Below are 57,671 nucleotides of genomic sequence, written 5' to 3' on the forward strand. Positions count from 1 at the left end.
AACGTAAGTCCATAGTATTGGCTGTATTCCAGGTCATAATGGCGGCTCCGATTGGACATCATTCTTGATGCCCAATAGTGTTACCTATGTCCTGATACAGGTGTTACCCATGTCTCACGTCTATACACCCCCCAAATAAATCCGAAGGTTTATCGCCGTCCAAACATCATCTGCTGTGCCAGCCAATGTTGTGCTGGCGCGAATAAATCAATTAAGCCCAAACCTGCGCCTAACAAGGTTTGCTTTGCGCTGCCGTCGGGTGCGCTAGCGAAAACTTGTGCCATTTGATCTGTTAAATGTATGGTGCTGTTGCGGTCAGCTAGTCGCGTCTGGAAAAAATCTTGCAGCGCAGTTGGCGCGGTCGATTTGCTGAGAAATTGAGCGAGTTGAAATGCGTCGCGTAAGCCTAAATTTAATCCTTGGCCGGCGACCGGGTGCAAGGTTTGTGCGGCGTTGCCGATGCTGATGGTTCGTCCCGTTGGTGCGCTGGTTTGAGCATTCAACCCCAGCGGGAAAGCGCTGCGCGGACTGCTGCTGATAAAGCGGCCCAGGCGTTCGCCAAAAGTGGTTTGTAATTCAGCTAAAAACGCCGCGTCACTCAATATTATTAATCTTGCGGCGTGTTCTGGGCGGACGCACCAGACTAAGGCGTAGCCATCTTCTTGCGGTAACAGTGCTAACGGGCCTTGCTCTGTGAAGCGTTCAAAGGCTCGAGCAGCAATTGGTGAGCTCGTTGTTACGTGAGCGATGAGCGCGGTTTGCTGGTAATCATGGTGTCTGATTTGCGGTGCTTGTTCGCCAAATAAGCCGCCTTCGGCTTGCACTACAATCTTGGCGTCGATTATCCGTTGATCTTCTAAAATGATTTGTGCGTGGTTTTCTGTTTGCGTGATTGTGCTGACTTTGGCTGGGCGTAAAAATGTGAGTTCAGGATGTTGATTTAGAGCGGTTGTCAGTGGCTGGAGGATGTTGGCGTAGCGGGCTACATAGCCTAATGCGGGGACTTTTTGGTCTTTGCAGTCGATGACGGTGCGGCCAAAGTGCCCGCGTCTGGATACGTGGATTTGATGTATTTCTGTGGCTTTGATGGGCCAGGCTGAGGCTGCTTGCAGGATTTGCTGGCTGCCGTAGGAGAGGGCAATTGTGCGTTGATCTGCTGCGGCTTGTTCTTGGGTTTTGGCGTCGATTAATACTAGGTTTGATGCGGGGATACCGCGCTTTATTAGTAGTAGGGCGAGGGTTTGGCCTACTGGGCCTGCGCCGCATATGGCTATGTCGAATTTTGGCATCATTTTAGTTTGATCGTGATTCAATCTCTGATTTACAGTAATTCATTGAGTCGTCATTCTCGCGTAGGCGGGAATCCAGTCGGTCTTAAATTAACTATTTTAGTAAATTTAAGGCATGGGGTCGGGGGGGGCGACAGCCAGTTACCTTTTTTGCGTCGCCAAAAAAGGTAACCCAAAAAAGGCGACCACGCTATTTCGGAAACCCCGATTTTTCTAAGAAAAAAAGGGAAAAGTTCGAAACTCGCTGCGCTCAGACAGCGAACCTTTCTGATCCTTTTTTCCTTAGAAAAACCGGCCGAACTAGAAGTGGCGGTAAGTCAAAAGCAACTTCAACAACAACTTCAAGGTCAAAACCTAAAACCTCAACCAGCACGGTTTACTTTCTACGCATAACTTCTTCAATTTCCGCCACCGTTTTAGGTGTATCGCGGCTTAGATTGAGAGGGCCATTTTCGGTGATGATGATGTCGTCTTCAATGCGTATTCCGATGTTCCAAAATTGCTCTGGCACGCCTTCAGCAGGACGCACGTAGATGCCGGGTTCGATGGTGATAGCCATGCCTGCTTGTAATTGGCGGTAGGGTTTTTCTTCGGTTCCGTTTTGGGCTGTGGTTACGCGGTAGTTGCCGACGTCGTGTACGTCCATGCCTATCCAGTGGCCGGTGCCGTGCATGTAGAACTGGCGGTAGGCGTTGCTGCTGATCGCGTCTTCTAGCGAGCCGACTTTATTTTTGTCTAATAAACCGGTGTCTAGCATGCCTTGGGTTAGCACTTGAATAGCAGCGTTGTGGCCGTCGATATAGCGTGCGCCGATTTTGGCGTGGGCTAGGGCTGCGGATTGGGCGGCTAGGACTAGTTCGTATAAGGTTTTTTGTGGCGCGTTGAATTTTCCGTTGGCGGGAAAGGTGCGGGTTACGTCGGATGCGTAGCTGTCGAATTCGCAGCCGGCATCAATTAAAATTAAATCGCCGTCGGTGATTTTTGCGTTGTTGGCGCTGTAATGTAAAACGCAGGCGTTCGCACCAGTGGCGACGATGGAACCGTAGGCTGGTGACTGGGAGCCTTGACGACGGAATTCGTGCAGCAGTTCGGCTTCTAATTCATATTCAAATAAACCGGGTAGGGTGATCTGCATGGCGCGTTGATGCGCAACGGCAGAAATGCTGGCGGCGCGCTGCATTAAGGCGATTTCGCTGGCGTCTTTGATTAGCCGCATTTCGTTTAATAGTGCATGCAGGTCGGTACTTTTTTGTGGCGCTAACACGCCGCTTCTGGCGCGACCTCGCACGGTATTGATGCTGCGTTGCAGTTGTGTATCTAACTGGTTGTTGTAGCCTTGAGTGTGGAAAATGGTAGGCGCGTCAGCTAATAAATTGGCTAATTGCTGTTCCAGTTCTTCAATTGGATACGCTGCGTCAAAACCAAAATGTGCTTGTGCCGCTTGCGGGCCGTAGCGAAAGCCATCCCAGATTTCACGTTCAAGATTTTTTTCTCTGCAGAATAAAATACTTTGTTGGGTTTTTCCTGCTACTAAAACTACTACCGCTTCCGGTTCGGTGAAGCCGGTTAAATAATAAAAATAACTGTCATGCCGAAACGGAAAAAAACAATCGCTATTGCGGGTCATTTCCGGTGCCGTGGCGAGAATGGCTACTCCGCCGCCTTGGGCTTGCATCTGAGCGAGTAAGCTGGCACGACGATCAAGGTAAGATTTAAATGTGGAATTCATTCTGGGTTTCTTATGATGGAAGCGTCATGCTTGATGATGTTAGTGGGGTGTTCAATTCGGCCAGCCGTTCCGGTGTGCCAACGTCAGTCCATGCGCAGTGAACGACTTCGCCTCCAAGTTGGCCGCGGTCAGCATAGTCACGGAATAGGCTGACTAATTTAGCCGATGTGCCAGGCTCAATCGAGGCAAACATTTCCGGGCGATATACGCCTATGCCTGAAAAAGTGGCGCGTGGTTCGCCTTCATTCGACAACCCCAATAGGTTCACTGCAAAGTCCCCGTTTGGATGATGCCGCGGATTTTTTACCATGTAAAGCCAGGCAATATCGCGTTTGTCGATAGGATGCGGATTGCCCCACATGTCGTTATCTTCCAGCGTGTTCAGACATTCGGAAAAGTCAAAGTGCGGGCAGTAAATATCGGCAGCTACCGCAACAAAGGGTTGGTCGCCTAATAGGTGTAGTGCATTGGCAATCCCGCCGGCGGTTTCTAGCGCGGTGGTTTCCGGCGAATAGCTGATTTGAGCGCCGAATTGACTGCCATCGCCTAGGGTTTTTTCTATCATGTCGCCTAAATAGGCATGGTTAATCACAATCTCGCTAATGCCGGCTTTGACTAAATTTAAAATGTGCCAGACGATTAATGGTCTGCCACGCACTTTCAGAAGCGGCTTCGGACAATGTTCAGTCAGCGGCATCATGCGCACGCCGCGTCCTGCGGCTAGTAATATGGCTTTCATTAGAATGTGTAACCAACTTGCGGTGCGGTATCGGCTAATTCATCCAATATTCGGAGTAGTGGAATTAAGGTGTTATAGCGTTGCGCTGTTTTGCGGACATACGACAACACTAGCGGTAAATCAGCCAGGTAGTTATCTTTGCCATCGCGATAAGCCAGGCGGCTGAAAATACCAAGGATTTTTAAATGACGTTGCAAGCCCATAAATTCAAAATCACGATAAAAGCTATCAATGTCGGTGCTGATTGGTAGGCCAGCGTGACGGGCGCGTTCCCAGTAGCGGATTGCCCAATCTAATACTTGCTCTTCATCCCATTCAATATAGGCGTCACGCAACAGCGATACGATGTCGTAAGTAATCGGGCCGTATAGCGCGCCCTGAAAATCTAACACGCCGGGATTACCTTCTTTCATTACCATCAAGTTACGTGAATGGTAATCACGATGCACATAGACTTGCGGCTGTGCCATCGTGTTGGCTAAAATTTGTTCAAATACCTTATCCAAGCTGGCTTGTTGTGTTGGCGTTAAAGTGGCGCCCAGATGTTTGCCGATATACCATTCAGGGAATAGCATCAGCTCCTTAAGTTGCATAGCACGGTCGTATTCAGGCAATACCTCGGGCTGACTATGTAGCTGAATTTGCACTAAGCTATCAATTGCATCCATGTATAATTTTTGTGCCGTGTCCTGGTTCAGCAAGTGGGAATACATCACTGTGCCCAGATCGCTCAACAGCAAAAAACCATGCTCAGGATGGCTGGCTAAAATGTGCGGAACGGTTACTCCTGTGTCACCAAACAGTTGCGCAATGTGGATAAAAGGTCGGACATCTTCTTGTGGCGGCGGCGCATCCATCAAGATATAACTTTTGCCTAAGGCGTCATTAATGCGGAAATAACGCCTGAAACTGGCATCCGTAGAAGCCGGGCGCATCGTTGTTGTCAATAGTGGAAACTCAGAAAGAGTGGCTATCCAGTCAACTAATAACGCCAATCTTGGGTCTGAATTGGTGGTGGCTGGGCTGGTAATTTGCTTATTTTTAGAGGAAGTCATTGTGCAATTTGTATAATTCTGTTGAAGTTGCAAGGAAACGCACCGAGTTCCCCTATAATAGGGGACTTATTTTTTTAAAAACAGCCTAGCGTAGACATGCTTCATTTAATGCGTCGTAATCCCCTATTATCTCATTTGTCGCCGTCCATGCTTAGTAAAATGAGTTTGGCAGTGTTGGCGACGTTCTCAACACCACTTTATGCTGGAGACATCGCTACTGCCGCTGCCACGTCAACTGACGTCACAGACGTGAGCAGTGCTCCGGTTGATACGGAAGCTGTAGCTCAACGTCCTGAAGATTCTAATAAAATCACGGCACGTGCCGAGCAAATGACTGGTCGTCCTGATCGAATTTTAAATTTTGACGGGCAAGTCGAAATAGTCCGCGGACCATCGACCCTCAATGCGGATACTGCCGAATACCATGCGATAGAAGATCTGGTCATGGCGCATGGCAATGTGCAGATGTTAAGAAATAAAGATTGTTATAGTGGCGATACGTTTCAAATGCAGATGGACACTGGCTCAGGTTATTTGACCAATCCTGTGTATCAATTGGAAAAAAATAATGCTCGTGGTTTTGCAACCCGGATGGATTTTATAGATAAAGACCAATCCGTCGTTGAGCAGGGAGTGTATACAACCTGTGAGGGCACCAAACCGGACTGGTATTTACGTTCTTCCCGTTTGGATTTAGATACCGGGCGTGATGAAGGTGTTGCAACCAATGGTGTGGTGTTTTTTAAAGATGTACCTATTCTAGGCTCACCTTGGATGTCTTTCCCGATCTCAGATGCACGTCGTTCTGGGGTGCTGCCGCCTGAATTTTCTTCAACGACAACCGGTGGCGCAGAGTTAACGGTTCCGTATTATTTTGATATTGCGCCTAATCGTGATGCAACAATATTTCCCAACTACATCTCTAAACGCGGTGAGCAATTGGGCGGAGAATTTCGTTATTTAGATTCAACTTATAGTGGTCTTCTACATGCTGAAATTACACCGCAAGATGCGGCAGATAATAATGACACACGTTATTCAATAAGTTATCTCCACAATCAAACACTGCTGCCGGGTTTGACGATGAGTTTGAATTACAACCGCGCTTCTGACGATAATTACGCGATTGACTATTCCCACTCAATTACTCAGAGTTCGCAACATTTATTGCCACAAATGTTCACTTTGGGATACGGCCAGTCATTTTGGAATGTCGGCTTAACGATGTTAAATTATCAGGTTTTACAAATTGCAGATGTTCCCCTTACGGATCAAATTCAAAAGCCTTATCAAATTATGCCGCAATTGCTAGCCCATGCAGGCAAAATTAATGATTTTGGCGGTTTTGATTGGTCAATTGATACGCAATATACCAATTTTCGTAGTTCAACTGGAGAGGATAGTGAGCGATTTGTAGTGCAGCCGCAAATTTCATATCCAATCACCGGCACTTATTACTTTATTACCCCTAAATTTAGTTATCACTTAAGTGAATATCGTTTAGGAGAGACTTTGGCTACAAGTAGCAATTCGTCTGATCCTGTGTTATCGGTGCCGACCTTTTCACTGGATAGCGGTTTATATTTTGAGCGTGAGGCCAATCTGTTTGGACGTGATTTAACTCAAACCCTAGAGCCGCGTTTGTTTTATGTTAATACGCCATATCGTGATCAGACCAATGTTCCTATATTTGATACAGGTATAGCTGACATTAATTTTGCTCAGATTTTCACCGAAAATCGGTTTTCTGGACAAGATCGGGTTGGTGATGCGAATCAACTTACTGCGGCATTAATTACCCGCGCGATTGAAATGGATGGTCAGGAACGGATGCGGTTTGCCATAGCGCAACGTCTTAGTTTTTCACAGCCGTTAGTGACAGATACCATAACCCCCTTTTACAGTACTACTATAATTGAAGGAAACAACTCGATTACTACAACCCATTCTTCTTTGCCTAGCAGATCAGATTTGATCTTTGCCGCAAGCGGTAAACTCACCAACACTCTGACGACAGATGCACTGTGGCAATATAGTCAAAGTCAGCAATCTACTGCACAGCTGACCTATGGTTTTAAATGGCAGCCAGCACCGATGCAGGTAATAAATGCCGAATATCGATTTCAAAATATTAGTGAAGTTGATCCCGAAGGGATGAAGCAGATTGACGTGTCGGCACAGTGGCCATTAGCACCGCGTTGGTATGGTGTGGCCAGAGCGAATTACTCGATACAAGACCGACGCATTCTGGATGGGCTAATTGGTTTTGAATACAAACAGGACTGCTGGATATTCCGCGCTGTAGCACAACGTTATCTGGTTCCATCTACGGTGGCTGAAATTACCTCAAGCTCGACAACATCGCTGTTTTTTCAGTTAGAGTTAAACGGTTTGTCCAAAATTGGTACTAATCCGTTACAAGCGCTTAAGCGTAGTATTCCGGGCTATCAGCCAATTAATCAGCCAACTACTCAACCGGGTTATCAGCAAAACAATTTTTAACGCTTATATTTGAGAGCGTTTGTCGTAGCTTTACCTTAGTTTGCTATTATGTGTCACTTTTTTTATTCTTGAATTAATCAATATACCAAAGTCCAGCTTATGAAACGCATCATATTAATTGCCGCATTATGTGCTCTGGCGCAAACCAGCGTATTTGCGCAGGAAAAACTAAGCACCACTATTACTACACCTAATGATCAATTGCCTTCCGTTGTGGTGAATGGGGTTGCGGTTGTGGTAAATGACGAAGTAATTACCAAGCAAGAATTGCAAGATCGTATTCGTATGATTGAACAGCGCTTAAAAGCGCAGGGCGTGGCATTGCCGTCGCATGCTGAATTGCAAAAACAAGTCGTTGAACGAATGATTGTTGACCGCGCTCAACTGCAATTGGCACACGATAACGGTTTGCGGGTCGATGACATTATGCTGGACCGCGCAATGTTGCGGATGGCCGAACAAAATAAAATGACCTTGCAAAATTTCCGCAATCAAGTGGAAAAAGAAGGTACTTCCTACGCGCAATTTAGAGAGGGCGTACGCGATGATATTTTGCTACAACGAGTACGTGAACGTGAAGTCGATAGTAAGGTGCAAGTGTCCGAATCTGAAATCGACAATTATTTAGCTGCTCAAAAAGCCGATACGCAAAAAAATCAAGAAGTAGAGCTTTCCCATATTTTGATTCGTATTCCAGAAAATGCAACGCCGGAAATGTTGGGCAAATTGCGGGCTCGTGCTGAAACTGTTTTGCAACAAGTTAAATCAGGTGGCGATTTTAGTAAATTAGCCGCAACCTATTCCGATTCAGCGGAAGGCTTAAAAGGCGGTTCTTTAGGCTGGCGTGAACAAGATCGTTATCCGCAAGTGTTTATTGATGCCATTGCTAACTTAAAAGAGGGTCAATCAACTAATTTGATTAAAAGCGCAAATGGATTTCATATTCTAAAAGTAACTGGACGACGCACAGTAGATAAAAATGCTGAAGGAATTGCGCAAGCACATGTACGCCATATTTTGATCAAAATTACACCGACAGTCACTAAAGAGCAGGCTATTCATAAATTGGAAGAATTCAAACAGCGCTTAGAAAATAATGGCGCTAAATTTGAGGATTTAGCACAACAGTTTTCTAATGATTCTTCTGCCTCCAAAGGTGGTGATTTAGGCTGGTTGTATCCAGGTGACGTACCTGAGTTTGATCCGGTAATTAATGGCTTAAAAGATGGTCAGATCAGTGACCCGGTGGAGTCTGCCAATGGTATGCACTTGTTGCAACTCCTGGGGCGTAAGAGCGATGAGGTTTCTCCGGAGCGTCAGCGTTTGTTGGCGCGTCAGGTGATACATGCGCGTAAATTGGATGAGGCAAGTTTGGACTGGGTGCGTCAATTGCGTGATCGTGCTTATGTGGAAATTCGCGCTGACGATAAATAATTCTAAGTTGATATGATCCCTACGCTAGCAATAACAGTTGGTGAACCGGCTGGCATAGGGCCTGAAATTTCCTTACGGGCGGCGTGGCAAAAGCGCTCGGAATGTCATTCGGTGTTAATTGGTGATATTGATTTTTTGCGCGTATTAGCGCGTCAAATAGATCCGGCAATGGTGCTTGATTCGATTGCCGATCTTTCTCAAATTTCAAAAAGAAATTCGCACACTGATACTGCATTAACGGTGCTACATAGCCCGTTAGCTGTCTCAGTCATTCCCGGAACATTAGATGCGCGTAATGGTTTAGCGGTACTGGCAACGTTGGATTTGGCGATTGCCGGAGCGATGCAAGGGCAGTTTGATGCCATCGTTACCGCACCATTGCAAAAGTCCACTATCAACGATGCCGGCATGCCATTTTCTGGGCATACCGAATATTTGGCCGAACAGACACACATTAAAAAAGTGGTGATGATGTTGGCCTGTTCAAAAACACATACGCAAAATAGGGCTTTGCGGGTGGCATTGGCAACGACGCATTTGCCCTTGCGGGCAGTGGCCGATGCGATTAACTTCAATGAACTAACGCAAATCATCGATATTATTCACGCTGATTTACAAAGCAAATTTGGCATTCAGCAACCGGTGATTTTAGTGGCGGGATTAAATCCGCACGCCGGAGAAAATGGCTATTTGGGGTGCGAAGAAATCGACATTATCGCGCCAGCAATTGTTGCCGCTCAAGCGCGTCAGATTGATGTGCGCGGCCCTTACCCGGCTGATACGCTGTTTCAGGAAAAATATTTAGAACAAGCCGATTGCGTTTTAGCGATGTACCACGATCAGGGTTTGCCGGTACTGAAATATGCCAGTTTTGGAATGGGCGTGAATATTACGCTGGGTTTGCCGATGATACGTACTTCGGTAGATCACGGTACCGCGCTAGACCTTGCTGCGCGTGGAGTTGGGCACGCCGATTTGGGAAGCATGCTGGAAGCCATTGACGTGGCAGTAGCAATGACCAAGACAAAATCAATAACGAAGTAAAAAAATGAAGCAACTATAAAAATTATGAAACATATACCCCGCAAACGCTTTGGTCAGAATTTCTTAACAGATGTCAGCGTGTTAAACGAGATCATCCGCACCATCGATCCACAACCTAACGACAGCATGGTAGAAATTGGCCCCGGTTTGGCCGCGATGACGCGACTGCTGCTGAAAGGCGTTTCGTTCTTGCACGTAGTCGAATTGGATCGAGACTTAGTGACGCGCTTGCAAAAGGAATTTGATCCCGCCAAGCTGCAAGTCCACGCCGGCGATGCGCTTAAATTTGATTTCAGCAAAATACCTGTGGCAGAAGGACAAAAACTGCGCGTAGTCGGCAATTTACCGTACAACATTTCAAGCCCCTTGTTATTTCATCTGGCTGAAATCGCGCCGCTAGTACAAGACCAGCATTTTATGCTGCAAAAAGAAGTGGTTGAACGGATGGTGGCCGAGCCCGGTAGCAAAGCATTTGGTCGCTTATCGGTCATGCTGCAATGGCGTTATCACATGCAGTTAATGTTCATCGTACCGCCGACCGCTTTTGATCCGCCGCCTAAAGTAGATTCAGCGATTGTACGCATGATCCCGAAAACCGCGCCGCTAGCTTGCGATATTAAACATCTGCAAACCACCGTAACTAAAGCATTTTCGCAACGCCGCAAAGTGATTAAAAATTGTGTGGCTGGAATGTTTACCGAAGCGCAGTTGCTGCAAGCGGGAATTGATCCGACCTTGCGGCCAGAAGCGGTTGGGTTGGAACAGTATGTTGCGTTGGCTAACTTATTGAAATCTAGCTGAATTTAGACTGCAGTGTGGGCACAGGTTCATCGTGCCCAGGTTAATTTGAAAAGCTAAAATTGCGGCAATGCCTTCATGCCCAAATGCTTCAATTCCTCTCTCGCCGCTACATAATCCGGAAAAACCCGTTCCACCGTGGCCCAAAAACGTGGGCTGTGGTTCATTTCATGCAAATGCGCCAATTCATGCGCGATCACGTAATCAATCAAATGTGGCGAGAAATGGATTAAACGCCAGTTTAGGCGAATTTTTCCTTGGGAGTTGCACGAACCCCAGCGCGTGTTGGCGGATGTGAGCGTAAACGAGTGATATTGCACACACAGCTGCTCCGCAAAATATGGCAGGCGCTCGCTAAATTTACGCCGTGCCTGGCTGGTTAGCCAGGCCAGTAAATGCTTTTTACATTGAGCAGGATTGGCATCAGACGGCAAATTTAAGGTAATTAAACCTGTTGCGCTATCAAATTGAGTGGCTGCGCCAAACTGCACGCGCAAGGTGGCGGTTTGGCCTAAAAATGGCAGCGTTGCGCCATCGGTCCAAATGGTTTCTACTTCCGTTTGCGGTTTTGGGCGGTCTTGTTGTTCTTGTAGTTTAGTCAGAACCCAGCGTTGTTTACTGAGGATGGCAGCGTTAATTTCTGCCAGCCCAACCCAGCGCGGGGCGGTAATACGCAAACCTTCATCGGTGATTAAAAAACCGATACTACGTCGTTTGGAGCGGATTAATTGATAGGGTACATAATGCGTGCCGAGTTGCACGCCATGCGGATGCAACTCCAGCACTTTGGGCAATTCAGCTTGCGGTGCGACTTCAATCAGGTTGCGCGCAAGCGGTTCGAATAAATCGAATTGCACAAATTTCGCCAATGCGGATAAGGGAGAAAATGAGCTACCTGCCACGCCAGATCCTTTCTATGCCTGATAATTTTGCGGTGAAATAACCCGCATTTCAGCTTCAACCCAGGCTTCCACTTCTTGCATCAGTTCCACCGAAGTTTTACCTTCAGGCGAAATCGGTTTGCCAATTGAAACGGTAATTAAGCCCGGTTTTTTGACGAAGGAATTTTTAGGCCAGCAATCGCCGGAATTCATCGCAAGCGGTACGACCAAGGCGTTAGTTTCTACCGCCAAACGCGCTCCGCCGCCTTTATAAAAACCCTTTTGCCCAACAGGAATACGGGTCCCTTCAGGGAACATAATAATCCATTGACCATTTGCCAAACGCTTGCGACCCTGAATAACAACGTGGGCGAAAGCGTCTTTGCCTTTGCTGCGATCAATCGGGATCATGCGCAACAACGCCAGGCCCCAGCCGAAAAACGGAATGTAATGCAGTTCTTTTTTGAATACGAAAACCAGCGGACGTGGCATGTACATTAAATAGAATATGGTTTCCCAGGCGGATTGATGTTTGGAGAGCAAAATAACCGGTGCGTCAGGTAAATTTTCTTCTCCGATAACCTGATAGCGCATGCCGCAAATAACTTTGCCCATCCAGATTACCGTTACATTCCAGCGTGCGGTTACCCAGTAGCGCTGGTTATACGGAAGCGGTGCCACCAGCATGCAAACAAACGCCCAGACGATGGTGAGCAAAGCTACCAGAACGGTGAATACTAAGGAACGCAAGAACAAGGTAAAACGATGCATCTTATCTCCAAATATTGTATTGATTATTATGGGGTAAATTAAACTAACTCATTCAACAATAAATGTTCCACCATCGTGGATAAATTAAGGTGAACTTTAGCGCCCGGTGGCAAACCGCCAGCGGCCAGAGTTTTTTCGCCTTTGCCTGTTAATACCAAATGCGGTGCGCAGCCAACGATAAAACCGGCCTGCAAGTCACGCAAAGAATCGCCCACTATTGGTACGCCTTTTAATTCAATGTCATAGCGGTTGGCAATTTCACGGATCATGCCAGGCTTGGGTTTGCGGCAGTCGCAATTAAAGTCGGCAGCATGCGGGCAAAAGAATACGGCATCAATTGTGGCGCCGGCATGTTGTGCCGCTGTATGCATTTTGTGGTGTATCGCATTCAGGGTTTCCATATCAAATAATTTTCTGGAAATACCAGATTGATTGGTCGCCACCACAACTTTGTAGCCAGCCTGATTCAATTGCGCAATGGCTTCCATCGAACCGTCAATCGGGCGCCATTCTTGCGGTGATTTGATGAATTCATCGGAATCATGGTTAATAACGCCATCACGATCCAGAATAATGAGTTTAGTTTGGGCCATTTTATTTGCGGTGTTATGTAGCTTTTTAAGCTGCTAATTTAGAAATGTCGGCAACCTGGTTCAGTATCGCGTGCAGCATCGCAAGTAGCGCAATACGGTTGGCACGCAAAGCTGGGTCTTCAGCCATCACCATCACATCGTTAAAGAATGCGTCGACTTGCGGACGGATGGTGGCCAGAATTTGCAAGGCATTGTTAAAGTCACCGGCGGCAAAGGCGTTTTGCACTTTAATCGAAACATCTTCGGTCGCTTGAAATAAGGCGCGCTCGGCATCTTCTTGCAGTAACGAAGTTTGCACTTGGAACGAAACCTGCTCGGTTTTTTTCAAAATATTCGTGATGCGTTTATTCGCAGCGGCTAAGGCGGCTGATTCTGGCAGAGCCGCAAAACTTTGCACTGCAGTCAGGCGCAACATAATATTGGCGAGCAAATCCGGCTGTGGTGCAACCACGGCTTCTACTTCAGCCGGGCTAAATCCACGCTCTTTTAAAATACCGCGCAAACGGTCATAAATAAAACTGGTGAGCGCCACGCTTGGATCGGTAAATGCTGGGTTGTCTGCAAATAAAGCCACTGCCTGTTCCAGCAAACCAGACAAGGTCAGCGGTAATTGTTTTTCAATCAGCATGCGCAATACACCTAGCGCATGACGGCGTAAGGCAAACGGATCACGGTCGCCGGTTGGTTGCAGGCCGATACCCCAAATGCCAACCAAAGTTTCCAATTTGTCGGCTAAGGCCAGGATGGTGCCGGTAACCGAAGACGGTAGTTCATCACCAGCAAAACGCGGCTGATAATGTTCCGTCATCGCCAAGGCAACTTGCGCGTCTTCGCCGTCTATACGTGCGTAATAACTGCCCATAATGCCTTGCAGCTCAGGGAATTCACCGACCATATCGGTCAGTAAATCGGCTTTGGCTAATTGCGCGGCGCGTTTGGCTAAGGTTACATCGGCGCTTAACTGGGTGGCGATATAGGCAGCTAAGGCTTGCACGCGCTCTACGCGTTGTGCCTGGTTGCCTAATTTATTATGGTAGATCACATTGGCTAAACCGGATGCACGTTCCGCCAAGGTTTTTTTCTGGTCTTGTTCAAAGAAAAATTTAGCGTCGGATAAACGAGGACGCACCACGGTTTCGTTACCGCGAATAATTTGCTGTGGCGTGTCGGTCGCGATATTGGATACGATCAAAAAGCGTGGACGTAATTTGCCCGCAGCATCCGTCAATGCAAAATATTTTTGATTGGTTTGCATGGTCAGAATTAAACATTCTTGCGGCACGCTTAAGAATTTTTCTTCAAAATGGCAGTTGTAAACCACTGGCCATTCCACCAAGGCGTTCACTTCATCTAGCAATGATTCCGGCATGAGCACTTGGTCTGCACCAGCCTGAGCCAATAATTCAGCGCGGATTTTTTCTTTACGCTGATCAAAACTGGCGATAACTTTACCCTTGTTGAGCAAGTCATCTGCGTAATTGTCGGCGTGCGCTAAAGTGATATTACCTTCAGATAAAAAGCGATGGCCTTGCGTAGTACGGCCAGAGTTTAGTCCAAACAACGTGACATCAACTACTTGTTCACCATGCAACGCAACCAGACGATGCACTGGACGGGCAAATTGCACAACTGTGCCGTCCGGTCGCTGGTAGGTCATGAGTTTTGGTACCGGCAACTTAGCAATACTTTCTTCCAGCGCGCTTTGCAAACCTGTTTGTAACGTTAAACCGGGTGCTGTATGGCTGTAAAAGAAACTCTCGGCTTTACCATCCGGCGCGCGTTCTAACTGGCTGATCTGCACATCGGCAAAACCCATTGCGGCGAGTTTTTTTAACAGCGGTGCGGAAGCATTGCCATTAGCATCTAATGCGACGGAAACTGGTAATACTTTTTCACGGCATTGCTGGTCTGGCGATGTGGCGCGTACTTTAGTGATGGAAACAGCTAAACGGCGTGGCGTGGCGTAGCTGGTGGCGATGGAATCAGCCTCTAAAAAATCACGCGATTTTAAGCTGTTGACGATGCCGGCAGCAAAAGCTTCACCTAATTTAAGGAGTGCTTTAGGCGGCAATTCTTCAGTGAATAATTCAACTAATAATATTTGATTCATGGCGTGTCGTTATTTTAATTAGGTGGCTGATTGACTGGATGACTGACTGAGCATAGGGAAGCCAAGTGCTTCACGCGAGTTGTAATAAGCCGTGGCCACAGTGCGCGATAAATTGCGTATCCGTCCCATATAGGCAGCACGCTCAGTGACTGAAATCGCGCCGCGGGCATCCAGTAAGTTAAAGGTGTGTGCGGCTTTGAGCACCAGTTCATACGCCGGTAAAGCGAGCGGCACTTCTAACATGCGCTTTGCTTCAGTTTCGTAATTGGTGAATAACGAAAACAGGAATTCGGTGTTGGAATGTTCAAAGTTGAAGGTAGATTGCTCCACTTCATTTTGATGATAAACGTCACCGTAAGTTAAGCGCTTGGTGACACCGTTTTCTTCCCATTCGGTCCAGACCAGATCGTAAACATTTTCGACGCCTTGCAAATACATCGCCAAACGCTCAATACCGTAAGTAATTTCGCCCAATACCGGTTTGCAATCGAGTCCGCCCACTTGCTGGAAGTAAGTAAATTGCGTGACTTCCATGCCGTTTAGCCAAACTTCCCAACCGAGGCCCCATGCGCCCAAGGTCGGGTTTTCCCAGTCATCTTCCACAAAACGCACATCGTTTTGCTGTAAATCTAAACCTACCGCAGCAAGCGAGCCTAAATACAAATCCAGAATATTTTCCGGGGCAGGTTTCAGCACAACTTGGTATTGGTAGTAATGCTGGAGTCGGTTTGGGTTTTCACCATAGCGTCCATCTTTAGGGCGACGGGAAGGCTGCACATAGGCCGCGCGCCAAGGCTCTGGGCCGATCGCACGTAAAAATGTCGCCGGATGTGAAGTGCCTGCGCCAACTTCTAAATCAAGCGGCTGCAACAACGCACAGCCTTGCTTGTTCCAGTAGTCTTGTAAAGTCAGAATAATTTGTTGAAATGTGAGCATGGTGTGTATTTTTATGTAACAAATAAAGTGCTGGGTGAAATTCCGAACCGCCAATTTTAACGGGTTTTAGCTTGTCCAGGCGAGTTGCTTTAAAACGGCTGGATTAAATTCATGTCAGGTTTTTCAATAAAGGCAGCAAAAGCGTCGCGTAATTGCGCGCTTGCTGCAATCGCTTGCTGCCATTCTTGGATGCGCTGCTGGTGGTTGGTACCGTGATAGGCAAAATCTTTACGGTCAGGGAGTTTTTGGCGCGGTAAGGCGCTGATAAATTCTGCCGATGGTGCCACCAACACCACGTTATCAAGCCAATGCTGGTTTTTGCCTTTGTTGGCGCGTCGCCAGGCAAAGGCTTTATCGAGCCAGCCGGGGACAATATGGTCGGTAAAGTGCGGGTAGAGCACTAAATTACCGGTAGATAAGCGTGAGTAAGGTAGCGCCAGATGGTAATCAATTAATCCGCCATCCCAGTAAGTACCATGCGGTGCTTTGGGGATGTTGCGCACCGGATCCATAATTAACGGTAGGGTGCCAGACGCCAGCAAGGCGGCTTTTAAGTTTTCAGTATTGAGCGCAGTGAATTCGGTAGCAAAAGCATCAAACTTGGTTTTTAACCACGGCAGCTGATCGCGCTGGTCGCTAAACACGACCCGTTCCATGTGGTTAGCCAGTTGTGAGCGTGAACCTATGTTGGCTAAACTAGCCGCCACAAAACCGGCTTTGGTGCTGAAGCTGTGAGCAGGCGCTCGTAACCAGCCGCGTCCTTTTGTGGTGAGTACGTGTAAGCGATGCGTAGTTTGCTGGACTATATCGTGTTCATGGCCGCTGATAAATTGGCTTAATAATTCCTGAATTACCTCGGTCACATAAGTGCTGCTGGGCTTGGCTGGATAGAGCTGATTGCAGTACAACTCGCCCAAGCGGGCAAAGCCTTGCGCTGGATTTTTCATGCTGGCTGCTGCCATGCGCCAAGCACCGATTGATGCGCCGATTAAGCTACGTTCGCGCGGTGCGTTTGCTAGCCACTCGCCAAACACCCATTGATCCAGCGCTTGCAAAATCAAGCCTTTGGGGCCGCCCGCAGCAGCAGGGATGACTGCAATATCGCTCGCCTGCAAACCATGTTGACGAATGTGATCAAGTGCCAAGGGCCCTGCACGCAAGATGATGGATGATTTTAAGCCCGGTTTCATTTTGTGTGTAATTGCATCGTTGCAGCATCAAATTTTCCTGCGACTAGCAAGGGAATAATTTGCAGGCTTTTTTCTATGGTTTCATCAATTAAGATTTGCTCTTCTTTGCGTGGGCGATGCAGCACAAAATCCACCACGGCCTGTTGTGAATTTAAACTGCGCGGATGCCCAATACCGATGCGCAAACGCCAGTAATCTTGCGTTCCCAGTGCCGCAGTAATGTCCTTTAGGCCGTTATGTCCGCCAGACGAGCCACCTTTTTTGAGTTTGGCAACGCCGGGATCAATATCTAGCTCATCGTGCACCACCAAAATTTCATCGGGCGCGATTTTATAAAAACGCGCCAATGCTCCGACCGATTGGCCGGAGCGGTTCATGTAGGTTTGCGGTTCCAGCAACCAGGTTTCTTGCCCGGCGATGTTGGTTTTTGCCATCAACGCGTTCATGCGCGTATCGCGTTGCAGTGCGCAATGAGGCAGGCTGTTGGCCAGATTGTCGACTAGCCAAAAGCCGGCATTGTGACGTGTGAGTTGATATTCCGGCCCAGGATTACCGAGCCCAACGATGAGACGGATAGACATAGATGGTGGCAGCTAAAAACAAAAACGTCATTATAGATTGTTCGCATGCTGAGTTGCGCTGGAGCTTGCTTGTTGTTGTCGCTGAACGCGTAAAAACACGGCGATTATGGGGGGAAGCAGGTTCGATCGTTAAAGGTTGTTGTTTTTTGTGATCGATTTATCTATTTTATGATGGGAATTTCTAAAATCAGCCATCCCGGAAATGGCTGATTGATCAGCATTAGGTTGGATTTTAAGTAAGTTTGAAATAAGCCATAAATACGTCATTTTTTAATTTTTTCTTAAAAAAAACCTATCAATCAGAAACCTATTGACTATAGTTTTTAATAGTCACTTGTCAAATGGGGTCGCATGTATTGGCGTTGACAGCCAAGGTAGGTATGCCTATCCAGCTCTGTATTTCATTTGCTTCAGCAATATTTTTATAAATCTCGCCTTAAGCATTACTGCGGTTTGTTACTCTAATGGAGAAGCGATGCAATCTTTTGAGAAATCAATTCAGGCTATCCAACAATGCAATGCGCTATTGAAGCAATTTATTGGATATTTCCTGCATTTTTTTGTTTTTAATAGTAAAAAGCAAACTCCACGTCAAAAATCTACTTCAAATGGCATAGGCTTCTTCGGAATACTATTTTCAAAGCGGTTGGCCCTACTTTTTGCCATAGCTTGCTCGCAACTGTTTTTTTCCAGCTCTGCATCGGCATCTTCTTGCGCTCCGACGTTTACCGTTGCTGAAAATTCATCGACATACACTTACACCTTAGCCACAAACGTCGCCGGTGCCGATTACTCCTGCGATCCTAACGGTACGTTCGGTATTTATGACGATACCGTGTGCGATACGGGAACGATTGCAACTTCACAGGGGGGAACTGCCCTTATGGATGGCGGTAGTCCTGATACCATTCAATACACGCCTGCAGCGGGTTTTTCGGGTACCGATATCGTTACTTTTTACAATACTAACAACGGGGCTGTTTGCGTGGCACAGCACGCTACCGTCACGGTCACCCCCAGCGGGCCCTCGGTGACGAGTCTTGCAACCACCGCGGGGCCGATTGCCGGCGGCACCAGCGTGATCATCACCGGTGCTGGTTTTTCCAGCGTGACAGCGGTTAATTTTGGCGGCACAGCGGCCACTTCTTATACCGTAAATAGTACAACCCAAATCACAGCTACTGCGCCAGCGCACAGTGCTGGTGTTGTGGATGTTACCGTGACGGCCACCGGCGGCACGAGTGCTACCGGTGCGGGAGATCATTACACCTACGCTGGTTTGCCAACAGTGACCAGTTTGTCTCCCAGTTCCGGTGTTGTGGCGGGGGGTACCAGTGTGGTCATTACTGGAACTAATTTCAGCGCAGCCACAGCAGTAAAGTTTGGTGCCACCAATGCCACTAGTTATACGGTCAACAGTGCCACCCAAATTACCGCAACGGCACCCGCCGGTTCCGCTGGCACGGTGGACGTTACCGTGGTGACTGTAGGAGGTACCAGCGCTACAGTGGCGGGAGATCATTACACCTTTGTTGCCGCACCCACGGTAACTGGCCTCAGCCCTACTTCCGGTACTGCGGCAGGCAGTACTAGTGTGACCATTACCGGGACTAATTTCACGGGGGCAACGGCAGTGCAATTTGGCGGTACTAATGCCACCAGTTACACGGTCAATAGCGCAACCCAAATCACTGCTACTGCACCTGCTCACAGTGCTGGAACCGTGGATGTGACGGTAATCACCACTGGCGGCACCAGTGCCACTGGTGCGAGTGACCACTACACCTTTGTAGCTGCGCCAACGGTGACTGGTTTAAGCCCTACCTCTGGTACCGCAGCGGGCGGTACCAGCGTGACTATTACCGGTACCAATTTTACTGGCGCTACGGCGGTGCAATTTGGTGGTACCAATGCCACCAGCTATACGGTTAATAGTGCTACACAAATTACGGCAACGGCACCAGCCGGTTCCTCCGGCACGGTGGACGTCACTGTGGTGACAACCGGCGGGACTAGTGCTACCGGAGCGAGCGACCAATTTACTTATGTGTCAGCGCCAGTGGTGAGCAGTATTAGCCCCGGTTCCGGCCCATTAGCAGGTGGCACCAGCGTGGTTATTACCGGGACCAATTTTACCGGTGCAACGGCAGTGCAGTTTGGTGGTACCAATGCCACCAGTTATACGGTCAACAGTGCAACGCAGATTACGGCGACGGCACCAGCCGGTTCCGCCGGTACGGTGGACGTCACTGTGGTGACAACCGGTGGGACTAGTGCTACCGGAGCGAGCGATCATTTTACTTATGTGTCAGCGCCAGTGGTGAGCAGTATTAGCCCCGGTTCCGGCCCAGTAGCAGGTGGCACCAGTGTGGTTATTACCGGGACCAATTTTACCGGTGCAACGGCAGTGCAGTTTGGTGGTACTAATGCCACCAGTTATACCGTCAACAGCGCAACGCAGATTACGGCAACAGCACCCGCCGGTTCCGCCGGTACGGTGGATGTCACTGTGGTGACAACAGGTGGTACTAGCGCCACGGGAGCGGGAGATCATTACACCTATGTTTCCACACCGACGGTGACTAGTTTGAGCCCTGGTTCCGGTGTTGCCGCAGGCGGCACCAGTGTGATCATCACCGGTACTAATTTTACCGGAGCCAGTGCGGTGAAATTTGGCGTTACCAACGCCACTAGCTATACGGTCAACAGCGCAACGCAGATTACGGCAACGGCACCCGCCGGTTCCGCCGGTACGGTTGACGTGACCGTAGTGACGAGCGGCGGCACTAGCGCCACCGGCGTGAGCGACCAATATACCTATGTTTCCGCGCCAACAGTAACCAGCTTAAGTCCCGGTTCCGGCACTGCGGCGGGCGGTACCAGTGTGGTCATCACCGGAACCAATTTCTCCGGTGCTTCAGCGGTAATGTTTGGCGTCACCAATGCCACCAGCTATATAGTTAATAGCGCCACCCAAATTACGGCAACGACACCCGCCGGTTCTGCCGGCACGGTGGACGTCACTGTGGTGACAACAGGCGGTACCAGTGCCACGGGGGCTAGTGATCATTACACCTTTGTTGCCGGACCCACGGTAAGTGGTCTCAGCCCTACTTCCGGTGCTACGTCAGGCGGTACTAGTGTGATCATCACCGGAACCAATTTCTCAGGTGCTTCGGCGGTAAAATTTGGCGTCACCAATGCCACTAGCTATACGGTTAATAGCGCCACGCAAATTACCGCAACGGCACCTGCCGGTTCCGCCGGTACGGTGGATGTCACTGTGGTGACAACAGGTGGTACTAGCGCCACGGGAGCGGGAGATCATTACACCTATGTTTCCACACCGACGGTGACTAGTTTGAGCCCTGGTTCCGGTGTTGCCGCAGGCGGCACCAGTGTGATCATCACCGGTACTAATTTTACCGGAGCCAGTGCGGTGAAATTTGGCGTTACCAACGCCACTAGCTATACGGTCAACAGCGCAACGCAGATTACGGCAACGGCACCCGCCGGTTCCGCCGGTACGGTTGACGTGACCGTAGTGACGAGCGGCGGCACTAGCGCCACCGGCGTGAGCGACCAATATACCTATGTAGCGGTCGCAACGGTGACTGGCATAAGTCCTGGTTCCGGCGCAGCAGCGGGTGGTACTAGTGTGATTATTACCGGGACTAATTTTAGTGGCGCCAGCGCAGTTAAATTTGGCACTAATAATGCCACTAGTTATACAGTGAATAGTGCGACGCAAATTACCGCAACATCCTCCGCAGGTACCGGCACAGTTGATGTGACCGTAGTGACGACTGGTGGCACTAGCGCCACTAGTGTGAGTGACCAATATACTTATGTAGCCGCGCCAACGGTAACCGGTTTAAGCCCTAACTCTGGCTTAGTAGCAGGTGGCACCAGTGTGGTTGTCACAGGTACTAATTTTAGCGGCGCCAGTGCCGTAAAATTCGGCACCAGTAATGCCACGAGTTATACGGTGAATAGCGCAACCCAAATTACCGCAACAGCACCTTCTGGTACCGGTACGGTGAATGTCACGGTAATCACCACTGGCGGCACCAGTGCTACTGGAGTTAGCAATCAATTTACCTACGTACCTATCGGCGTACTGACCTTCACAACGCCAACTTCAGCCTCAGTCACGCTGGGTGGTAGTTTAACGAATGCAGCAAGTTCAACCTTAACCGGCGGTAGTTACGGCGCCATCACTTACAGCAGTTCAAACACCGCTGTTGCCACGGTAAATAGCAGTGGTGTAATCACAACGGTGAGTGCCGGAACCAGCACGATTACTGCGACCCAGGCGGCGGTAACGAATGTCAATGCTCAGGCAACGCAAACGTATACATTGACGGTTAATACGCTACCAGTAGGCACAGTTAGCTTCACGACGCCAACTTCGGCCTCGGTTACGCTGGGCGGTAGCTTAACGAATGCAGCGAGTTCAACCTTAACCGGCGGTAGTTACGGTGCCATCACTTACAGCAGTTCAAACACCGCCGTGGCTACGGTAAGTGGTAGCGGCGTAATCACGCCAGTGAGTGCCGGAACCAGCACGATTACTGCGACTCAGGCAGCGGTAGCTGGAGTGAATGCGCAGGCAACGCGAACTTATTTACTCACCGTAAATACGCTCCCGGTTGGCACTCTTAGCTTCACAACCCCAAGTTCAGCTGCGGTAACGCTGGGCGGCAGCCTGACCAATGCGGCAACGTCGACTTTGACTGGCGGCAGTTACGGCGCAATTACTTATAGCAGTTCAAACACCGCCGTCGCCGCGGTAGGTAGTAGCGGTGCAATCACACCAATAAGCGCAGGAACCAGCACGATCACTGCAACCCAGGCAGCAGTAGCGGGTGTGAATGGGGTGGCAACGCGCACTTATACGCTAACAGTAAACACACTTCCAGTCGGTACCTTGAGCTTCACTACGCCAACTTCCGCTTCGGTCAAAGTGGGCGGTAGCTTAACCAACGCGGCCACCTCAACGTTGAGCGGCGGTAGTTATGGCGCCATCACGTATAGCAGTTCTAATCCGTCAGTTGCTACAGTCAATAGTAGCGGTGTTGTGACAGGGATCGGTGTCGGCACAGTCACCATTACCGTGACTCAGGCAGCGGTAGCCGGAGTGAATGCGCAAGTGACTCAAAGTTATACCCTAACCGTTAATGCCTTGTCGGTTGGCGTCTTGAGCTTTGCCACTCCTTCGAGTGCCTCGGTGATGATGGGAGCTAGCCTGACCAATGTCGCTACGTCAACGTTGGCCGGTGGAAGTTACGGCGCAATCACTTACAGTAGTTCAAATACAGCCATCGCTACGGTGAGCAGCAGCGGTGTAGTTACGCCAGTTAGTGCTGGAACCTGCACCATCACTGCGACACAGGCTGCTGTTGTTGGCATGAATGTCGTGGCGAGCAACACGTATCAACTTAGCGTGAATAAAAAAGTGCAGACAACACTAGTAGTGAGTAGTAGCGCGAGCACAATCGTAAAGGGTACTGGTACTGTTGTGTTGACAGTGACTGGCGGGTCAGGAGCCGGTGCGGTGAGCTATGCCGTCACCACGGGGAGTTGCACGTTGTCTGGCACCACGCTGACGGCGAGTGCCACCGCTGGAACCTGTGTTGTAACGGTGACCAAAGTAGCTGATGCGAATTACGCAGCGGCGACGGCCACCGTGACAGTTACGGTGCAAAATATAGCGTCATCCAGCGTAATATTGGCTAGCTCTAATCCTGCGCCGCAACAAGGGCAAACAGTGACGCTGACCGCGGCGATAACTCCGGCGAGTGCCACAGGAACCGTTCATTTTATGGATGGTAATACGATGATTGGAACTGGGACGGTAACTGCAGGTGTTGCCAACTATGCGACCAATACATTGACAATGGCGGCACATAGTCTTGTTGCGCACTATTCGGGAGATTCGGCGACTGCCGCTAGTGTCAGTGCGCCGTTAATGCTGACTATTATTGGTCGACCAAATCCGACATTAAATCCAGCAGTAAAAGCTAATGTTGCTGCGCATGCGGCCGCAACCCAACGTTTTACCATGGCGCAAATGACGAATATTTACAGTCATGTTCAACTATTGCACAACGACTTTAGCGTGGGAAATAATTTTAATCTTGGTATGAATGCGTCGCATCTGGACATGCTCAATTTGGTCGGTAACGAGATTATTAACAATTACACTGGGACGTATCCAAACGATCAAACTAATACTGGGCTAGCCTCGGGCAGCATGATGACGCGCGCTCCTTATGCTGGCGATTCTGGAATGCACAACACTAGCGCAGCGGGTGATGGCGTCGATGAAAACGCAGAAAGAAAAAATAACAATGCGCTACATTTTGCGGGTATGCCGATCGGATTCTGGAGCGCCGGTAATGTTGATTACGGTTCCTTAAATTCGCAAGACGGCAGTACCAACACCTTCTCGAGTTCAGGGCTGACAATCGGTGTCGATATGCTAGTCCATTCGAATTTAATTGTGGGTGCATCGCTAGGTTACGCCAGAGACACCACCACCACGGACTCGTTTGGTAGCGACAGTAAATCCAGGCAATTGTCGGCGTCGTTGTATGGTTCTTATCAACCAATGAGTCACTGGTATATTGATGTCGTTGCCGGTTATGGCCAGCTTAATTATGATAATCAACGCTGGTCGCCGGATGAGAATATGATGTTCGCTGGAAATCGTGACGGACGCGTGTACTATGCTTCCGCCAGTCTCGCTAAAGACATTCTGTTTGATCGAATTCACTTGCAACCATTTGGACGCTTTGATGTATTAAATGCCCACCTGAATAGTTATTCGGAGCAGGGCGGTAATGACATGGCCTTGACCTATCAAAGCAGCACCTTCACCAGTACTGCATTTACCGGCGGTTTGACGCTATTCAGAGATTGGGCTGTGGATGCTGGAATATTGACGCCATCGCTTAAATTTCAACTGTCTCATCTCGCTTCCGGTGATGTAAATCAGGGCATGTATTACTCTGATTTAGGTAGCAGCAGCACCAACTATAATGTGATTGTGACGGGGATGCCGGAAAATACTCAGTCGATAGGATTTGGATTAAACCTGAAAACCCGTGACGGTATTCAAGCTAATTGTGGTTGGCTAGGCTCGCTGGGTTCCAGCTCTTACCATGACAATAGCTTCAAAATCGATGTGCGGATCGGCTTTTAATTGTGCTTGAGATCGATGCTGCTAAAGCTGGGTGAAGAGTAGGAGGTAAGAAATCTGTTCCCGCAGGAATGGGTTTCTTAATCCTTTATTTCATTGAATTCGCCTGAAACCTGCATTAATAATTTTTTAATCGGTGCTGGTAAAGGCGCATTGTCACATTGCTCGATTGGATACCAAACATGCGTATCTTCCGCAATCGCACTGATACGACGCTTCAAACTACATTGATACGGGCTGATTTCCAGCTTGAAGTGGCTAAACACATGGGTGATTTTTGCCAGCGGAACTAGCATATCCAGATCACCAAAAGGTCGCACCGCCGCTTCAAAATATTGGCTTAATTGCTGCATTGGCATTCCGGCCTCATAAGCCAATTCCGGCAATGAATACAAACCGCCCCAAATTCCGCTTTCAGGACGTTTTTCTAATAGCACCTGCTGCTTATTCAGCAGTAGTAACATCATTATTTGTTTAGTGGGAATCGCTTTTTTAGGTTTTTTCGCCGGCAACTCCGCGACCCGATTGGTCGCCAACGCCACGCACCTTGCTTGCAACGGACAAGCTTCACAACGTGGCTTGCTGCGCGTGCATAACGTCGCACCAAGATCCATTAAACCCTGTGTGTACGCTTGAATTTGTTCCTTGCCTTCTGGCATCAAGGCTTGAGCGCGCTGCCACAAATCGTCTTCAACCGCACGAACGGCAGGAATGCCATCGATGCCAAACACCCGGGTAAATACCCGCTTAACATTTCCGTCCAAAATTGCCGCACGCGCGCCATAAGAAAATGCCGCAATCGCGGCTGCGGTGGAACGACCGATGCCCGGCAACTCCGCCAGCAATTCAGGTTGATGTGGAAACACGCCAGCGTATTCTTGCGTCACACGTTTCGCGCAAGCGTGCAGATTGCGGGCGCGGGTGTAATAACCCAGCCCGCTCCAATGCGCCATCACCTGTTCGCTACTTGCGTTGGCTAAACTGACTACGTCGGGGAAGCTGGTTAAAAAGCGCTGGTAATACGGAATGACCGCTGCCACCTGGGTTTGTTGCAGCATAATTTCAGACAGCCAAACCCGGTAAGCATCGCGGCTTTGCTGCCACGGCAGAGAGTGTCTGCCGTGGAGTTTTTGCCATTGAACAACGTCTTGTGAAAAACTGTTGTCAGCGTAGTTACGATCATTACCATTACCACTACCGCTGCTTGACTCTATTACTCGCTTCAAGCTGCCACCGGAATTTTCCCAAGTGTGCCAGATAAGGCCGTCATAATTTCTGCCTCTAGTTCAGCCAGGCCATTTTTGAGACCTTCTAAATCCGACTGCATCACTTCAAACGACATGATTTTATCTTCCAAACTATCGGTCGCCATATGAATGCGCTGAATCGATTGCATACGATTTTTGAGTTGCGATTTGTGCTCGTGAATCTGTGCTTCTAATGGCGCCATGATCGCTTTTTGCCACGCTTCTACGTCACGGTTAGCGCTTAAAAAACATTGCTTAACGCGGTTGGCAATTGAATCAAAGAATTTCTGCATCAACGCGACGCGTGAATTGGTCAGCAACGTTACTACACCAAATTGTTGTTGAAAAATCGATTCAACTGCTTCGAGTTCTGCGCGATATTTATCTAATGAAAATGGCATCGGTGTCGCCAGCGCCAGACCATGTTCGGTTGAGAATTTTTTGTACATGATGCTCATCATCTCAAAAATCTCATTGGTCTTTTGATTCGACATCGCCAGATTGCGTTTGGTACGGCTAAAAAATTCGTGTACTGCTGCAACCAGACCGGAGGAGAGCTTGCAATTTTCCATCGCATCTCTGGTGTGGCGCACTTCTTCTTTTAAAATATCCATACCCAGGCTGGTGAATACCTCGGTAGACAAGCGCGTAAATACCGCACGGGTACCTTGCAGCTTCATTAAACTTTGATCGAATTCCTGCTTTTCAATCTCAACCCGCCGCATCATGTGTTCAATGACTTTTTTATTTTTACCGCGCAAGCTTTTTAATTCAGACATTTGCTCAAACACGCCGCGATGCCGTGCGCCCATCAACGTATGCTGAACTTGCAGCAAGCTATGAATATCTTTATTTAATTGGCTGCGGATGATTTCCTGTTTGGACGGAATTAATTCATTCGACAGCGCATGCTCCAATTTCAGCAAGCGGCTTTTCACCAACAAAGGCGCATCGCCGTGAATTTTTGCGACTAACCCTTTTTGCGCCGAAACCGGGAAAATTTGATTTTCTTGCAGCGACAACAAATGCGCCGCTGACGTGATTTGATGCTTGATCTGCTCTTCTACTTCCGCTTCAGAACGCAGCTCATCCCACATGCTGTCGATTTTATTCAAGATCACCATGCGGCCTGGACCTGCGCCAATATGGTTACGCCACACATCAATATCGCTCTTGGTCACACCAGTATCGGCGGCCAAAATAAACAATACTGCGTGTGCATTTGGAATTAAATTCAGTGTTAATTCAGGTTCGGTACCGATCGCGTTCAAACCCGGCGTATCAACGATAATCAAACCGTCTTTCAGCAAGGGATGCGGGAAATTGATAATAGCGTGACGCCATTGTGAAATTTCAACCAGACCTAATTCATTTAATTCCAGCGCGGAATCGGGATCATCTTCATCATATAAACCATAGGATTTAGCTTCCGCCACTGAGACGTGCTTGGTCATGCTCACCTGTTTAAAGGCTTCCAACATGCCATCGGCGGACTGTATGTCTAGCGGCAATACAGTCCAGACTTGGTTTTGGGTTTTAAATTCGCTGGTAGTCTGGGATTCTGCGCGGGTTTCTATCGGCAGTAAACGTATGCTTGGCGGAAAAGTTTCATCGTATAACAACTCTGTCGGGCACATCGTGGTACGACCGGCGGCTGAAGGTAAAATCCGCTGACCATAATCGGCGAAGAAAATAGCGTTAATTAATTCCGATTTGCCGCGTGAAAACTCCGCCACAAAAGCAATCGTTAATTTGTCATCGGTTAGTTTTTCCAGCAAATGGGTAATACGCTGCTCAGTCACTGCGTCCGAGGTATCTGCCGCGTGAGTCCAAGCCCGATAGCGGTGCAATGAACTAATCACGCCACTGCGCCATTCACTATATTGTTGGAACTTTTTAACAAGATTACTCATGGTGACCTCTAAATTATTTTTACTTTTAGCAACTTAATTTTTTTACTGCAGCTCATGCTGAGCTTATTTTTGACATTTTACACAGTAAAAAGTAGAACGTTGCCCTTGTTTAACTTGTTGGATCAAAGTGTTGCATTTGCGGCATGGCAACCCAGTTCGATCATATACATAGTAGTTTTGTTGGAAATACCCGCTTTGTCCATCGACGCCAACAAAGTCACGCAAACTACTACCACCTTTAGTAATCGCGTCAGCCAGAATTTTTTGTATCGCCAACGCCAGTTTCTTATAACGCGCCAACGTTAATTCGGAGGACGGCGTGTAAGGGTTTATACCAGAAATAAATAAGCTCTCTGAAGCATAGATGTTTCCCACGCCAACCACAACATCGCCCGCCAATAACATTTGCTTCACCGCAATCTTACGATGTCTGGTTGCGGTATATAGCACGGCACCATTAAATTGTTCGGTGAGCGGCTCCATGCCTAAGCGCTGCAATAGCGGGTATTGTTCAATTGCACCATCTGCCGCGTCATGCCATAACACCGCACCAAAGCGGCGCGGATCTGTCAGCCTGAGTAATTGCTCACCCAAAACAATATCCATGTGGTCATGCAATTGTGCAGGAGTGTGAATCGGCAAAATACGGATGTGCCCAGACATGCCTAAATGAATGATTAAGGTGCCTTTTTTAAATACAATCAGCAAATATTTACCGCGCCGACCCGTACTCTGCACTGTCTGGCCGACCACTTTTTGCGCTAAATCGGCGGGAAACGGCCAGCGTAATCCGGCGCGCCGCAATACTAGACCCGTTACGCGTTGCTCAACTAAATAAGGACTAACGCCCAAACGGGTAACTTCAACTTCAGGTAATTCGGGCATAATTCTGTCTATTCACTCGGTTATTTTCTATATATATTGCAGACTTGCTTCTGAACTATGTACAATTAAAATTGCTATCCAAACAGGATTATCTCTTGAAAATTTCTTACTATATTGTACCGCTAGCATTGATATCCGGCATCTTATCTGGTTGTGCCAGCATGACCCCTGCCATTAATGAGGCCAGCAATATCACCTTAGTGCCAGATCCGGCGCCAATTATTCCCGAAGAGTCAACTTCTGTCGCTAGTAAGGAAAATCTCCCCAATGTTGAGCTAACCGATGAGATTTTGTTTAAAGTAGTTAGCGCCGAAATTGCTTTCCAGCGCGCAGATTTCCCCGCCGCATTTGCCACAATGATGGCGGTAGCGCAACAAACTCGTGACCCGCGCTTACCTAAGCGGGCGATGGAAATGGCACTGATCGCCAAGCAACCTCTACAAGCTTTTATTGCCTCGCGCTTATGGCATGAATACTCACCTGACTCCGATGAAGCGACGCAATATTATTTGGGCTTCATGGTCATCAACAATAATTTAGCAGAAGTAAACACCATTATTTCGCAACGTTTAGCGGGGGCGACTCCCAAAGAGCGCGGCCTGATCATACTGCAGACACAACGTTTGGTCATGCGCGGCACTGACAAAGAAGCGTCGTTTAAATTGCTGGAAGAATTGTGTAAGCCCTATCCTGATCTCCTTGAAACACATCTTGCCTTAGCCCAAGCTGCATACGCCAGCAATAACAGCGTGCGCGCCTTGGTTGAGGCACACGCGGCAATTATGTTAAGCCCTAACTCTCAAATTGCAGCACTCACATTAGCGCAGGTCAGCGCTTCGCCTGACGCTGCGTTAAAAGCGTTGGCAGATTTTTTAATACAAAATCCCACTGCACACGAAGTCAGACGAGCTTATGCGGGCATGCTGATTGAGCAAAAACAATTTGCCCAAGCTCGCAGTCAGTTCGATATCTTGCAAGCTGAAAGACCGCAAGACCCGGCAATTATGTATACGCAAGGCGTGTTGGCGTTACAAATGAATGATGTGGTCTCCGCAGAGAAGAATCTGAAAGACTTTGTTAATGAGCTTGAAGCTTCATCGTCTGAACAGCGAGACCCAACTTCTGCCTACCTGTATTTGTCGCAAATTGCCGATGACCGTAATGATGGCGTTGCTGCGCTGGATTGGTTGAGTAAAGTGCAATCTTATAACGGTAAAAACGCGGCTTATTTTAATGCGCAATTACGCACTGCTTTATTAATGGCGAAATATGGGCAACTCGATCAGGCGCGCCAATTTTTACATGAGTTAAAAGCCAGCCCGGAAGAACAAATTGAAATAATTCAACTGGACGCTGAATTATTGCGCAACGCTAAACGCGACGCGGATGCAATGTCCCTGTTGCAAGAAGCCACTAAAAGCCATCCGGATAATCCTGATCTGTTGTACGACTTTGCCATGATGGCGGAGAAGTTTGACCGTATCGACGAGATGGAAAAAGCGTTACGTCAGGTGATTAAAATCAACCCTGAAAACCAACATGCCTATAACGCACTCGGTTATTCATTCGCGGACCGAAATATCCGACTTCCGGAAGCGCGCGCACTCATCGAAAAAGCGCTTTCTTTAGCGCCGGATGACGCGTTTATTATTGATAGCATGGGTTGGCTCGAATTTCGGGAAAATCAAAATGAAAAAGCCTTGGCCTTTTTGCAGCGCGCTTATCAAATTCGTCCCGATGTAGAGATTGCAGTACATGTGGGCGAAGTTTTGTGGAGCATGGGTGATCAGCAAAAAGCTAAAAGCATCTGGAAAGAAGCTCAGCAAAAAGATCCAAGCAATGCTGCATTAAAAAGCACGCTGGAACGTCTTAAAGTAAGCCTTTAAACTGATCTAATCTCACAATGGCGCACTCTTAAAAGAGTGCGCCATTTTTAACTTATTCCAATTCTATGCGCACAAGTATACTATCCAGCTTACGCTACACAGTGCTGTGTTTTGCCATCTGCCTGTCCGCCTGCAGCAGCCTGACTCCATCCTCGCCGACCAACGCATCGCAGCTACCAACCACGCGTGAATACCATCAACAGATAGAAATGTCCGGGCGCTTATCCGCGCAATACGAAGCGAACAATAAACCGCAAGCGGTACACATTAATTTTAGCTGGTCACAAACTCCCCAACAAACCCTGATTACCTTAGGCTCACCAACAGGACAAACGCTGGCGACAATTTTAATTAACGCGCAAGGTGCGCAATTAACCCAAGCTGATAAAGCGCCGCGTTTTGCGAGTGACGCGAATCAATTGTTTATAGACATGCTAGGTTGGCCTTTGCCGATTGCAGGCCTTAAGGATTGGCTACAAGGCTTTATTACGGCCGACCACGCCACGCCCATTACAGAGGCTACCTCTAACAACGCATTGGTTGTAGATGGCTGGTTGCTGCGCTATGCAAGCTGGCAAACTGAAAATAATGTTGAACGTCCAAAACGGCTGGATTTATCACGTCAAACCGAGCCGGCGGGTTTGGTTTCGTTGCGCATAGTGGTCGATGAATGGAATGGGCAATGACAGTCAGCAGCTTAAAGAATTGCCCTGCGCCAGCCAAGCTGAATTTATTTTTGCATGTCACGGGGCAGCGCTCCGATGGCTATCATTTACTGGAGTCGGCGTTTCAGTTAATCGATCATGTTGATTTACTACATTTCTCTTTGCGCGATGATGCAAAAATTATTCGCACCAATGAGTTGGCTGGGGTTCCTGCCGAGACGGATTTAGTGGTGCGTGCCGCCAGATTATTGCAAGTCCATACCAGCAGTAAATTAGGCGCAGAGATTACCCTAGACAAAAAACTGCCAATGGGTGGCGGCTTAGGCGGTGGTTCTTCAGATGCGGCAACTACGTTGATTGCATTAAATCGTTTGTGGGAGACTGATTTATCACGTCAGCAATTAATGCAACTGGGCTTGCAATTGGGCGCTGATGTGCCGTTTTTTCTGTTCGGCCAAAACGCGTTTGCGCAGGGAATTGGTGAAAAATTAACCCCACTAATTACCCCGGATTGTTGGTATGTAGTGATAGAGCCGGGAGTATCTGTGCCTACCCAAGCAATATTTTCTTCAAAAGCATTGACAAGAAATAGCTCATCCATTAAAGTGTCGGACTTCCAGCAGTACCCCAAAGGGAACTGGAGAAATGATTTGCAGAGCGTCGCAATTCAATTATTTCCTGAAATTTTAGTTGCAATAGACTGGCTAAATAAATATGGAAATGCTAGAATGACGGGCTCCGGTTCTTGTGTGTTTTGTGCCTGCAGTAGTGAAGATGCAGCAAATGAAATACTCAAGGATATTCCAGGTGAGTTGCAAGATTGGACAGCCTGGAAAGCTAAAGCGTTAAATGAACATCCTTTAACGAATTGGTTAGGATAATAAGTTTTAACCCAAGTTTTAGTTTTATCGTTGCGAGGTTAATCACTTAGCAAGTAACGGTAAAAATGTAGGGGATTCGCCAAGTTGGTTAAGGCACTGGATTTTGATTCCAGCATGCGGAGGTTCGAGTCCTCCATCCCCTGCCAAAATACGAGCCGCCGCATTAGTTTTGATGCGGCGGCTTTTGAGTTTAAATTCACAGCGTTTGTTGACATAATCTCAGCACTTTGATTTCTATTAGCATTTAAAAATAATCAAGCTATTATTATTTTTAAGGGCAATCGAAATAACAATCCCGCTATTAATCTCGTTACTACTCTCGCCTAAAGGCTGCCATGGCACATGATAATTTGATGGTCTTCACCGGTAACGCCAATCCTGCCTTAGCGGCCGGCGTTGCTAAACAACTGGGCTTGTCACTTGGCAAAGCGGTTGTATCTAAATTTTCCGATGGCGAGATCACCGTTGAAATCAATGAAAACGTGCGTGGTAAAGACGTTTTTATCATTCAATCAACCTGCGTTCCAACTAACGACAGCTTGATGGAATTAATGTTAATGGTCGATGCGTTAAAACGCGCCTCTGCTGGCCGCATTACTGCTGCAATTCCTTATTTCGGTTACGCCAGACAAGATCGCCGCCCACGTTCGGCGCGCGTTGCCATCTCGGCTAAAGTTGTTGCTAATATGTTAGAAGAAGTTGGTGTTGAGCGCGTAATCATTATGGATTTGCATGCCGACCAAATTCAAGGTTTCTTTGATATTCCAGTTGATAACATCTACGCATCCCCGATTTTATTGCGTGACTTAATCGCTAAAAATTACGACGATTTATTAGTGGTTTCTCCAGACGTTGGCGGCGTAGTGCGCGCCCGTGCTTTGGCAAAACATTTAAATTGCGACTTGGCGATTATTGATAAACGCCGTCCTAAAGCCAATGTTTCCGAAGTCATGAACATCATTGGTGAAGTTGAAGGCCGTAACTGCGTCATTATGGATGACATGGTCGACACCGCCGGCACGCTGACTAAAGCCGCTGAAGTGTTAAAAGAACGTGGTGCTAAAAAAGTATTGGCATATTGCACACACCCAGTATTATCGGGCCCGGCAATTCAACGTATTACCGATTCGCCATTAGATGAATTAGTCGTTACCGATACGATCCCATTGTCTGCCGCCGCATTAAACTGCAGCAAAATCAGACAGTTATCGTGTGATGCAATTTTGGCTGAAACGATACGCCGCATTACCAAGGGCGATTCAGTTATCTCCCTGTTTGCAGATTAAGACGAACCTACGCAAAACCGCTCCAGCGGCGTTACACCTCCTGGTCGTACAAGTTGTACTGCCTTCGTCGGTGCTCCTTGCTGGAACAATTTTACGTAAGTCCTACTAAGATTTACTACGCAGTCAGTTTCTGGCTGTAATTTTAGTTTCCTGGTCGCGGGAAACTCAACGCAAAAGTTCACTTTTGCACATTTTGGAGCTTCACATGAAAGTTATTGCATTTAAACGCACATTACAGGGCACCGGAGCGAGCCGCCGCCTGCGTAAAGCTGGTCAAACTCCTGGTATCGTCTACGGCGGTACAGCAGCACCGGTATCGATCACTTTGGATCACAACGCGTTGTACCATGCGTTGAAAAAAGAAGTGTTCCACTCCTCAATTTTGGATTTGGAAATTGATGGCACAGTTGAAAAAGTATTGTTACGTGACTTCCAAGTCCACGCATACAAACAATTAGTTTTGCACGCTGATTTCCAACGTGTTGATGCTAACCACAAAATCCACGTAAAAGTGCCTTTGCATTTCACTAACGCTGACGTTTCTCCAGCAGTTAAATTGCATGCAGCTGTAATCAGCCACGTAATGGTTGAGTTGGAAATTTCTTGCTTGCCAGGTCAATTGCCAGAATTCATTATTGCTGATTTGGCTAATTTGGATGCAGGTCAATCTTTACACGTTAAAGACATCGTATTGCCTGAAGGCGTTACAGCAATTATCCACGGTGAAAATCAAACCGTAGCTATCGCTGTTATCCCAGCTGGCGCAACTGCTGCTGAAGCAGAAGCTGTCGCTGAAAAGAAATAATCGGTTAAATCCGATTGTTAAAAAACCGCCTTCGGGCGGTTTTTTTATGAGGGAATTAAATTTAATTTAAACTATTTGTTAGAAGGGAATTGGTACCAAAGCTTCTAAAATTAAAATTTAGAATTCACCTTAAGTTGCATTCATACCAAATTGAATTTTTAAGACAGTTTCAACAGCCCGCATATCAGCCTGATTTAGCTTGCCGAGCATAGTCTTGAGACGCAGTTTGCCGCTGTCATAATTTGATCTGCCATTACCTTATTTTTTTGTCCAGCCAACGTAATCACTGTTTCACTTGGATAGATCCGGTCAGTATTGCTGCTTATTGGTACAACTTGTACTCGCGCCATATGCTGGTTAGCAGCATCATTACTCACAATCACGGCAGGTCGTGTCTTACGGATTTCACTACCGACTGCCGGGTCAAACTCAACACACCAAACTTCACCGCGTTTCATGGGTAACATCTTGTATAAGGGCGTTGCACCATTCACCGGCTTCTGCTTCACGCTTAGTATCTGCTGCCATTGCTTGATAGCCCGCGTCCAACGTATCTTCTTTCAATACGTAAGGACGTGCCAAACCTTCCAAAAATTGGCTAATATTGCCACGACCAATAACCTTATGCAGACCCGCATAGACTGCTTCGTCAATGGTAATTGTCATTTTGCGTTGCATGATTTCACCTTGTAATATACACGTACATATATCACTCTTTAAAAGATACTTGTACAATCAGAACTTTCCCTACAGTTGCTTCACTGGATCTGAATAATAACTTGCGCTGATACATTAAATTTACCAGTGGTTACGGTTTTTTATTGGCTAATTCATGGAAGCGGGTTCTTTCGAATTTGAACGCAGTTGATGCTGTGTGCAGATACTGCACTTAAAAAAAATACTTACATGCAAAAAGAAGATAGCGTTGCCACTCTGAGTGCAAGCAAGGATTCATGTATCGCTGCTATGTGGAGTCGATATTCACTCACTCATAAATAAGAGTAAAAGTCATGGCGCTATTGGCAATGCCGGCAGCTACTTTTGCAGCAGTCTGTATATATCTGGCATTAAAAGGAATGCTATAGCTTCCCCCAGTTGTTATATTTCCAAACGCATGAGGAACGCCAAATTCTTGTACCGCTTCGTTACCGTCTGCGCTTCGTATCTCGATACCGACACCAGCCGCGGCAGGCTTTGCACCACCCGAGTCCAGAGCAAGAATTCCATTTTTAGCATCCAATGCTGGCTTTAAAGGATCGAGCTGATACTTAACTGACGTATTAGGGCCAGCTACGCAATTATTCAGGCGAATCTCAAATGGAACCGGACTGAGCCTGCTACCAACGCCATTAAACATCTGTGCCGTATTTGTCTTGCCCATTGGAACGGTGATATTCGGCATAGAACAGCTCACTGTTGTCACAGTCAGCCCCTTGATGGTCAGTGTTGCTTCCGTTGACCAATAATTTTGGTTATTACGCAAAATACCTGTGCCAATTGCATACGACCCAAGGCTACCTCCGTTCGTGGCTCCGGTCTTATAAAATGCCAGCAGAAATTGCCCCCGTATAGGCTGAACTGGCATAAATCCTGGATAAGTACAGACAAGCCTATTCCAGCTAGCGTGGATCTCTGGACCCAAATTAACTCCATCTATCCAAGCGCTACTGCCATCACAATTGCCAATTGACCTCAGGCCGAGCGCAAAACCGACACCAGAAATACTCGTATTGTAAACACGCCGACCATTAATCATGCGATTGAAGCTACCGCCATAGGCTTTAACCCCAAGCGATTGTGAGCTATAGGTTCCTGAGCAGTTGTAAAGCTGAAATGGTCCGGTTTCTATATCCGGCCCGATCTGTGTTCCAATTGGCGCGTCCTGTGCAACGGACAAATTGAATGGCATCTGGAACGTACTTTGTGTCTCGGTGGTGCAGGCTGCCAGAGCCGTTGATGCAGAGAACGCCAAGGCACACAAAATAAAATTTAAAACAGCTGGGAGTTTAATCATTATTTAATCCATTCTTAATAAGTGCCGCGCATCTTGTCGTCAGTGGATTGCACTTTTTTGTTAGGTGCGACATGTGTTTTTTAGCGCTATTTCCAGGGTGACATAAACAGCCTGGGATTATTTTGTGAATAGTCTTATCAAGGAGTTTATGCAACTGGCACGCAAGCAGCATTCAAGCTAAACAAAGGTTCACCCATTTTTTTCTGATCGGTCAAGCCGTAAGAAGTGGTGTGTCGCTCCGATGGAGGAAGAGATACTCTCACTCATAAATAAGAGTAAAAGTCATGGCGCTATTGGCAATGCCGGCAGCTACTTTTGCAGCAGTCTGTATATATCTGGCATTAAAAGGAATCGTATAGCTTCCCCCTGTTGTTATATTTCCAAACGCATGAGGAACGCCAAATTCTTGTACCGCTTCGTTGCCGTCTGCGCTTCGTATCTGGATACCGACACCAGTCGCGGCAGGCTTTGCACCACCCGAGTCCAGAGCAAGAATTCCATTTTTAGAATCCAATGCTGGCTTTAAAGGATCGAACTGATACTTAACTGACGTATTAGGGCCAGCTATGCAATTATTAAGTCGAATCTCAAATGGAACCGGACTGAGCCTGCTACCAACGCCATCAAACATTTGTAGCGTATTCGTTTTTCCCATTGGAACGGTGACATTCGGCATAGAGCAGCTCACCGTTGTGACAGTCAGGCCTGTTATTGTTAATTTTGACTCAGGGCTAGTCCACCACCCATCGTTATTATATAAAGGAGCAGTAATAGATGTTTTGGATGCAACGGTACCTGAATCGGTCGTTGGTGCGATCTTATAAAATGTAAGAAGAAATTGCCCTTTAATAGGCTGCACTGGAAACAAACCCTTTGCTCTACAAAGAACCGTGTATGGCCAGTTGTTGGACTCCCTTCCTGCATAATCGATCTTGCCATCACAATTACCAATTGACTTCATGCCGACTGAATAACCGATACCCTTAATACCACTATTGAAAATTAGCCGACCATTAATTCTTTTGCCAGTGGAGTCGTAGGAACTGATCGTAATCGCTTGATTAAATTGCGATGTATCTGAGCAGGAATAAAGGTCATATGTTCCCGCTGCCCCTATCGGTGTGTTAATAGGATGGTCTTGTGCCACGGATAAGCTGATTGGCATATTGAACGTATTCTGTGTTACGGTGCACCCCCTATCAGCCTGAGCGTTTGATACGTAAAATAACAAGGTACATAAAGTAAAATTTAAAACAGCCGAGAATTTAATCATTATTCATTCCATCTTTGACAAGCTCAGCACAAAGCCTGTTGTCAACGGCTTGCACTTTCTGAGATAAGCTCCGCATTGTATGGCCACCTGTGTGATGGCCTGAAGTGGGGATAAGCAGCATTGCTGCATTGAGTCGTAGTGCTGAATGATGTTGCGGGCACCAATTTGACCGGTCTTTAGTTAAGTGCGTCATATGCTTCCTTAGTGTTTTTTTAGGGAGACATAGCCAGCCCTAAAACTTGTGTTGTGATTATTCTTGTTTAGCGACTTATGCAGCGGGCACACAAGCTGCGTTCAATCTAAACAACGGCTCATTCGTTTTTTTCTGATCGGTTAAGTCGTAAGGGATGGTGCATTGCAGCTCGTTGTCATTGCCCCATTTGACGGTCAGCAAACCTTGGTCGTTCGCGGCACGGGCATATATTTTTCCACCTTGCCCTACCATCCCAACGTTGGCGCCATCACTAGCGTAAACATTTGAACCCAATGGCAGCAGTTTGCCATCTGGTAGCGTAGTTTTTATTAGCACCGCGCGCCCGAGTGTGGTCTCAAATTTAAATTTAACCGAAGCGCCTGCGTAAGGAGCTGCCCGCAACTGATTGCCAGCTAGTTCCGCATTAGAATTAATGCCATCTGAATCCAGGCTGACTTCGTTATAACGATATGGCGTTAAATAAGGAATGACCGCATAGCCAGAACTGTCGATCCGCGCACCCATTCCATTACGTACCAAGGCACCTTCTGCACCTTTTGCTTCAATTAATCCAAACGTATCACCAACATACGGCCCCATGGTTAAGCCGCCGGAATGTGCTACCAATGCGCCGCGCATATTAGCGCCTGCCTGCCAATAATCTTTACCCGTCGAATAACTTGCACCAACAGTTGCGGCAGAAAATTGCTTTTGCACGTTAGCGTTGGCGCTGACGCTGGAACCTTGTTGATACGCGGTGGAAAGTCCATAGCTAGTTGTTTGATCTTCGCCGATAGTGCCAGAAAGGGAAGTTTGATAACTGTTTTTTCCGCCGCTCTGACTGGTAACCGAGCTAGAAAGCGATGATGTATTTGCCCCTGTTCCCAAAGGAACAGAAACCGATAGCGTGACCATGTTTGTGGTGGCATTATTTTGCAAGCCGTTATTAAAACCTGGTTGTCCATTAATTGAATTGAGTAACAAACCTGTTTGCTGTCTTGAGACAGACAGGTTGTAGTTAATTGAGCGATAGTTATTGCTATAGCCCAATTGAAACTGGGTATCATTTTCTTTGCCGGCGTAGTAATCATTCATCGCGGCGGAGACATAGAACTGTCCATAGCGGCCTAAGTTCTGGTTAAGGTTAACCACAAATTGGTTACGTTGCTGATAGGTAGCAGAAGACCAGATTTGCCCTGTTTGTGCTGCACTACGTACGCCTAACGCATCCACCAAATCACGGTATCCGCCAGTAGAATAGCGATAACCTGCCAATGACAGCGTGGTGGAAGTTGGTTGATAGGTATAGCTATACGTTGTTGCCAGCCGCCAGCCTTTTAACTTTTCGTTGTTGATATCTTTGCTCATTGAGTAGATGGTATTCAAGCCCAATGCACCAACTGGGGTTCCCATTACAGCGCCCGCCAAAACAGATTGATAATCGGCGGCCAATCGCACTCCCACATTACCGGTGAGGGAATTGGTGAGCCCGCGCTGATAGGTTGCATCAGCAAAGAAAGGTTGCATGTTGGCGACTTGGTTAACCTGCCCAAACGAAACTGCATAACGTGATGCACCAGGGCGCATGGATTCCGGTACAGCTGAAAACGGCACTGTAAAATGGGCGACCCGACCATCGGCTTCGGTCACTTCTACCTGCAAATCACCTTGATAACTGGTTGGGTACAGATCTTCAATAATGAATGGTCCAGGCGCAACCGTGGTTTGATAAATTTCATGTCCTGCCTGACGTATAACCACTTTGGCATTCGTCAAGGCGATGCCGCGTACAATCGGCGCATATCCGTTCATTGAGTCAGGCAACATCCTGTCATCGGTAGCGATGGAAATACCGCGAAATCCAACACTGCTAAATAAATTTCCGCCAGTGTAGTTTTGACCAATAGTCAACTCGCTTTGCCAGTTCGGTAATGAACGCTGCGCATAAGTACGGGAGCTATTCCAGTGCGCGGTACTATTAGGTGCATTGGAACTTTTTTGGTAATTATAATTACCTTGATAGCGCAAACGCCACATGCCTAAATTGATGCCCGAGTTTACGCCTAGGTAAGCAGAATCATTATTATTACTCTGCGTATCATATCGATAGTAGTTACTGTCATAGTTGAAAAATGCCATTGTTTCACCGGCATCGAGATTTTCCGGATTGACATAACCGCGTGGGTTACGAATCATCAAGGCTTGCGGAACGGTGATATTCAAACGTAAACTACTCATCAAAAAAGTGCTGGTAGCGCCACTAATGCGTTGCTCAACTGGGTAGCACTTGGCCGGTTCTTTAATTGCGGTACTGGTCTTTGTTTGATCATTAACGGTGGTCGTTGTGGTTACCGTGGTGGTGCTGGTAATTTGTGAAATATTTTCTGGCTTAACACCCGAGTCGATCAGAAGTTGATCATCCAAACACGGATATACCTTACCCTGATCTCCCACTAAAAATTCCACCGTTTTTCTGACGCTCAATACGTTGTTAACATAGATGTCGACCAGATAATTTCCTGGGTCAATTATGTTAGGTCGGTTAAAGCGCTCAAGACTCGCGCCTGACAATGAACCACCTACTAATAGATTACTGTTGAAATTGTAAGCGGCAGCTGTAGTAGCTACCGCCACTTGCATAGGCGCGGCAAACTCTTGTGACGCAACTTCTGTTGCGGCCTCAATCATTGCATCAGCTGGCAGTGCTGACAACAAACCCATCACTAAAAGCGATGCCGGTATAGTTTTTTGAGATTTAGCATTATGCATACTCAAAAAAGAATTGCTGAGTTTGTTCGCGTTCATTTATGCACCTTTCGTTAAGAATATGTTTACTTGTCTGTAACTGGGGTGTCAGGATTAAACTTATATTCCCCTTGCCCTGTACCGCCGTAGTCATTAATAAAGCTGTAGTTGACAGTCATTGGTAACTGCATCGGGTGACCAGGATTTTTAATTACCCAATCCGCCTTTGAGTACGGCGCTACCATGCTGGGCTCGAACGGAAATTCTTGGGCATTGCTGACGACTTTGGCGTTGACTAGAGAAATGTGATAGCCCGATTTGTTCTCTGCCGTAACCCGCCAATCAGCGCCTTCTTGTTGCACGCTAAAACTGAATTGATCGGTTGCGCGTTCTATGCCGCCTTTGATGGTAGTCGGCCGATAAAATAGCTTGATCCGATTGCGCAGCATGACGATCATTTGATTTTGATCGGCACTGTTTGCATCTAAGGAGGGGATTTGTACGGTATTTAAATAAAAGACCGATTCACGGTCTTGCGGCAAACCTTCACCAATAAATACCAGGCGTATTGTTTGACCTTCGTTCGGCTCAATCCGGAATAAAGGTGGTGTCACCAGAAATGGCGCTTCTGCAGTTTCAGGAGTAGATTTGTCGTCACCGCTATCAATCCATACTTGCATGACACTAGGTAAACTATCCTGATTAGTCAGTTGAATACTTTTTTCGCGTGCATTGGCAGGGTAAATCACGCGGGTGTTAGTCATTACCACACTAGCCAAAGCCGGAGCCATAGTGAGGACGCTAAGAAATAGTGCCGAGCCGATTATTTTCCAATTTTTTCTCATGATGCTTTCCCTTCGAACGATTTATTTACGTTATTTTTTCTGTTCCAGATTTAAAAATTAAATGTTCAACTGTCTTCCCACTACATCTTCAACCTTTACCCTTGCCTCACTAGTCAACTTAAAAAATAGCTACTTCGTAATCTAAGTAAATAAGCAAACTTAAATCCTTAGTCGTGACATGGTTCGGGGGCTGGATGACTTGTTAAATGAGGGAGTTACTGAAGAGTTTTGACAGGGGCTTGTTCTGGAGGGCAGAGAGCCCTCCAGAACAAGCCGATTTATACTAACAGTGCAGCAGATCTGGACAACTAAGTATTAAGGGTAAGCGACTGAATATTGCACACTACCGATAACTGAGCCTGGTGCCACTGCATCTGTTCCTTCAGCGATATAACGAACACCAAAGTTATGCGTAGCTGTGGTTTCACCCTTTGGCAATACCAAACCAGTTGCTGTGTAGCCGCCAGTTAGGTTGTAGCCAGTTGTTCCTGTGCCATCCAGCAATTGCAAGCTAACACCTTTCGCCTTGCCGGTATTCAGCAAATTACCACCCGAGGTGACATTATTGCCAACAAATGTAGTATTGATTGCCTGATCGGCCGTAGTTGGTGCGGTACAGCCAGTAACGCCAATTGCAAAGGTCGTTGTAGGCCCAAATTTACCTTTTTCGTTCAATGCTGCTGTGGAGATAGTTGGAATGAGTACGGTAGGGTTTGCACTTACACCATTAATGGCGACGGAGCAGGTGGATGCGTTAATTTCACCTTGAAATGTAATGGTATTGGCGCCTTGTGCAAACGCAAAAGCTGGGGCAATAGCTAATAGAAATGCTGTGTATTTCAAGTTCATGATATTTTCCCTAAGAAAAAATGCGGATTTAAAAAACAAATGGATCTTATGGGTAGTTAGATTACCTTCCCATTCAATCCATGATGATATTTTACTATTGAATTATATAAATATCTAGTTTATTTATTAATTAATGTGTTAAAAATTGTTAATTAAGCTAGATAGCTTATGATTCTTTTGTGTGTTCTGTCGCGCTGTTCAACGCAATAAAAGGAGGATTTTTTGAAGTATTGCATGGCTATTTTTTAGTTATTTTATCCATGAAATATAAGCGTGCTGATTAATATATCCGCCTTCGGGCGGTTTTTATTGCCTAAATAGTGTTGAACAAGTCGGCTTAAAAATAATCTAGACAAATATATCTAGATAATATATTCTACTTTCATCGGCTGGCATTCAAGGAGGTTCACAATGACGAAAAATATCCCCATACCCAAACCAACCACGGTTGAAATGAATGTATTACGCTTGGTTTGGCAACTAGGTCCATCCACGGCCAAGCAAGTGCTGCAAGAGGCAGTAAAGGAGCGCCCCGAAATTACTTACGCCACAATTTTGCGGGTGCTGCAAATTATGCATAGCAAAGGATTGTTGATTCGTGATGAAAGTCAACGCTCACATATCTATGCCCCAGCGCAACCGCAAGATGCGTTGCAATCCAATTTAGTTAAAGATTTGATCCAAAAAGTTTTTGCTGGTTCAGGAAAAGCCTTGGTGATGGAGGCATTGCGCACACATGTCAGCAAGAAAGAGCGAGATGAAATTGAAGCATTACTTAGAGAGGATAAAAAATGAACAGCGCATTTAATTACACGTTAAATCAACTGGTATCCGTATTAGGTTCAGCCTTAGTTAATTTTGTATGGCAGGGAGTGCTGATTGGACTAATTACGGCGGCTCTTATGGTGTTGCTGCGAAATGCAAAGCCACAAACTCGCTATGCTATAGCTTGCGCTGCATTAGGACTTTGTATTTTATTGCCTTTGCAAGCAGTTATTTTTGATTCTGCTGATAATGCAACGATGCGCATTTTGGATGATTCGATTGGTTTAACCGCTGGCGGTGCGTTAGCTGCCGTTGATATACCCATTGTCTGGACATGGGCGCAAACGCATTTGATGGAACTAGTTAGTATTTGGGCGCTGTGTGTGGTCTTTTTTTCTATTCGATTAACCGTTGGCCTGGCGTGGGTATCACGGATTTGCGATGCTAGTCACAACACGGTTAATTCTTACTGGCAAACACGACTCAACAATCTCTCGCAACGTAGCGGTATTAAACATTTTGTGCCGTTGCATGTTGTAAATAATCTTGATACTCCGGCAGTGGCTGGTTGGTTGCGCCCCATCGTGTTAGTGCCAGCATCCCTCATTTCCGGCATGCCGCCGGAGCTTCTGGAAGCGTTGCTGGCGCATGAAGTTGCTCATATTCGCCGAATGGATTATGCGGTAAACCTAGTTCAAAGCGCAGTAGAAATTCTACTTTTCTATCATCCTGCGGTATGGTTTATCTCTGGCAAAATTAGGATTGAGCGTGAGCAAATTGCTGATGATATGGCCGCAATACTAATTGGTGAGCCACGACGTTTAGCATTTGCACTGAGTGAATTGGAGCAGCTTAAATTTTTAACGGCTCAGCTTGCTCCTGCTGCCAACGGCGGAAATTTAGTTGGACGTATTAAACGATTAATGCGCCCAGATGTGCGCACGGTTGGTTGGCAATCGTTAATTCCAGCGGTGAGTTTAGTATTAGCCAGCGTTGCATTTTATGCGAATGCTGCACCAGCTAGTGCAGCAACAAAAACAACTCGCGCTACCCTTGATTTTGAACGTTGCGATAAACCAGATTATCCCCTGCAATCTATACAGAGCAAAGAACAAGGCACTGTCAGAATATTGTTTTCGATAGATGCTAAAGGACACGTAGTTGAATCCAAAGTCACTAAATCAAGTGGTCATTCCATGTTAGATAGCGCGGCCGTAACTGGACTGACTAAATGTTCGTTTAGGCCGGCTACTCACAACGGTAAGCCAGTAAGTGCAACGGAGATGGTGGATTATGTGTGGACACTTCCTGATTAACGCTCATTAATTTAGATAAATAAAAATCGATAAGGAAATTTATGCTGAAACATTTTTTCATTTTTTGTATGCTACTAGGTAGCGCTACCATAGTTTGCGCTTCTCAGTTACCAGACTATCCGTTTATTCATTCCGTTGGTAATGCTGGTATTTATGCGCAGCCTGACATTGGAGAAATTAGTTTTGAAATTACCGTTTCCGATGCGGAGTCTGATAAGGCAACGCAGCAAGCTGTGGCCATTAATGCCGATATTTTGGCGTTACTGGCAGCGCAAAATATTCCGGCCGCCGATGTAGAGATTTACGAAGTTCAAAAGAAAATGCGAGCAGTAGAAGGCGTGGATGGAAAGCCTGCAACGGTGATTTGCGATATCAAGCAAAGCATAATCATTAATGTGCGGGATTTGAGCAAATGGGAAGGGCTGACTACGCCATTGCTGGGTACAAATAATCTTGGTAATTTTGATACGTCATTTGAACGGACTGATAGACATAAAATCAACGACGAGTTAATCGCTGCGGCGGTTAAGGACGCTCAACATAACGGAATGTTGATGGTGGAATCTTTTGGCAAACACCTTGGTGCTGCGATGGCGATTTCATCAGGAAAACTAAAGGATGTAAGTATTGCACTTGGCTTGGCAACTGGTGGACTTTCCAGTGATGATGCGCCAAAAGGTAACCCGATACGTAATTTTTTCGCACCTGCTCCACTCCGATTTACGCAAAGCGTGGATGTGCTGTTTAAAATCAAGTGAGAAACCATATATTCGGTTGATGTGGCGACTTAGCGGGTATGACTTATGAAGCAATTAAAAGGCGTTAATTCAAGCGTGGATCATAAATAAACTGCCGCACAATTTTCGCAGATATTTTTTTCGCATCTGGATGCTTTGGGTTAATTAGTACGTTGAATTCTTCCGGCACGATAATCGAAGGTACCAGCAGTAAAGCGGCCGAGCGTCCTTCTAGCCATGTACTGCCAAACTCAATACTAAACATGCCCGGTGGTTCGGCCAGCCAGCTCGGGTCTAGTTCTGCAGCAGTGATTATTTCTCGTTTGTTCCATAATTTAACGGGAACCGAAATCGCAATCAAAAAACGATTGCGCGCGGCGATCTCGCTACCAATATGTGCCAACGTTTCTAACGTGGCTAAAGCGATTGTGCTGGAGCTGTACGTGACCGCGAGCGATTTTTTATTCCAGCGCCCTCCGGTTATTTTTGCACCTTCGCCAGATAAGTCATCGGCGCGAAATAAGGCCGTGTGTTTGGAGATACGCCACAGTTGGACAGAATTCATTGTAATTTTTAAGCCACAACGCCGTATTCGATTCTACCGAGCGTGTCCATTACCAATTCGTAGCCGGCTTCGGTATCGAGTAACGATAATGGTGATTCGCCCCCTAGTGAGCGATTCGACTGTTGCACCCATAGTTTGGCAGCCTCTTCATCTTCCAGAACTTCCAGGGTGCGTGAAAAAACGCGATTAACCCGATACAAGCGATCCCCATGAGCTGTGGAAAGAGGGCTTTGCTGGCTGATATTTTTTTCTATGGTGCTCTTTGGTAAACCAACGCAAGCATAAAACTTATCACGCGGCATACCGATCATTTTTGCGACTTCAATAATATCTGAGGCAGGAATGCCAAGTCGGGTTCTGGCAATTTGCTCCGCACTGGCGCGCAACGTTGGTACGGCGTAGATAGTCGCCGGTTGTTTAATTTCAGGGCTACGTGCGCGTGGCGAAATTGCTTTAGTTGCTGCGTGAGTGGCTGATTTATGAGTAAGTTTGTTTTGCATGATTACTCCTTTAAGACTAAATTTAATCTCATTGTAGACTATTTTTATCTACTTGGCGGTTGGACTTCGTTTTAATATCATTCCAGTCTAGGTCGGGTAAAAATGATTAATCGGAAGTATGTGCCAATTTTCGATGTATTTTTACCTTTGTTGCACAAGCTCTTCAGGTAGAATTCCAATTCCGTTTGTTACTCTGGAAGCAATAATGAATACAGTGATGATGTGGAAGAGATTGGGCTGCATGTTATTTTTATGGGCTGCAGCAAGTTGTATCTCTGCGCACGCGAGTGATTTGCTTAAACCGTGTCGCGTGGATGGCTTTGCACAGCAAGTGCAGTGCGGGCAAATACAACGTCCGCTTAATCCTGATGAGCCAAACGGTAAGCAAATTTCACTACATTTTATTGTGCTAACGGCACAAGATAAAAGTAAAGCACCAGACCCCATTTTTCTTTTGGCTGGCGGCCCTGGGCAGAGTGCAATCAACGTGGCGAGCTGGATGAAAGCCATGTTTGAAAAACTCCAGCGCCGTCGTGATTTGGTATTTGTAGACCAGCGTGGCACAGGAAAATCTGCACCATTGATTTGCCCTGAAAGCAGTGATTTAAAAGGAATCGGTGAAGCAGATCACGAAGTGCAAGAAGCATTGAAATGCAAAACTCAATTAGAAAAATTACCATACGGTGATTTGCGTTTTTTCACCACTAGCATCGCCATGCAAGACCTGGATGCTGTGCGCGCAGCACTAAATTATCCGCAAATAAATTTAATTGGCATTTCATATGGCACCCGTGCTGCACTTGAATATGCACGGCAATTTCCGACCAAAGTCAGGCGTAGTGTTTTAGATGGCGTTGTGCAGCCGGATCAGATGTTGGCTGACGATGATTTACAGAAGTCGTTAGATAATTTATTTAAAGATTGCGCACAAGATGTGCGCTGCCAAAAAGCTTATTCAACTCTGCCACAAGACTGGAAAAAATTGCTGGCTGGTTTGCCACAAAAAGCTCAATTAACACATCCGCGTTTAGGTACTCAAATTAGCGCCACCATTACGCGAGATGATGTTTTAGGCTGGGTGACCGCCATTATTTATTCACCGGTCAATAGCGCAGGATTACCTAGTGCGATCACGCAGGCAGGTAAGGGCAACTTCAATCCAATGCTAGCGTTAAGCGGAACCGGTAATTTACCTAACCCTGGGAGTATTGCATATGGCATGCATTTTTCCGTTGTGTGCGCTGAAGAATATGAGCATCAGTTGCAGGCAACGAAACCAAGTGCAAATAATGATTTTGGGGATTTGCATAATCAAATGTATCTCAAAGTTTGTCAGCAATGGCCACGCGGTAAAGTGCCGGAAGGTTTTTATACCACGCCAGTCAGCGCCACTCCGGTGCTGTTATTAAGTGGCGGCATAGATCCGGTCACGCCACCCTGGCATGCAGATCGGGTAGCAAAGGCATTAGGGCCAATGGCACGCCATATTGTATTGGAGCGTTCAGGGCATGGCATGTTGCAACAAACGTGTTTGTCTGACGTTGCCACCAAATTCATTAATGCCAAAACTGATCAGGACGCACAGAATGTGGACGCTAGTTGTGTGAAGCAAATTCCACGTCCGAGTGTCTGGATTGCTCCGGTTGCACCAAGTAATTCAACTGAGTCAGCTGAACCCGTTAAGCCAAGCACTAAAACTACTTCATCAGAGGCGCAGCCATGATACGCGTTGAAAATCTTTCAAAACACTTCATCCGTCAGGCAAGTGGACGTTGGCAGCGCGGTAAAGGTGAGGTGGTGCAAGCGGTTAAAGATATTAGTTTTTGCGCTGAAGACGGTCAAATTACCGGGTTATTAGGCGCCAATGGTGCAGGAAAAACCACTACCTTAAGAATGATTGGCGCTTTATTAAAACAAGACGGCGGACATATCTTAGTGGACGGTGTTGCAGTGCAAGCGGGGCAGCAGGCCACTCAAGCACAAATGGGCGTGCTATCCGACGCACGCGGTTTATATCCACGTTTAAGCGCTCGTGAAAACATTGTTTATTACGGTGTTTTACACGGTATGTCACGCGAACAGGCGCATCAGCGGGTAGATGTATTAGCGGAAGTTTTGGAATTAAAACCAATCTTAGAACGTCGTTGCGACGGTTTTAGTCAGGGTGAAAAAATGAAAACAGCCTTGGCGCGTGCTTTGGTACATGACCCTAAAAATATTATTCTGGATGAACCAACCAACGGTTTAGATGTATTGGCAACCCGCGCCTTGCGTGAGTTTTTACGCTGGTTGCGTTCGCCAGCTGGCGGTAGTAAATGCATTATTTTTTCCACGCATATTATGCAAGAAGTAGAGCGGCTTTGTGATCACGTGGTTGTTGTGGCGCATGGTAAAACAGTTGCGCAAGGAAGCGTGGCTGCATTGTTGAGTCAAGTTGGTGCAACTGATTTTGAAGATGCATTTGTGAAGCTGGCTTTTGATCAATCGGCTGAACCATCAATTCAAACTCGGAGTGCAGCATGAAGCTTATGTTATCGATCGCTTATAAAGAATTGGTTGATGCCTTACGTGATAAGCGCACCATGTTGATGGTATTTATGGTCACCATTTTCGGCATGCCATTTATGATGGTAATGATGTCTGAAATGGCCAACCGATTTGAAACGCAGGCAGAAAAAAAGGTGATCTGGATTGCGGGTATCAAGCACGCGCCAGAACTACAAAATTTTGTAGAGCGGCAGGGCTATCAAATTAAAGATGCGCCAGTTGATTATGAACATCAATTGCAAACGAAAACCTTGATTGATCCGGTGTTAGTGGTGAGCGATGATTTTCAGGAAAAATTGGCGCAAGGCGATAGGCCTACAGTATTCATCGTGATGGATGTCGCTAATCAGGATTCGCAAACCGGCGTTGCGCCACTTCGGCGGCTAATGCAAGGCTATAGCAGCGAACAAGCCGGATTAAACTTGGCGATGCGCGGCGTTTCGCCAGATATTTTAAACGTGATCGACGTTAAAGAGCGTCATTTAAGCCGTACAGCAGATTCTGGCGCGCAGCTTAAAAGCGTGATGTCGATGATGCTCATGTTTACCATGATATCGGCTGGCTTATATGCTGCGATTGATACCTCCGCAGGTGAGCGTGAACGCGGTTCATTGGAGCCGCTGATGATGAATCCGGTTTCAAGTTGGGCATTTACTGTTGGAAAGTGGATTGCGGTAGGAACGCTCACGATGATGGTGGTGGTGTTTAGCGTATTGAGTATTTTCCCCGCATCGCTTTTAATACGTAACGAAACGATTAAAATTATGCTGCAATTTAGCAGTGCTGAAATGCTGCTGATGATTTTAGTTTTACTTCCATTAGGGCTGTGTTTGGCTGCGGTTCAAATCGCCATTGCGATTAATGGCAAAAGCCACAAGGAAGCTCAGGCACGTTGTACCATTTTGCTCGTTGCCGCTCCGTTAGTTTCCATGATCGGTATGTTCAAACAAGGTGCTGATCCAGTTTGGTATAAATGGGTGCCGTTACTATCGCAGAATCAATTGATGGGGAAAATTTTAAATAACGAAGTGGTCAGCAGTGCAGACATGTTTGCTCCGGTGCTGACCTGTGCGTTAATCACTTTTGCGGCGCTTTGGTATACCAGCAAAAAAATGCGAAGTATTTTGATGTAAGGGTATTAATGAGGTAATTGTCGACGTAAAAACTATGTCAATTCGCGGTGCCGAATTACCACTTGCTCGGTGGTTTTAAAGTGCTGCGCTAGTTGTTCTACCATGTATACCGAGCGATGTTGGCCGCCGGTGCAGCCTATGCAAATGGTGAGGTAGCTGCGGTTGTCGTGTTTAAATGATGGCAGCCATTTTTCTATAAATTGGCTGATGTCGTTCAGCATTTCCTGTGCTTCCGGCTGATCTTGTAAAAACAGTTGAACCGGTAAGTCTTGTCCGGTTAATGGGCGCAGGTTGATGTCGTAATGCGGGTTAGGCAAGGTGCGTACGTCAAACATTAAATCCGCATTTAATGGCACGCCGACTTTAAAGGCGAACGATTCAAAAAGAATAGTAATGTTGCTGCGCTCAATGTTGATCAGTTCCCTGATCCAGCTTCTCAATTGACTTGTTTTGAGACCGGACGTGTCGATGACGTCGGCAATCTCTTCCATCTCATTGAGCATTTTTCGCTCTGTTTGTATGCATTCAATGAGTGTGCGCGGATCGTTGGGATTTTGTCCTGGCAACAGGCGATGTGAAAGTGGATGGCTGCGTCGGGTTTCGGAAAAACGGGCGATCAGCGATTCTGTTTTTGCAGTTAAAAACAGTAAATCAAGCTGATGTCCTGCCGCTTTTAATAGTTGAATACTGTTGATTAAGCCGTTCAGCGAATTGGCGCTGCGGGCATCAATGGCAATGGCGGCGGCTTGAATGCCGTCTTGCGTTAAGGTGCTGATTAATTCAGGTAATAGCGTGGGCGGTAAATTATCTACGCAAAAAAAGCCGGTATCTTCTAATACATTTAAGGCGACAGATTTGCCTGAGCCTGAAATACCGGAAATAAGGAAAATACGCATAAGCCCTCTTTAGCTGGAGTTAATCCTCGTCGTCGCTCATGGCTTTGCGTTGCCGTTCCATGAATTCTTGTAAGGTATCAATGCCACGTAATTGTAATATGGTGTTGCGTACCGCTGCTTCAAGCAACACCGCGATATTTCGACCTGCTGCAACGGGAATGGTTACTTTGCGTACAGCCAAGCCCAGCACATCTTCGGTTTGCGCATCAATTGGTAAACGCTCAAAATTTTCTTCCAATGCACTACGCCGCACTAAATGAACGATTAATTTTAAACGCATTTTTCGACGCACTGCCGTTTCACCGAAAATAGTTCGAATATCGAGCAAGCCCAACCCGCGTACTTCCAGTAAATTTTGTAATAATGGCGGGCAGCGCCCTTCAATCATGTTGGGTGCAATTCGGGAAAACTCAACCGCATCATCCGCCACTAAGCCGTGGCTACGTGAAATCAACTCTAAACCAAGTTCACTTTTACCTAAGCCGGAATCACCGGTGATGAGTACACCAACGCCAAGCACGTCCATAAAAACGCCATGCATGGTGATTTGTTGTGCTAATCGTTTAGATAAAAAGACGCGTAAGAAATCAATTACTTGGGCCGATGGTAGCGGCGTTGAGAATAAGGGGATATTGTTTTCATCGCACACCGCCATTAAATCTACCGGCGTTTCTAAGCCCTGCGAAATGATGATGGCCGGAGTGCCTCCAGCGACTAAGTCACGGAATAAGTGTGCGCGGGTGTTGGATGAAATTCGTTCGTAATAGGCTTTTTCTTGATGCCCCATTACCTGTATGCGGCCGGGATGAATTAAGTTGAGATGCCCAACCTGGTCAGCTGCCGAGGTGGCATCGCCAAAAATAAGTTTATCGCCGCCAGAACAGCCTGCAAACCAACCTAGTTTTAATAAATCACGGTTATCTTCGTAGATATTTTGTATCGACAGGGTGCTTGGGTTGGGCATGAAGTGTGTGGCCGTTGTGGTTAGCCAGTTAGGCCGTTATTTGTGGCTGCCATTCCAGAATCCGGTTGTGTACGGCGACGGCGTCGGTCGCGTTACTCAATTCAGCTCGGATGGTGGTATCGGAAAACATCTCGGCAATTTCGGCAAGAATCGCCAAATGCTGTTTAGTGACGCTATCTGGCATTAACAAGAAAATTAATAGATGAACCGGCTCGCTATCCGGCGATTCAAAAGGAATTGGTTCGGCTAAACGAATAAAGGCAGCAACCGGTTTTTTCAGGCCTTTAATGCGGCCATGCGGAATAGCTACCCCGTGGCCTAGGCCAGTTGAACCAAGACGTTCGCGAGCGAACAAGTTTTCAGAGACAATTGACCTGGCAATCCCGCAGTTGTTCTCAAACAAAAGACCTGCTTGTTCAAACGCACGTTTTTTGCTTGATACTTCGAGGTTCAATATAACGTTAGGTAATGGCAGGATTTTTGCTATATTCGTCATGATGCTAGAAGAGTTTCAAACAGCGCCCCAAATAGTACGCGTCGCGCAAATTATAGGCTTCTTTACGTAATGTGCAATACCAATTGGGTTTTATGTTGGTTATTGCACAGGCCGCCATCAATGGATGCCATTGATGGAATTTTAATAATATTTTTTACTTCAAACTTACTCGTAAAGCAAGGAATAGCACATCGCCATTGCCGGTACCGGATAACTTTGGAATATAACTTGCAACCAGTTTAGTGTCGCGCGTGCCGATTGAGAAAAGTGGCAGAATGCCTGGAAATGGAACGCCTTGCAAAATGTCGGTGCGGCTAATTAATCCAGCGGTGTAACCAATGCCAGCTTCCCAGTTGCCGCCTAAGGACTTCATCCATTGGTAGCTATAACCGGCGGTAATTTGTGGCTTGTAATGGGAATCCGCCATGATCACAATCTGTAGCGACTCTTCATTATCTTTGGAATCGCGCAATTCTTTGCTCATACCTAAGCCCCAGGTTTTTTCATTGAGCTCGTCAATTCGTTCTGCTGTGTAAGTGCCGCGGCCATGATGTGCGTAGCCGGATAAAATTGTGGATAAACGGCCGTTGTCGTACAGATTTTCGGTGGTATTTACCGCATCGTCATAGGTTTTTTTAAACCAGCCAGGTTGCTCGGTTGTTGTATCTGTGTTTGCGGGTGCAGGTGCAGTGTCGCTGGTTTGCGCGTAGGCTGAGCAGGCGAAGCTGAGAAAAAGTACCGCGGAAAAATGACGTAATGTAAAAAATTTCATAATGATTTATTGTCTTGCATTTCTAAGGTTGGAAGGTAATTGATTGCTGGAAAAATTACTGCGCCACGGATTAATATCTAGTCCGCCACGGCGCGTATAGCGCGCGTAAACGGCCAATTTTTGTGGCTTGCAGCCGCTTAAAATGTCAGTGAAAATGCGTTCAACACATTGTTCATGGAACTCGTTATGGTTGCGAAAGCCGATCAGGTATTTCAGCAAACCGGCCTGATCAATCGGTGCGCCGACATAATGAATTTGTACACTGCCCCAATCGGGTTGGCCAGTGACTAAACAATTTGATTTAAGCAGGTGGGACACCAGTGTTTCTTCAACTGGCGACGCATTCAGGTCGCAGCTCAAAAGCGTCACATCTGGATGGTAATTTTCGACTTCAATGTCTAATCTGTCTAGTAATAAGCCGTCTAATTCAGCAAAGCGCTGATGTGAAAATTCTGCTGGTAAAGTTAGTTTAATTTGAACTGAGGCACCAAAACCAGCGGAGATATCTTGCTTTAATAAAGCCAGCAGCGCGTCGGTATCAGCCAGTCGGGTTTGGTTAAACGAATTTAAATACAACTTGAATGATTTAGATTCGATGATGTTAGGTGAATCGGCCGGCACCATAAACGTGGCGATGACAATTTGCGGTTTGCCGCGCAAATTTAGCCATGATATTTCGTAAGCATTCCAAATATCCAGACCGAAAAACGGCAATGTCGACGTGAGGCCGATTTCCGCCCGTTTTTGCGCGCGCGGAATCGGAAATAACAGGCTGGCGTCGTATTGCGTGACGTAGGCAGCAGTTTTTCCTAAGGTTGAATTTTCTGGCGTATTGGATTGCATAGTGTGTTGCCTAAGATTGCGCTAAAAAGAGTTTGTATACCGGGTTGTTGTTTTCATCCCAATGGCGATAACCTAAGTTTGCCAAGAATTTTTTAAATTCTCGCATTTCATTTTTAGGCACTTGCAGTCCGACTAAGATCCGGCCATAGTCCGCGCCGTGATTGCGATAATGGAATAAGCTGATATTCCAGTTGGGAGCCATGCTGGACAAGAAGCGCATCAGCGCGCCAGGCCGTTCCGGGAATTCAAAGCGGTATAACAATTCATGTTGCGCCAATGGGCTTTTACCGCCGACCAAATGGCGGATATGCAACTTGGCTAATTCATCTTCAGATAAATCCAAAGTGGGGAAGCCGTGTTTGATGAAATTCTTAGCGATTTTGCTCGATTCGCTGCGGTTATTTACCTGAACGCCGATAAATATATGCGCAGCCTTGGCATCGCTGATGCGGTAATTAAATTCAGTCACATTACGCGGCCCTACTAGCTCACAAAAACGCTTAAAGCTGCCGCGTTCTTCAGGAATCGTCACGGCAAATACCGCTTCGCGGGCTTCACCGATTTCAGCGCGTTCTGCGACAAAACGCAGGCGGTCGAAATTCATATTCGCGCCACTGGCGATGGTAATTAAATGTTGGTTTTTTAGTGGTGTTTTATTCGCCGCTGCGCGCTCTAAATACGCTTTAGCTCCGGCAACGGCTAACGCACCGGAAGGCTCCAATATGCTGCGGGTATCTTGAAATACGTCTTTGAGTGCGGCGCAAATAGCGTCGGTATTCACCAAAATAACTTCATCGACATATTGCTTGGCGAGGCGGAAGTTTTCTTCGCCAACCAACTTAACGGCGGTGCCATCGGCAAATAAGCCAACTTCGGATAAATCAACCCGTTTGCCAGCGGCCAGGCTGCGCGACATGGCATCTGCATCGAAGGTTTCCACGCCAATAATTTTGATTTCAGGGCGCACTGCTTTGACATAGGCCGCAATGCCGGCTATTAATCCGCCGCCACCGATCGGTACAAAAATCGCGTGAATAGGTTCAGCGTGCTGGCGCAATATTTCCATGCCGATGGTGCCTTGGCCGGCGATCACATCGGGATCATCAAACGGATGCACAAAAGTGAGTTTATGCTTTTTTTCCAGCATTAAAGCGTGGCTGTAAGCGTCTGAATACGAATCGCCGTGCAAAATCACTTCGACGTTAGCGCCACCATGTTGTATAACGGCATCGATTTTGATTTGCGGGGTGGATGCTGGCATCACAATTCTGGCGCGGCAATTGAGCTTGGCTGCAGAAAAAGCCACGCCTTGTGCGTGGTTGCCCGCCGAGGCGCAAATCACGCCGCGTTTTAATTGTGCAGGTAACAGTTGCGCCATGCGATTGTAGGCACCGCGAATTTTGAAGCTAAACACGTTTTGCATATCTTCACGTTTGAAGAAAATGCTGTTGCCATAACGGCTGGAGAGTGTTGGGGAAATTTCTAATGGAGTTTCAAAAGCGACGTCATACACACGTGAGGTAAGTATTTTTTTTAAATAATCTGTACTCATAGAGAATGCCAAATCCGACGCCAAAGAATCGGGCATTATAATCTGAAATTAGCCGTTAAGCCTTTATAGGGGGTGAAATGGATTTCCTTGATTTGTATCTTTGCGTAGGCTAAAAACTTGCTGTATCAAGTCGGGCGCAAGCTGCTGGGTGCTGATTTTACTGAATTAACGGTAGGAGAACAGTCAAATTCAAGAAAACTCATATACTCCACCAATTTTTTGAAAAATTTAACGTATCTAGTGGGCCTTTGGGCGATTGAAAGTTAATTTTTAGGTGGTATATGTAGAGATAGGCATAAATATTAATCAGTAGGCTTGTTTTAAAATAAAATACCCCCGTATAAAAATATTTGAATGGGTTAAGGAGTTTGTTCCTGCAGGAACAAACTGTTGCGTCTGCAGCCGATATATCGTCTGAAACCCCGACTCAACCTAGAGTATTCTGAAAATAAAAAATGCAATAATCCGTTGCAAGTTTACATTTCCAAATAAATTTCCATATCAATTCAATCTAATTTGCGTTTTTCCCCAATTTAATTTGCTTTAAGTGCTGTTTGAGATTAACTCAGGGTAACGTGGTGCAGCGCAATACGCTAGAATGACATTACTTGTTTCTTTCGCCTTAGTTTGCTTTAGTTTGTGTTTTATTGCGCTCTAGCACGTCACTTAATAAAATAAAGATGAATGCACCTGTTCAAATCCAAGCTCTGAATCTTCCTCATCCAGACGCCGCACCAACCCGGTTGCGTGAAATTCCCTACAACTACACCTCGTTCTCCGACCGTGAAATTGTCATTCGCTTACTGGGCGAACCTGCCTGGCATTTGCTGGATACCTTGCGCGTCGCGCGTCAAACGGGGCGTTCGGCACGTATGTTGTATGAAGTATTGGGCGATATTTGGGTGGTGCAGCGCAATCCTTATTTACAAGACGATTTGCTCGACAATCCTAAACGCCGTCAAAATTTAATCGATGCACTGAACCATCGTCTCGCTGAAGTCGATAAACGTCGTTTGGATGACGCAGAACAAGGTGACGACGCTAAGCAACGTAGTCAAAGTGTGCAAACCTTGCTGCAAGCGGCGCGCCTGGCAGTGCAGAAATTTGCTGAAGAATTCCGCAATACCTACGATTTACGCAAACGCGCCATTAGACTACTGGCGAAACATACCGAAAAAGATAACATTAAATTTGACGGTTTATCACGCGTTTCACATGTCACCGACGCGACCGACTGGCGCGTGGAATATCCGTTTGTAGTGCTCACGCCAGATACTGAAGATGAAATGGCGGGCTTGGTTAAGTGCTGCATTGAGTTGGGACTCACTATCATCCCGCGCGGTGGTGGAACTGGTTATACCGGCGGAGCGATTCCTTTGACGCCACGTTCGGCCGTTATTAATACTGAAAAATTAGAAACCTTAGGCGCGGTTGAAATGACCGTATTGCCGGGATTAAGCGCACCTTACGCCACCATTTATTCCGGCGCGGGTGTGGTAACTAAGCGCGTCACCGATGCGGCAGAAAAAGCCGGTTTTGTATTTGCCGTTGACCCAACATCCGCCGAAGCTTCCTGCATAGGCGGCAATGTGGCGATGAATGCTGGCGGTAAAAAAGCCGTGTTATGGGGCACTGCGCTGGATAACTTAGCGTCTTGGCGCATGGTGGACCCAAATGGCGACTGGCTGGAAGTCACTCGGCTGGAGCATAATTTAGGCAAAATCCACGATGTAGCTGTAGCTAAATTTAAACTGGAATGGACTCATCCGGGCCAAAAAACACCTTTTAAAACTGAGCAGTTAGATATTAAAGGTCGCACCTTCCGCAAAGAGGGCTTGGGCAAAGATGTGACTGATAAATTTTTAGCCGGTTTGCCTGGCGTACAAAAAGAAGGTTGCGACGGTCTGATTACGTCGGCGCGCTGGATTTTGCACAAAATGCCGAAATTCACGCGCACCGTTTGTCTGGAGTTTTTTGGTCAGGCCCGCGACGCGATTCCATCGATAGTGGAAATTAAAGATTATCTGGACGGCCAAACCAAACAGGGCGGCGCGATATTGGCCGGTTTGGAACATTTGGATGAGCGCTATTTACGCGCGGTCGGTTACACCACTAAATCCAAGCGCGGCGTATTACCGAAAATGGCGCTGTTCGGTGACATTGTCGGTGACGATGAAAATGCCGTGGCCTTGGCGGCCTCTGAAGTTATCCGCATCGCCAATACCCGGGTGGGTGAAGGTTT

Annotated in this window: 46 protein-coding genes and 1 tRNA gene (1 of these 47 running past the window's edge); 18 read left to right on the forward strand and 29 right to left on the reverse strand. The window is 46.9% G+C overall.

What is annotated here, in order from left to right; translation table 11 throughout:
* Positions 1–149: 149 nt before the first annotated feature.
* The 4 genes from S2091_RS06780 to S2091_RS06795 all read right to left on the reverse strand — a co-directional run bounded on the left by S2091_RS06780 (position 150) and on the right by S2091_RS06795 (position 4,812).
* Positions 150–1,292, reverse strand: coding sequence for an FAD-dependent monooxygenase (locus tag S2091_RS06780; protein ID WP_105531046.1), 1,143 nt, complete (start codon positions 1,290–1,292; stop codon positions 150–152).
* Between the two features lie 373 nt (positions 1,293–1,665).
* The gene (locus tag S2091_RS06785; RefSeq protein ID WP_105531047.1) at positions 1,666–3,018 is read right to left on the reverse strand and encodes an aminopeptidase P N-terminal domain-containing protein; all 1,353 of its coding nucleotides are present in this window, start codon (positions 3,016–3,018) and stop codon (positions 1,666–1,668) included.
* A gap of 10 nt (positions 3,019–3,028) precedes the next feature.
* Positions 3,029–3,757, reverse strand: coding sequence for an N-acetylmuramate alpha-1-phosphate uridylyltransferase MurU (gene murU / locus S2091_RS06790; protein ID WP_105531048.1), 729 nt, complete (start codon positions 3,755–3,757; stop codon positions 3,029–3,031).
* Positions 3,757–4,812, reverse strand: coding sequence for an aminoglycoside phosphotransferase family protein (locus tag S2091_RS06795; RefSeq protein WP_105531049.1), 1,056 nt, complete (start codon positions 4,810–4,812; stop codon positions 3,757–3,759). Before S2091_RS06795 ends, murU begins: the two co-directional genes overlap by 1 nt.
* A gap of 96 nt (positions 4,813–4,908) precedes the next feature.
* Here S2091_RS06795 and S2091_RS06800 point away from each other — a divergent pair, with 96 nt between their 5' ends.
* From S2091_RS06800 to rsmA, 4 genes are all read left to right on the forward strand, one after another.
* Complete coding sequence (locus S2091_RS06800; protein WP_243405337.1) at positions 4,909–7,314, forward strand: LPS-assembly protein LptD; 2,406 nt, start codon at positions 4,909–4,911, stop codon at positions 7,312–7,314.
* 99 nt (positions 7,315–7,413) lie between these two features.
* A complete protein-coding gene (locus tag S2091_RS06805) occupies positions 7,414–8,748 on the forward strand; it encodes a peptidylprolyl isomerase (RefSeq protein ID WP_105531051.1) in 1,335 nt (444 codons plus the stop codon).
* 12 nt (positions 8,749–8,760) lie between these two features.
* The gene (gene pdxA, locus S2091_RS06810) at positions 8,761–9,792 is read left to right on the forward strand and encodes a 4-hydroxythreonine-4-phosphate dehydrogenase PdxA (protein WP_105531052.1); all 1,032 of its coding nucleotides are present in this window, start codon (positions 8,761–8,763) and stop codon (positions 9,790–9,792) included.
* A 24-nt stretch (positions 9,793–9,816) separates the two neighbouring features.
* Positions 9,817–10,593 (forward strand): 16S rRNA (adenine(1518)-N(6)/adenine(1519)-N(6))-dimethyltransferase RsmA, encoded by a 777-nt coding sequence (rsmA, locus tag S2091_RS06815; protein WP_105531053.1) that lies wholly within the window; start codon positions 9,817–9,819, stop codon positions 10,591–10,593.
* A gap of 53 nt (positions 10,594–10,646) precedes the next feature.
* Here rsmA and S2091_RS06820 read toward each other — a convergent pair whose 3' ends face one another.
* The 7 genes from S2091_RS06820 to pth form a co-directional block, all read right to left on the reverse strand.
* Entirely contained in the window at positions 10,647–11,492 is an 846-nt protein-coding gene (locus S2091_RS06820) for a M48 family metallopeptidase (protein WP_105531054.1), read from the reverse strand.
* A 12-nt stretch (positions 11,493–11,504) separates the two neighbouring features.
* Entirely contained in the window at positions 11,505–12,242 is a 738-nt protein-coding gene (locus S2091_RS06825; RefSeq protein WP_105531055.1) for a lysophospholipid acyltransferase family protein, read from the reverse strand.
* Between the two features lie 38 nt (positions 12,243–12,280).
* Positions 12,281–12,835: a D-glycero-beta-D-manno-heptose 1,7-bisphosphate 7-phosphatase gene (gmhB, locus tag S2091_RS06830; RefSeq protein ID WP_105531056.1), complete on the reverse strand. Its 555-nt coding sequence runs from the start codon at positions 12,833–12,835 to the stop codon at positions 12,281–12,283.
* Between the two features lie 25 nt (positions 12,836–12,860).
* Positions 12,861–14,945 (reverse strand): glycine--tRNA ligase subunit beta, encoded by a 2,085-nt coding sequence (gene glyS / locus S2091_RS06835; protein WP_105531057.1) that lies wholly within the window; start codon positions 14,943–14,945, stop codon positions 12,861–12,863.
* 18 nt (positions 14,946–14,963) lie between these two features.
* Positions 14,964–15,881: a glycine--tRNA ligase subunit alpha gene (glyQ, locus tag S2091_RS06840; RefSeq protein ID WP_105531058.1), complete on the reverse strand. Its 918-nt coding sequence runs from the start codon at positions 15,879–15,881 to the stop codon at positions 14,964–14,966.
* 89 nt (positions 15,882–15,970) lie between these two features.
* The gene (locus S2091_RS06845) at positions 15,971–17,071 is read right to left on the reverse strand and encodes a patatin-like phospholipase domain-containing protein (protein WP_105531059.1); all 1,101 of its coding nucleotides are present in this window, start codon (positions 17,069–17,071) and stop codon (positions 15,971–15,973) included.
* Positions 17,068–17,652 carry an aminoacyl-tRNA hydrolase gene (gene pth, locus S2091_RS06850; RefSeq protein WP_105531060.1) on the reverse strand — a complete coding sequence of 195 codons (585 nt, stop codon included), beginning with the start codon at positions 17,650–17,652 and terminating at the stop codon, positions 17,068–17,070. Before pth ends, S2091_RS06845 begins: the two co-directional genes overlap by 4 nt.
* A gap of 475 nt (positions 17,653–18,127) precedes the next feature.
* On the opposite strand from pth, the gene S2091_RS06855 reads away from it, so the two are divergent.
* Positions 18,128–24,859: an IPT/TIG domain-containing protein gene (locus S2091_RS06855; RefSeq protein ID WP_105531061.1), complete on the forward strand. Its 6,732-nt coding sequence runs from the start codon at positions 18,128–18,130 to the stop codon at positions 24,857–24,859.
* A 77-nt stretch (positions 24,860–24,936) separates the two neighbouring features.
* Here S2091_RS06855 and mutY read toward each other — a convergent pair whose 3' ends face one another.
* The 3 genes from mutY to mutM all read right to left on the reverse strand — a co-directional run bounded on the left by mutY (position 24,937) and on the right by mutM (position 28,901).
* The gene (gene mutY / locus S2091_RS06860; RefSeq protein WP_105531062.1) at positions 24,937–26,082 is read right to left on the reverse strand and encodes an A/G-specific adenine glycosylase; all 1,146 of its coding nucleotides are present in this window, start codon (positions 26,080–26,082) and stop codon (positions 24,937–24,939) included.
* Positions 26,079–28,016: a dynamin family protein gene (locus tag S2091_RS06865; RefSeq protein ID WP_105531063.1), complete on the reverse strand. Its 1,938-nt coding sequence runs from the start codon at positions 28,014–28,016 to the stop codon at positions 26,079–26,081. Before S2091_RS06865 ends, mutY begins: the two co-directional genes overlap by 4 nt.
* Before the next feature lie 63 nt (positions 28,017–28,079).
* Positions 28,080–28,901 (reverse strand): bifunctional DNA-formamidopyrimidine glycosylase/DNA-(apurinic or apyrimidinic site) lyase, encoded by an 822-nt coding sequence (gene mutM / locus S2091_RS06870; RefSeq protein WP_105531064.1) that lies wholly within the window; start codon positions 28,899–28,901, stop codon positions 28,080–28,082.
* A gap of 95 nt (positions 28,902–28,996) precedes the next feature.
* On the opposite strand from mutM, the gene S2091_RS06875 reads away from it, so the two are divergent.
* From S2091_RS06875 to S2091_RS06900, 6 genes are all read left to right on the forward strand, one after another.
* Complete coding sequence (locus S2091_RS06875; protein WP_243405338.1) at positions 28,997–30,787, forward strand: tetratricopeptide repeat protein; 1,791 nt, start codon at positions 28,997–28,999, stop codon at positions 30,785–30,787.
* A 65-nt stretch (positions 30,788–30,852) separates the two neighbouring features.
* Positions 30,853–31,473: a lipoprotein insertase outer membrane protein LolB gene (gene lolB, locus S2091_RS06880; protein ID WP_105531065.1), complete on the forward strand. Its 621-nt coding sequence runs from the start codon at positions 30,853–30,855 to the stop codon at positions 31,471–31,473.
* On the forward strand, positions 31,470–32,333 hold the full coding sequence (gene ispE, locus S2091_RS06885) for a 4-(cytidine 5'-diphospho)-2-C-methyl-D-erythritol kinase (RefSeq protein WP_105531066.1): 864 nt from the start codon (positions 31,470–31,472) through the stop codon (positions 32,331–32,333). The genes lolB and ispE overlap by 4 nt, the downstream gene beginning before the upstream one ends.
* Positions 32,334–32,402: 69 nt before the next feature.
* Positions 32,403–32,479: transfer RNA gene (locus S2091_RS06890), tRNA-Gln, on the forward strand.
* 189 nt (positions 32,480–32,668) lie between these two features.
* On the forward strand, positions 32,669–33,619 hold the full coding sequence (locus S2091_RS06895; protein WP_105531067.1) for a ribose-phosphate pyrophosphokinase: 951 nt from the start codon (positions 32,669–32,671) through the stop codon (positions 33,617–33,619).
* Between the two features lie 205 nt (positions 33,620–33,824).
* Positions 33,825–34,424: a 50S ribosomal protein L25/general stress protein Ctc gene (locus S2091_RS06900; protein ID WP_105531068.1), complete on the forward strand. Its 600-nt coding sequence runs from the start codon at positions 33,825–33,827 to the stop codon at positions 34,422–34,424.
* Between the two features lie 194 nt (positions 34,425–34,618).
* Here S2091_RS06900 and S2091_RS06905 read toward each other — a convergent pair whose 3' ends face one another.
* The 7 genes from S2091_RS06905 to S2091_RS06935 all read right to left on the reverse strand — a co-directional run bounded on the left by S2091_RS06905 (position 34,619) and on the right by S2091_RS06935 (position 42,343).
* Positions 34,619–34,882: a type II toxin-antitoxin system PemK/MazF family toxin gene (locus S2091_RS06905; RefSeq protein WP_207769650.1), complete on the reverse strand. Its 264-nt coding sequence runs from the start codon at positions 34,880–34,882 to the stop codon at positions 34,619–34,621.
* Positions 34,869–35,102 (reverse strand): addiction module antitoxin, encoded by a 234-nt coding sequence (locus S2091_RS06910; protein ID WP_105531069.1) that lies wholly within the window; start codon positions 35,100–35,102, stop codon positions 34,869–34,871. Before S2091_RS06910 ends, S2091_RS06905 begins: the two co-directional genes overlap by 14 nt.
* Positions 35,103–35,409: 307 nt before the next feature.
* Complete coding sequence (locus S2091_RS06915) at positions 35,410–36,438, reverse strand: fimbrial protein (protein ID WP_105531070.1); 1,029 nt, start codon at positions 36,436–36,438, stop codon at positions 35,410–35,412.
* 259 nt (positions 36,439–36,697) lie between these two features.
* Complete coding sequence (locus tag S2091_RS06920; protein WP_105531071.1) at positions 36,698–37,711, reverse strand: fimbrial protein; 1,014 nt, start codon at positions 37,709–37,711, stop codon at positions 36,698–36,700.
* Between the two features lie 268 nt (positions 37,712–37,979).
* Complete coding sequence (locus S2091_RS06925; protein ID WP_243405339.1) at positions 37,980–40,709, reverse strand: fimbria/pilus outer membrane usher protein; 2,730 nt, start codon at positions 40,707–40,709, stop codon at positions 37,980–37,982.
* Between the two features lie 26 nt (positions 40,710–40,735).
* On the reverse strand, positions 40,736–41,494 hold the full coding sequence (locus tag S2091_RS06930) for a fimbrial biogenesis chaperone (protein WP_105531072.1): 759 nt from the start codon (positions 41,492–41,494) through the stop codon (positions 40,736–40,738).
* Positions 41,495–41,809: 315 nt separating this feature from the next.
* Positions 41,810–42,343, reverse strand: coding sequence for a fimbrial protein (locus tag S2091_RS06935; RefSeq protein WP_105531073.1), 534 nt, complete (start codon positions 42,341–42,343; stop codon positions 41,810–41,812).
* A 411-nt stretch (positions 42,344–42,754) separates the two neighbouring features.
* On the opposite strand from S2091_RS06935, the gene S2091_RS06940 reads away from it, so the two are divergent.
* From S2091_RS06940 to S2091_RS06950, 3 genes are read left to right on the forward strand one after another with little or no spacing between them, the layout of a single operon-like run.
* Positions 42,755–43,138 carry a BlaI/MecI/CopY family transcriptional regulator gene (locus S2091_RS06940; protein WP_105531074.1) on the forward strand — a complete coding sequence of 128 codons (384 nt, stop codon included), beginning with the start codon at positions 42,755–42,757 and terminating at the stop codon, positions 43,136–43,138.
* Positions 43,135–44,424 carry a M56 family metallopeptidase gene (locus S2091_RS06945; RefSeq protein ID WP_105531075.1) on the forward strand — a complete coding sequence of 430 codons (1,290 nt, stop codon included), beginning with the start codon at positions 43,135–43,137 and terminating at the stop codon, positions 44,422–44,424. The genes S2091_RS06940 and S2091_RS06945 overlap by 4 nt, the downstream gene beginning before the upstream one ends.
* Before the next feature lie 41 nt (positions 44,425–44,465).
* A complete protein-coding gene (locus S2091_RS06950; protein WP_105531076.1) occupies positions 44,466–45,182 on the forward strand; it encodes an SIMPL domain-containing protein in 717 nt (238 codons plus the stop codon).
* 64 nt (positions 45,183–45,246) lie between these two features.
* On the opposite strand, the gene S2091_RS06955 is transcribed toward S2091_RS06950, so the two are convergent.
* A complete protein-coding gene (locus tag S2091_RS06955) occupies positions 45,247–45,726 on the reverse strand; it encodes an RES family NAD+ phosphorylase (RefSeq protein WP_105531077.1) in 480 nt (159 codons plus the stop codon).
* Between the two features lie 8 nt (positions 45,727–45,734).
* The gene (gene parS, locus S2091_RS06960) at positions 45,735–46,226 is read right to left on the reverse strand and encodes a type II RES/Xre toxin-antitoxin system antitoxin (RefSeq protein WP_105531078.1); all 492 of its coding nucleotides are present in this window, start codon (positions 46,224–46,226) and stop codon (positions 45,735–45,737) included.
* 205 nt (positions 46,227–46,431) lie between these two features.
* Here parS and S2091_RS06965 point away from each other — a divergent pair, with 205 nt between their 5' ends.
* From S2091_RS06965 to S2091_RS06975, 3 genes are read left to right on the forward strand one after another with little or no spacing between them, the layout of a single operon-like run.
* Entirely contained in the window at positions 46,432–47,949 is a 1,518-nt protein-coding gene (locus tag S2091_RS06965) for an alpha/beta fold hydrolase (RefSeq protein ID WP_165794936.1), read from the forward strand.
* The gene (locus tag S2091_RS06970) at positions 47,946–48,749 is read left to right on the forward strand and encodes an ABC transporter ATP-binding protein (protein WP_105531080.1); all 804 of its coding nucleotides are present in this window, start codon (positions 47,946–47,948) and stop codon (positions 48,747–48,749) included. Before S2091_RS06965 ends, S2091_RS06970 begins: the two co-directional genes overlap by 4 nt.
* Positions 48,746–49,906 (forward strand): ABC transporter permease, encoded by a 1,161-nt coding sequence (locus tag S2091_RS06975; protein ID WP_105531081.1) that lies wholly within the window; start codon positions 48,746–48,748, stop codon positions 49,904–49,906. Before S2091_RS06970 ends, S2091_RS06975 begins: the two co-directional genes overlap by 4 nt.
* Positions 49,907–49,938: 32 nt before the next feature.
* Here S2091_RS06975 and rapZ read toward each other — a convergent pair whose 3' ends face one another.
* The 6 genes from rapZ to ilvA all read right to left on the reverse strand — a co-directional run bounded on the left by rapZ (position 49,939) and on the right by ilvA (position 55,429).
* A complete protein-coding gene (gene rapZ / locus S2091_RS06980) occupies positions 49,939–50,802 on the reverse strand; it encodes an RNase adapter RapZ (RefSeq protein ID WP_105531082.1) in 864 nt (287 codons plus the stop codon).
* A 19-nt stretch (positions 50,803–50,821) separates the two neighbouring features.
* The gene (hprK, locus tag S2091_RS06985; RefSeq protein WP_105531083.1) at positions 50,822–51,766 is read right to left on the reverse strand and encodes an HPr(Ser) kinase/phosphatase; all 945 of its coding nucleotides are present in this window, start codon (positions 51,764–51,766) and stop codon (positions 50,822–50,824) included.
* A gap of 28 nt (positions 51,767–51,794) precedes the next feature.
* A complete protein-coding gene (locus S2091_RS06990; protein ID WP_105531084.1) occupies positions 51,795–52,262 on the reverse strand; it encodes a PTS sugar transporter subunit IIA in 468 nt (155 codons plus the stop codon).
* 154 nt (positions 52,263–52,416) lie between these two features.
* Complete coding sequence (locus S2091_RS06995; RefSeq protein ID WP_105531085.1) at positions 52,417–53,034, reverse strand: hypothetical protein; 618 nt, start codon at positions 53,032–53,034, stop codon at positions 52,417–52,419.
* A gap of 6 nt (positions 53,035–53,040) precedes the next feature.
* Positions 53,041–53,877: an NADPH-dependent 7-cyano-7-deazaguanine reductase QueF gene (queF, locus tag S2091_RS07000; protein WP_105531086.1), complete on the reverse strand. Its 837-nt coding sequence runs from the start codon at positions 53,875–53,877 to the stop codon at positions 53,041–53,043.
* 10 nt (positions 53,878–53,887) lie between these two features.
* The gene (gene ilvA / locus S2091_RS07005) at positions 53,888–55,429 is read right to left on the reverse strand and encodes a threonine ammonia-lyase, biosynthetic (protein WP_105531202.1); all 1,542 of its coding nucleotides are present in this window, start codon (positions 55,427–55,429) and stop codon (positions 53,888–53,890) included.
* A 680-nt stretch (positions 55,430–56,109) separates the two neighbouring features.
* Between ilvA and S2091_RS07010 the strand changes: the two genes are divergently transcribed.
* On the forward strand, positions 56,110–57,671 hold the 5' portion of the coding sequence (locus S2091_RS07010) for a DUF3683 domain-containing protein (RefSeq protein WP_105531087.1). Its footprint extends 2,416 nt past the window's final position; the window shows 1,562 of its 3,978 coding nt (coding positions 1–1,562); the start codon lies at positions 56,110–56,112; its stop codon lies off the right edge, out of view.

It is taken from the genome of Solimicrobium silvestre (assembly GCF_002976435.1).
In the GTDB taxonomy this organism is placed as follows: domain Bacteria; phylum Pseudomonadota; class Gammaproteobacteria; order Burkholderiales; family Burkholderiaceae_D; genus Solimicrobium; species Solimicrobium silvestre.

Coding starts and splice junctions, on each gene's coding strand:
- queF (WP_105531086.1), bottom strand. CDS start 53,877: ATGCAATCCAATACGCCAGAAAATTCAACCTTAGGAAAAACTGCTGCC.
- pdxA (WP_105531052.1), top strand. CDS start 8,761: ATGATCCCTACGCTAGCAATAACAGTTGGTGAACCGGCTGGCATAGGG.
- S2091_RS06845 (WP_105531059.1), bottom strand. CDS start 17,071: ATGAAACCGGGCTTAAAATCATCCATCATCTTGCGTGCAGGGCCCTTG.
- S2091_RS06910 (WP_105531069.1), bottom strand. CDS start 35,102: ATGCAACGCAAAATGACAATTACCATTGACGAAGCAGTCTATGCGGGT.
- rsmA (WP_105531053.1), top strand. CDS start 9,817: ATGAAACATATACCCCGCAAACGCTTTGGTCAGAATTTCTTAACAGAT.
- S2091_RS06800 (WP_243405337.1), top strand. CDS start 4,909: ATGCTTCATTTAATGCGTCGTAATCCCCTATTATCTCATTTGTCGCCG.
- parS (WP_105531078.1), bottom strand. CDS start 46,226: ATGCAAAACAAACTTACTCATAAATCAGCCACTCACGCAGCAACTAAA.
- S2091_RS06940 (WP_105531074.1), top strand. CDS start 42,755: ATGACGAAAAATATCCCCATACCCAAACCAACCACGGTTGAAATGAAT.
- S2091_RS06785 (WP_105531047.1), bottom strand. CDS start 3,018: ATGAATTCCACATTTAAATCTTACCTTGATCGTCGTGCCAGCTTACTC.
- mutM (WP_105531064.1), bottom strand. CDS start 28,901: ATGCCCGAATTACCTGAAGTTGAAGTTACCCGTTTGGGCGTTAGTCCT.
- hprK (WP_105531083.1), bottom strand. CDS start 51,766: ATGCCCAACCCAAGCACCCTGTCGATACAAAATATCTACGAAGATAAC.
- S2091_RS06950 (WP_105531076.1), top strand. CDS start 44,466: ATGCTGAAACATTTTTTCATTTTTTGTATGCTACTAGGTAGCGCTACC.
- S2091_RS06995 (WP_105531085.1), bottom strand. CDS start 53,034: ATGAAATTTTTTACATTACGTCATTTTTCCGCGGTACTTTTTCTCAGC.
- glyS (WP_105531057.1), bottom strand. CDS start 14,945: ATGAATCAAATATTATTAGTTGAATTATTCACTGAAGAATTGCCGCCT.
- S2091_RS06920 (WP_105531071.1), bottom strand. CDS start 37,711: ATGATTAAATTCTCGGCTGTTTTAAATTTTACTTTATGTACCTTGTTA.
- glyQ (WP_105531058.1), bottom strand. CDS start 15,881: ATGCTCACATTTCAACAAATTATTCTGACTTTACAAGACTACTGGAAC.
- ilvA (WP_105531202.1), bottom strand. CDS start 55,429: ATGAGTACAGATTATTTAAAAAAAATACTTACCTCACGTGTGTATGAC.
- ispE (WP_105531066.1), top strand. CDS start 31,470: ATGACAGTCAGCAGCTTAAAGAATTGCCCTGCGCCAGCCAAGCTGAAT.
- S2091_RS06900 (WP_105531068.1), top strand. CDS start 33,825: ATGAAAGTTATTGCATTTAAACGCACATTACAGGGCACCGGAGCGAGC.
- S2091_RS06955 (WP_105531077.1), bottom strand. CDS start 45,726: ATGAATTCTGTCCAACTGTGGCGTATCTCCAAACACACGGCCTTATTT.
- S2091_RS06905 (WP_207769650.1), bottom strand. CDS start 34,882: ATGAAACGCGGTGAAGTTTGGTGTGTTGAGTTTGACCCGGCAGTCGGT.
- S2091_RS06805 (WP_105531051.1), top strand. CDS start 7,414: ATGAAACGCATCATATTAATTGCCGCATTATGTGCTCTGGCGCAAACC.
- S2091_RS06925 (WP_243405339.1), bottom strand. CDS start 40,709: ATGAACGCGAACAAACTCAGCAATTCTTTTTTGAGTATGCATAATGCT.
- S2091_RS06930 (WP_105531072.1), bottom strand. CDS start 41,494: ATGAGAAAAAATTGGAAAATAATCGGCTCGGCACTATTTCTTAGCGTC.
- S2091_RS06945 (WP_105531075.1), top strand. CDS start 43,135: ATGAACAGCGCATTTAATTACACGTTAAATCAACTGGTATCCGTATTA.
- S2091_RS06935 (WP_105531073.1), bottom strand. CDS start 42,343: ATGAACTTGAAATACACAGCATTTCTATTAGCTATTGCCCCAGCTTTT.
- S2091_RS06970 (WP_105531080.1), top strand. CDS start 47,946: ATGATACGCGTTGAAAATCTTTCAAAACACTTCATCCGTCAGGCAAGT.
- S2091_RS06855 (WP_105531061.1), top strand. CDS start 18,128: ATGCAATCTTTTGAGAAATCAATTCAGGCTATCCAACAATGCAATGCG.
- lolB (WP_105531065.1), top strand. CDS start 30,853: ATGCGCACAAGTATACTATCCAGCTTACGCTACACAGTGCTGTGTTTT.
- S2091_RS06780 (WP_105531046.1), bottom strand. CDS start 1,292: ATGATGCCAAAATTCGACATAGCCATATGCGGCGCAGGCCCAGTAGGC.
- S2091_RS06795 (WP_105531049.1), bottom strand. CDS start 4,812: ATGACTTCCTCTAAAAATAAGCAAATTACCAGCCCAGCCACCACCAAT.
- S2091_RS06825 (WP_105531055.1), bottom strand. CDS start 12,242: ATGCATCGTTTTACCTTGTTCTTGCGTTCCTTAGTATTCACCGTTCTG.
- S2091_RS06865 (WP_105531063.1), bottom strand. CDS start 28,016: ATGAGTAATCTTGTTAAAAAGTTCCAACAATATAGTGAATGGCGCAGT.
- pth (WP_105531060.1), bottom strand. CDS start 17,652: ATGTCTATCCGTCTCATCGTTGGGCTCGGTAATCCTGGGCCGGAATAT.
- S2091_RS06915 (WP_105531070.1), bottom strand. CDS start 36,438: ATGATTAAACTCCCAGCTGTTTTAAATTTTATTTTGTGTGCCTTGGCG.
- S2091_RS06895 (WP_105531067.1), top strand. CDS start 32,669: ATGGCACATGATAATTTGATGGTCTTCACCGGTAACGCCAATCCTGCC.
- S2091_RS06990 (WP_105531084.1), bottom strand. CDS start 52,262: ATGACGAATATAGCAAAAATCCTGCCATTACCTAACGTTATATTGAAC.
- murU (WP_105531048.1), bottom strand. CDS start 3,757: ATGAAAGCCATATTACTAGCCGCAGGACGCGGCGTGCGCATGATGCCG.
- S2091_RS06965 (WP_165794936.1), top strand. CDS start 46,432: ATGAATACAGTGATGATGTGGAAGAGATTGGGCTGCATGTTATTTTTA.
- gmhB (WP_105531056.1), bottom strand. CDS start 12,835: ATGGCCCAAACTAAACTCATTATTCTGGATCGTGATGGCGTTATTAAC.
- S2091_RS06975 (WP_105531081.1), top strand. CDS start 48,746: ATGAAGCTTATGTTATCGATCGCTTATAAAGAATTGGTTGATGCCTTA.
- rapZ (WP_105531082.1), bottom strand. CDS start 50,802: ATGCGTATTTTCCTTATTTCCGGTATTTCAGGCTCAGGCAAATCTGTC.